This window comes from Stenotrophomonas sp. STEN018 (assembly GCF_056760235.1).
Genome location: NZ_JBRREK010000001.1, coordinates 111,769 through 166,973 on the forward strand (window position 1 = coordinate 111,769; position 55,205 = coordinate 166,973).

General features: G+C 56.2%; 59 protein-coding genes (2 of these 59 only partly in view). 34 read left to right on the plus strand and 25 right to left on the minus strand.

Annotated features, from left to right (window positions below):
• A protein-coding gene (locus ACVOMB_RS00550; protein ID WP_481529443.1) for a CidA/LrgA family protein crosses the window boundary here: on the plus strand, positions 1 to 192 show its end. It extends 216 nt beyond the left edge of the window; only the last 192 of its 408 coding nucleotides appear in the window; its start codon lies beyond the left edge, outside the window; its stop codon occupies positions 190 to 192.
• Positions 182 to 901: an LrgB family protein gene (locus ACVOMB_RS00555; RefSeq protein ID WP_481529444.1), complete on the plus strand. Its 720-nt coding sequence runs from the start codon at positions 182 to 184 to the stop codon at positions 899 to 901. Before ACVOMB_RS00550 ends, ACVOMB_RS00555 begins: the two co-directional genes overlap by 11 nt.
• A 20-nt stretch (positions 902 to 921) precedes the next feature.
• On the opposite strand, the gene ACVOMB_RS00560 is transcribed toward ACVOMB_RS00555, so the two are convergent.
• Entirely contained in the window at positions 922 to 1,614 is a 693-nt protein-coding gene (locus tag ACVOMB_RS00560) for a MipA/OmpV family protein (RefSeq protein ID WP_481529445.1), read from the minus strand.
• Positions 1,615 to 1,967: 353 nt separating this feature from the next.
• Between ACVOMB_RS00560 and ACVOMB_RS00565 the strand changes: the two genes are divergently transcribed.
• The 7 genes from ACVOMB_RS00565 to ACVOMB_RS00595 are packed head-to-tail and all read left to right on the plus strand — an operon-like array spanning position 1,968 to position 8,674.
• Complete coding sequence (locus ACVOMB_RS00565) at positions 1,968 to 2,660, plus strand: HAD-IB family phosphatase (RefSeq protein WP_481529446.1); 693 nt, start codon at positions 1,968 to 1,970, stop codon at positions 2,658 to 2,660.
• A 53-nt stretch (positions 2,661 to 2,713) separates the two neighbouring features.
• Positions 2,714 to 4,111: an aspartate aminotransferase family protein gene (locus ACVOMB_RS00570; RefSeq protein WP_481529447.1), complete on the plus strand. Its 1,398-nt coding sequence runs from the start codon at positions 2,714 to 2,716 to the stop codon at positions 4,109 to 4,111.
• Between the two features lie 39 nt (positions 4,112 to 4,150).
• A complete protein-coding gene (locus tag ACVOMB_RS00575) occupies positions 4,151 to 4,441 on the plus strand; it encodes a phosphopantetheine-binding protein (protein WP_481529448.1) in 291 nt (96 codons plus the stop codon).
• Entirely contained in the window at positions 4,441 to 5,670 is a 1,230-nt protein-coding gene (locus tag ACVOMB_RS00580; RefSeq protein WP_481529449.1) for a beta-ketoacyl-[acyl-carrier-protein] synthase family protein, read from the plus strand. The genes ACVOMB_RS00575 and ACVOMB_RS00580 overlap by 1 nt, the downstream gene beginning before the upstream one ends.
• A 6-nt stretch (positions 5,671 to 5,676) precedes the next feature.
• Entirely contained in the window at positions 5,677 to 6,726 is a 1,050-nt protein-coding gene (locus ACVOMB_RS00585; RefSeq protein ID WP_481529450.1) for a GNAT family N-acetyltransferase, read from the plus strand.
• Positions 6,713 to 7,615 (plus strand): arginase family protein, encoded by a 903-nt coding sequence (locus ACVOMB_RS00590; RefSeq protein ID WP_481529451.1) that lies wholly within the window; start codon positions 6,713 to 6,715, stop codon positions 7,613 to 7,615. The genes ACVOMB_RS00585 and ACVOMB_RS00590 overlap by 14 nt, the downstream gene beginning before the upstream one ends.
• Entirely contained in the window at positions 7,616 to 8,674 is a 1,059-nt protein-coding gene (locus ACVOMB_RS00595; protein WP_481529452.1) for a sterol desaturase family protein, read from the plus strand.
• On the opposite strand, the gene ACVOMB_RS00600 is transcribed toward ACVOMB_RS00595, so the two are convergent.
• The 12 genes from ACVOMB_RS00600 to amaB form a co-directional block, all read right to left on the minus strand.
• Positions 8,671 to 9,894: a DegT/DnrJ/EryC1/StrS family aminotransferase gene (locus ACVOMB_RS00600; protein ID WP_481529453.1), complete on the minus strand. Its 1,224-nt coding sequence runs from the start codon at positions 9,892 to 9,894 to the stop codon at positions 8,671 to 8,673. The genes ACVOMB_RS00595 and ACVOMB_RS00600 overlap by 4 nt on opposite strands.
• Positions 9,875 to 10,285, minus strand: a complete 411-nt coding sequence (locus ACVOMB_RS00605; protein ID WP_481529454.1) for a DMT family transporter — start codon at positions 10,283 to 10,285, stop codon at positions 9,875 to 9,877. Before ACVOMB_RS00605 ends, ACVOMB_RS00600 begins: the two co-directional genes overlap by 20 nt.
• On the minus strand, positions 10,282 to 10,641 hold the full coding sequence (locus ACVOMB_RS00610; protein ID WP_481529455.1) for an EamA family transporter: 360 nt from the start codon (positions 10,639 to 10,641) through the stop codon (positions 10,282 to 10,284). Before ACVOMB_RS00610 ends, ACVOMB_RS00605 begins: the two co-directional genes overlap by 4 nt.
• A gap of 1 nt (position 10,642) precedes the next feature.
• Complete coding sequence (locus tag ACVOMB_RS00615) at positions 10,643 to 11,476, minus strand: alpha/beta hydrolase (protein WP_481529550.1); 834 nt, start codon at positions 11,474 to 11,476, stop codon at positions 10,643 to 10,645.
• Positions 11,477 to 11,556: 80 nt separating this feature from the next.
• Positions 11,557 to 12,933 carry a sensor histidine kinase gene (locus ACVOMB_RS00620; protein ID WP_481529456.1) on the minus strand — a complete coding sequence of 459 codons (1,377 nt, stop codon included), beginning with the start codon at positions 12,931 to 12,933 and terminating at the stop codon, positions 11,557 to 11,559.
• Complete coding sequence (locus tag ACVOMB_RS00625; RefSeq protein WP_481529457.1) at positions 12,930 to 13,610, minus strand: response regulator; 681 nt, start codon at positions 13,608 to 13,610, stop codon at positions 12,930 to 12,932. Before ACVOMB_RS00625 ends, ACVOMB_RS00620 begins: the two co-directional genes overlap by 4 nt.
• Positions 13,611 to 13,718: 108 nt before the next feature.
• Positions 13,719 to 14,576, minus strand: coding sequence for a DMT family transporter (locus ACVOMB_RS00630; protein ID WP_481529551.1), 858 nt, complete (start codon positions 14,574 to 14,576; stop codon positions 13,719 to 13,721).
• A 32-nt stretch (positions 14,577 to 14,608) separates the two neighbouring features.
• Positions 14,609 to 15,652, minus strand: coding sequence for a UDP-N-acetylmuramate dehydrogenase (gene murB / locus ACVOMB_RS00635; protein ID WP_481529458.1), 1,044 nt, complete (start codon positions 15,650 to 15,652; stop codon positions 14,609 to 14,611).
• On the minus strand, positions 15,649 to 16,704 hold the full coding sequence (locus ACVOMB_RS00640; protein ID WP_481529459.1) for a quinone-dependent dihydroorotate dehydrogenase: 1,056 nt from the start codon (positions 16,702 to 16,704) through the stop codon (positions 15,649 to 15,651). Before ACVOMB_RS00640 ends, murB begins: the two co-directional genes overlap by 4 nt.
• A 4-nt stretch (positions 16,705 to 16,708) precedes the next feature.
• Positions 16,709 to 17,479 carry a class I SAM-dependent methyltransferase gene (locus ACVOMB_RS00645; RefSeq protein WP_481529460.1) on the minus strand — a complete coding sequence of 257 codons (771 nt, stop codon included), beginning with the start codon at positions 17,477 to 17,479 and terminating at the stop codon, positions 16,709 to 16,711.
• 7 nt (positions 17,480 to 17,486) lie between these two features.
• Positions 17,487 to 17,783: a DUF4190 domain-containing protein gene (locus tag ACVOMB_RS00650; RefSeq protein ID WP_481513284.1), complete on the minus strand. Its 297-nt coding sequence runs from the start codon at positions 17,781 to 17,783 to the stop codon at positions 17,487 to 17,489.
• A 126-nt stretch (positions 17,784 to 17,909) separates the two neighbouring features.
• Entirely contained in the window at positions 17,910 to 19,442 is a 1,533-nt protein-coding gene (amaB, locus tag ACVOMB_RS00655) for an L-piperidine-6-carboxylate dehydrogenase (protein WP_481529461.1), read from the minus strand.
• Positions 19,443 to 19,707: 265 nt separating this feature from the next.
• Between amaB and kdsA the strand changes: the two genes are divergently transcribed.
• On the plus strand, positions 19,708 to 20,553 hold the full coding sequence (gene kdsA, locus ACVOMB_RS00660; protein ID WP_481529462.1) for a 3-deoxy-8-phosphooctulonate synthase: 846 nt from the start codon (positions 19,708 to 19,710) through the stop codon (positions 20,551 to 20,553).
• A gap of 239 nt (positions 20,554 to 20,792) precedes the next feature.
• Here the strand turns inward: kdsA and galE are convergent, their stop codons facing one another.
• The 7 genes from galE to ACVOMB_RS00695 all read right to left on the minus strand — a co-directional run bounded on the left by galE (position 20,793) and on the right by ACVOMB_RS00695 (position 29,429).
• Positions 20,793 to 21,791, minus strand: a complete 999-nt coding sequence (galE, locus tag ACVOMB_RS00665) for a UDP-glucose 4-epimerase GalE (protein ID WP_481529463.1) — start codon at positions 21,789 to 21,791, stop codon at positions 20,793 to 20,795.
• Positions 21,792 to 22,112: 321 nt separating this feature from the next.
• A complete protein-coding gene (locus ACVOMB_RS00670; protein WP_481529464.1) occupies positions 22,113 to 23,249 on the minus strand; it encodes an EpsG family protein in 1,137 nt (378 codons plus the stop codon).
• On the minus strand, positions 23,246 to 24,361 hold the full coding sequence (locus ACVOMB_RS00675) for a glycosyltransferase (protein WP_481529465.1): 1,116 nt from the start codon (positions 24,359 to 24,361) through the stop codon (positions 23,246 to 23,248). Before ACVOMB_RS00675 ends, ACVOMB_RS00670 begins: the two co-directional genes overlap by 4 nt.
• Positions 24,358 to 25,671 carry a polysaccharide pyruvyl transferase family protein gene (locus ACVOMB_RS00680; protein ID WP_481529466.1) on the minus strand — a complete coding sequence of 438 codons (1,314 nt, stop codon included), beginning with the start codon at positions 25,669 to 25,671 and terminating at the stop codon, positions 24,358 to 24,360. The genes ACVOMB_RS00675 and ACVOMB_RS00680 overlap by 4 nt, the downstream gene beginning before the upstream one ends.
• Positions 25,668 to 26,483 carry a glycosyltransferase gene (locus tag ACVOMB_RS00685; RefSeq protein ID WP_481529467.1) on the minus strand — a complete coding sequence of 272 codons (816 nt, stop codon included), beginning with the start codon at positions 26,481 to 26,483 and terminating at the stop codon, positions 25,668 to 25,670. The genes ACVOMB_RS00680 and ACVOMB_RS00685 overlap by 4 nt, the downstream gene beginning before the upstream one ends.
• A 53-nt stretch (positions 26,484 to 26,536) precedes the next feature.
• Entirely contained in the window at positions 26,537 to 27,913 is a 1,377-nt protein-coding gene (locus ACVOMB_RS00690; protein ID WP_481529468.1) for an oligosaccharide flippase family protein, read from the minus strand.
• Between the two features lie 91 nt (positions 27,914 to 28,004).
• On the minus strand, positions 28,005 to 29,429 hold the full coding sequence (locus ACVOMB_RS00695) for an undecaprenyl-phosphate glucose phosphotransferase (protein WP_481529469.1): 1,425 nt from the start codon (positions 29,427 to 29,429) through the stop codon (positions 28,005 to 28,007).
• A gap of 347 nt (positions 29,430 to 29,776) precedes the next feature.
• Between ACVOMB_RS00695 and ACVOMB_RS00700 the strand changes: the two genes are divergently transcribed.
• Positions 29,777 to 30,214 carry a low molecular weight protein-tyrosine-phosphatase gene (locus ACVOMB_RS00700; RefSeq protein ID WP_481529470.1) on the plus strand — a complete coding sequence of 146 codons (438 nt, stop codon included), beginning with the start codon at positions 29,777 to 29,779 and terminating at the stop codon, positions 30,212 to 30,214.
• 39 nt (positions 30,215 to 30,253) lie between these two features.
• Positions 30,254 to 32,485 (plus strand): polysaccharide biosynthesis tyrosine autokinase, encoded by a 2,232-nt coding sequence (locus tag ACVOMB_RS00705; protein WP_481529471.1) that lies wholly within the window; start codon positions 30,254 to 30,256, stop codon positions 32,483 to 32,485.
• Between the two features lie 76 nt (positions 32,486 to 32,561).
• Here the strand turns inward: ACVOMB_RS00705 and ACVOMB_RS00710 are convergent, their stop codons facing one another.
• The 5 genes from ACVOMB_RS00710 to ACVOMB_RS00730 all read right to left on the minus strand — a co-directional run bounded on the left by ACVOMB_RS00710 (position 32,562) and on the right by ACVOMB_RS00730 (position 37,762).
• A complete protein-coding gene (locus ACVOMB_RS00710) occupies positions 32,562 to 34,703 on the minus strand; it encodes a YjbH domain-containing protein (protein ID WP_481529472.1) in 2,142 nt (713 codons plus the stop codon).
• A complete protein-coding gene (locus ACVOMB_RS00715; protein WP_481529473.1) occupies positions 34,700 to 35,461 on the minus strand; it encodes a capsule biosynthesis GfcC family protein in 762 nt (253 codons plus the stop codon). Before ACVOMB_RS00715 ends, ACVOMB_RS00710 begins: the two co-directional genes overlap by 4 nt.
• Positions 35,461 to 36,156, minus strand: a complete 696-nt coding sequence (locus ACVOMB_RS00720; RefSeq protein WP_481529474.1) for a YjbF family lipoprotein — start codon at positions 36,154 to 36,156, stop codon at positions 35,461 to 35,463. The genes ACVOMB_RS00715 and ACVOMB_RS00720 overlap by 1 nt, the downstream gene beginning before the upstream one ends.
• Positions 36,157 to 36,164: 8 nt before the next feature.
• Positions 36,165 to 37,271 (minus strand): polysaccharide biosynthesis/export family protein, encoded by a 1,107-nt coding sequence (locus tag ACVOMB_RS00725; RefSeq protein ID WP_481529475.1) that lies wholly within the window; start codon positions 37,269 to 37,271, stop codon positions 36,165 to 36,167.
• Between the two features lie 86 nt (positions 37,272 to 37,357).
• Positions 37,358 to 37,762, minus strand: a complete 405-nt coding sequence (locus ACVOMB_RS00730; RefSeq protein ID WP_481529476.1) for a hypothetical protein — start codon at positions 37,760 to 37,762, stop codon at positions 37,358 to 37,360.
• Between the two features lie 1,221 nt (positions 37,763 to 38,983).
• On the opposite strand from ACVOMB_RS00730, the gene qac reads away from it, so the two are divergent.
• From qac to ACVOMB_RS00840, 22 genes are all read left to right on the plus strand, one after another.
• Positions 38,984 to 39,316, plus strand: a complete 333-nt coding sequence (gene qac / locus ACVOMB_RS00735) for a quaternary ammonium compound efflux SMR transporter QacL (protein WP_211134464.1) — start codon at positions 38,984 to 38,986, stop codon at positions 39,314 to 39,316.
• A gap of 311 nt (positions 39,317 to 39,627) precedes the next feature.
• Positions 39,628 to 40,137 (plus strand): hypothetical protein, encoded by a 510-nt coding sequence (locus tag ACVOMB_RS00740; protein WP_481529477.1) that lies wholly within the window; start codon positions 39,628 to 39,630, stop codon positions 40,135 to 40,137.
• A gap of 1 nt (position 40,138) precedes the next feature.
• Positions 40,139 to 40,777, plus strand: a complete 639-nt coding sequence (locus tag ACVOMB_RS00745) for a helix-turn-helix transcriptional regulator (protein WP_481529478.1) — start codon at positions 40,139 to 40,141, stop codon at positions 40,775 to 40,777.
• 114 nt (positions 40,778 to 40,891) lie between these two features.
• On the plus strand, positions 40,892 to 41,257 hold the full coding sequence (locus ACVOMB_RS00750) for a carboxypeptidase-like regulatory domain-containing protein (RefSeq protein ID WP_481529479.1): 366 nt from the start codon (positions 40,892 to 40,894) through the stop codon (positions 41,255 to 41,257).
• 837 nt (positions 41,258 to 42,094) lie between these two features.
• On the plus strand, positions 42,095 to 42,325 hold the full coding sequence (locus tag ACVOMB_RS00755) for a hypothetical protein (protein ID WP_481529480.1): 231 nt from the start codon (positions 42,095 to 42,097) through the stop codon (positions 42,323 to 42,325).
• Between the two features lie 184 nt (positions 42,326 to 42,509).
• A complete protein-coding gene (locus ACVOMB_RS00760; protein WP_481529481.1) occupies positions 42,510 to 44,039 on the plus strand; it encodes a DNA primase family protein in 1,530 nt (509 codons plus the stop codon).
• Positions 44,040 to 44,065: 26 nt separating this feature from the next.
• Positions 44,066 to 44,629 (plus strand): hypothetical protein, encoded by a 564-nt coding sequence (locus ACVOMB_RS00765; RefSeq protein ID WP_481529482.1) that lies wholly within the window; start codon positions 44,066 to 44,068, stop codon positions 44,627 to 44,629.
• 19 nt (positions 44,630 to 44,648) lie between these two features.
• On the plus strand, positions 44,649 to 45,275 hold the full coding sequence (locus ACVOMB_RS00770) for a hypothetical protein (RefSeq protein ID WP_481529483.1): 627 nt from the start codon (positions 44,649 to 44,651) through the stop codon (positions 45,273 to 45,275).
• A 217-nt stretch (positions 45,276 to 45,492) separates the two neighbouring features.
• Positions 45,493 to 45,702 (plus strand): hypothetical protein, encoded by a 210-nt coding sequence (locus ACVOMB_RS00775; protein ID WP_481529484.1) that lies wholly within the window; start codon positions 45,493 to 45,495, stop codon positions 45,700 to 45,702.
• Position 45,703: 1 nt separating this feature from the next.
• Entirely contained in the window at positions 45,704 to 46,726 is a 1,023-nt protein-coding gene (locus tag ACVOMB_RS00780) for a zincin-like metallopeptidase domain-containing protein (protein ID WP_481529485.1), read from the plus strand.
• 7 nt (positions 46,727 to 46,733) lie between these two features.
• Positions 46,734 to 47,768: an ArdC family protein gene (locus tag ACVOMB_RS00785; protein ID WP_481529486.1), complete on the plus strand. Its 1,035-nt coding sequence runs from the start codon at positions 46,734 to 46,736 to the stop codon at positions 47,766 to 47,768.
• Positions 47,769 to 47,874: 106 nt separating this feature from the next.
• Entirely contained in the window at positions 47,875 to 48,564 is a 690-nt protein-coding gene (locus ACVOMB_RS00790) for an ankyrin repeat domain-containing protein (RefSeq protein ID WP_481529487.1), read from the plus strand.
• A 109-nt stretch (positions 48,565 to 48,673) separates the two neighbouring features.
• Entirely contained in the window at positions 48,674 to 49,189 is a 516-nt protein-coding gene (locus ACVOMB_RS00795; RefSeq protein ID WP_481529488.1) for an ankyrin repeat domain-containing protein, read from the plus strand.
• A gap of 235 nt (positions 49,190 to 49,424) precedes the next feature.
• Complete coding sequence (locus tag ACVOMB_RS00800; RefSeq protein ID WP_481529489.1) at positions 49,425 to 49,910, plus strand: hypothetical protein; 486 nt, start codon at positions 49,425 to 49,427, stop codon at positions 49,908 to 49,910.
• 134 nt (positions 49,911 to 50,044) lie between these two features.
• Positions 50,045 to 50,374, plus strand: coding sequence for a hypothetical protein (locus tag ACVOMB_RS00805; protein WP_481529490.1), 330 nt, complete (start codon positions 50,045 to 50,047; stop codon positions 50,372 to 50,374).
• A gap of 28 nt (positions 50,375 to 50,402) precedes the next feature.
• Positions 50,403 to 51,494 carry a hypothetical protein gene (locus ACVOMB_RS00810; RefSeq protein WP_481529491.1) on the plus strand — a complete coding sequence of 364 codons (1,092 nt, stop codon included), beginning with the start codon at positions 50,403 to 50,405 and terminating at the stop codon, positions 51,492 to 51,494.
• A 215-nt stretch (positions 51,495 to 51,709) separates the two neighbouring features.
• A complete protein-coding gene (locus ACVOMB_RS00815) occupies positions 51,710 to 51,853 on the plus strand; it encodes a hypothetical protein (protein WP_481529492.1) in 144 nt (47 codons plus the stop codon).
• Positions 51,853 to 52,275: a hypothetical protein gene (locus tag ACVOMB_RS00820; RefSeq protein ID WP_481529493.1), complete on the plus strand. Its 423-nt coding sequence runs from the start codon at positions 51,853 to 51,855 to the stop codon at positions 52,273 to 52,275. Before ACVOMB_RS00815 ends, ACVOMB_RS00820 begins: the two co-directional genes overlap by 1 nt.
• Positions 52,276 to 52,522: 247 nt before the next feature.
• On the plus strand, positions 52,523 to 52,867 hold the full coding sequence (locus ACVOMB_RS00825; RefSeq protein WP_481529494.1) for a hypothetical protein: 345 nt from the start codon (positions 52,523 to 52,525) through the stop codon (positions 52,865 to 52,867).
• Positions 52,868 to 53,039: 172 nt separating this feature from the next.
• Positions 53,040 to 53,534, plus strand: coding sequence for a hypothetical protein (locus ACVOMB_RS00830; RefSeq protein WP_481529495.1), 495 nt, complete (start codon positions 53,040 to 53,042; stop codon positions 53,532 to 53,534).
• Positions 53,535 to 53,600: 66 nt separating this feature from the next.
• Positions 53,601 to 54,542 (plus strand): hypothetical protein, encoded by a 942-nt coding sequence (locus tag ACVOMB_RS00835; RefSeq protein WP_481529496.1) that lies wholly within the window; start codon positions 53,601 to 53,603, stop codon positions 54,540 to 54,542.
• On the plus strand, positions 54,539 to 55,205 hold the 5' portion of the coding sequence (locus ACVOMB_RS00840; protein ID WP_481529497.1) for an ankyrin repeat domain-containing protein. Its footprint extends 50 nt past the window's final position; only the first 667 of its 717 coding nucleotides appear in the window; it begins with the start codon at positions 54,539 to 54,541; its stop codon lies beyond the right edge, outside the window. Before ACVOMB_RS00835 ends, ACVOMB_RS00840 begins: the two co-directional genes overlap by 4 nt.

Below are 55,205 nucleotides of genomic sequence, written 5' to 3' on the forward strand. Positions count from 1 at the left end.
CAGTGGTTGCTGGCGGAAATGCTGTTGTTCTTCGTGCCGGCGGCAATGATCCTGCTCGACAACCGGCAGATGTTCGGCTGGCTCGGCCTGAAGCTGTTGCTGGTGGTTGTGACCGGAACCTTGTTGGTCATGGCAAGCACGGCGGTGACCGTCGAACTGCTGCTGCGCTGGAGTCAGCGTCATGAGCGTTGAGAAGCTGATGCAGCAGCCGGCACAGTTGCTGTGGCCGTTGTTATGGGCGGTGCTGACGGTGGCGGTCTACCTGCTGGCCAAGAAGCTGTATCTGCGTAGCGGCAAGGCCTGGGCTTCGCCCTTGATCATTGCGCCGCTGGTTTTGCTGGGCTTGGCCCTGTTGTTGCACGCCAACTATCACGACTACCTGCGTGGCACGCATTGGCTGGTGGCGATGTTGGGGCCGGCAACCGTGGCATTTGCAGTGCCCATCCATCAGCAGCGGGCGTTGATCGCGCGGCACTGGAAGGTGCTGGGTGCTGGAGTGGTGGTCGGCAGCGGCGTGGCGATTGTCGCTGCCTGGATGATGGCCACCGCCCTGCATCTGTCGCCGGAACTGCGCTTGAGCTTGGCGCCGCGCTCGGTAACCACGCCGTTCGCGATGGACGTATCCGGGCGCATCGGCGGCATCCCCGAGCTGACCGCGGTGTTTGTGATCATCACCGGTGTCTGCGGTTCGCTATGTGGGCAGTTGTTGCTCAAGCTGTTGCCGGTGCGCAGTGCAATGGCGCGAGGTGCCTTGTTCGGTATGGGTGCGCACGGCATGGGCGTGGCCAAGGCGCGCGAGCTGGGCGAGAGTGAGGGCGCAATCGCTGGGTTGGTGATGGTGATGGCCGGCGTCTTGAACGTGGCTGCCGCACCATTGTTGGTGATGCTGCTGCAGGCCTGAGTGCTATGGGCTGCTGGAAGTCAGAAGTGGTAGATGAAGGCGATCGATTGTTCCAGTTGATTGCGGCTGCCGTACTGGGTGACCAGCGGGCTGTGGGCGGCATCGCCAAGCAGGTGCGCGTACTCAAGCGATGCGGCAATACCGGTGTGCTGGCTGGTCGGAACAAAGATTGAGTAGTTGGCCGAGACCTGTTGGCTGCCGCCAGCGGGGCTCCAGCTTGAGGTGCCAAGGGCCGCTGCCGACTGCGCCGAGAGTCCGAAAAAGCGCTGCATCGCCGAACGATTCATCCCCCGCCAATCGACGGTCAAGGAGTGTTCGATGTACCAGATCTTGGGTAGGTCGTAGTCAAGATACAGGTTGAGGTAAGCGCCGCTGCCAGTGAGGTCGTGGCTGAGTTTCGCGCCCAGGGCGGTGTGCGGCGAAAACTGGTATTCGGCGTAGATACCGGCATGCACGCGCGGTGAAAGGCTGGGTATCTTGCCTGAGAGTTTGGGCCCCATATCCGAATGGCTGCGGCCCCATAGATAGTCGCCATAAAGCCCGGCCTCCCATGGCCCTTGATGGGGCAGGTGCAGGGTGAGCCCGTCGGTGCTGGATAGCTCGCCCACGCCGGGCTTTTCGATATCAAAGAAGGGCAGTGGCTGCCATTGGTCGCTGTTGGCACCCAGCAAGTTCGGCGTGCGCTGCGCGGCAACACCGATAGCGGTTGTCATGGCGTTGCTTCTCGTGCCGAGGTCTTCGGCGCATGCATCGCCAAGGAATAGAAACAAAGCGCTGCCGGCCAGTAACAGGCCGGCTTGGGAAGTACGCGGGCAGGATATACCCATGATGGTGGATGCTCGGTTCTGGAATCTGCGTGGACCATCCTAATCAGCCAAAGGTTCCTTTGGGATGAGGCGGATGTCGGAGCTTTGTCGGTGGCCAGCTAACTTCTGAATGAACGCGGCAATCGTTCCTGGGCTAGGAAAGGCGGGCGAAAGAAAGCGCGCCTAGAGTCCGTCCTGTCCGGAATCGCCGGGCGTAACGGCTTGGGGCAGCGTCCCCTGTAAGCCCAGCGGAGCATCGGATGCAATGGAAAGTCCTGTGTGATTTCGATGGTACGGTGAGCGTTGAAGATGTCATCGACTCACTGCTGTGTGAGTACGGGCGCCCCGGCTGGCAGGCGCTGGAAGATGACTGGCGGGCAGGCCGGATCGGCTCGCGCGAGTGCATGAAAGGCCAGGTCGAGTTGTTGGAGTTGGATCGCCCAACTCTGGATGGGCATCTGGATCAGGTGCGTATCGATCATGGGTTCCCGGCGTTCGCGCGGCATGCACGCGCCATCGGGGTGCCTTTGCGCATCGTCAGCGACGGGCTGGACTATGCCATTGAACGCATTTTGGTGCGGCATGATCTTCAATGGTTGCCGGTATCAGCCAATCACCTCGTCGCTGCAGGCAACAGAAAATGGACGCTGGAATCGCCGTTGCAGGCAGCTGGCTGCCGTAGCGGAACCTGCAAGTGCAGGTTTGTCGGGGATGAAGGAACGGAAGCCGCGCGCCGCGTGTTGCTGATCGGTGACGGTGCATCTGATTTCTGTGTCGCCAATCGTGCCGACTTTGTATTTGCCAAGAATCGTCTGGTAGAGCACTGCCGCGCTGCGGGCATCCCCTATGTCGCCATCAGTTGCTTTGAAGAGGCGCAGGCGCTGTTGCCGGAGCTGCTGGCCGGTCGTCTTGACCACCTGCTGCAGCCCGCTGCTGTACCCGCCTTGGTCTGAAAGTCCGCACAGGCTTTCGTGTACTCACTGAATCACAACTTTCAGGTATGCCAATGAATATATTCGACAAGAACATCGCCCCGGAAATGTCCGATGCCATGCTGCTGCAGGACGAGGCGTGCTACAGCTCCTTCGGTGACACCGTTCACTATGTGGATCCACCGAAGGTGTTTCATCGCTGCGAAGGCAGCTATATGTTCGATGCGCAAGGTACCCCGTATCTGGATCTGCAGATGTGGTACTCGGCGTGCAACTTTGGCTATTCCAACAAGCGTCTGAATGATGCGTTGAAGGATCAGATCGACCAGCTGCCACAGGTGGCCAGCCAGTACCTGCATCCAACCCGCGTGCAGCTGGCCAAAACCATTGCGCTGGGGGTCAAGGATCGGTTTGGTCTGGACGGGCGGGTTCACTTCAATGTGGGTGGTGCGCAGGCGATCGAGGACTCGCTGAAGATCGTGCGCAATGCGCGTGGTGGCAAGAGCCTGATGTTTGCCTTCGAGGGTGGCTATCACGGCCGGACCCTTGGGGCATCGTCGATCACGTCAAGCTACCGCTATCGTCGTCGCTACGGCCATTTTGGCGAGCGCGCGATGTTCATTCCGTTTCCGTATCCGTTCCGTCGCCCCAAGCACCTCACGCCGGAGGAGTATGCCGATCAGTGCGTATACCAGTTCGAGCGCTTGTTCGAGAGCGAGTACAACGGCGTGTGGGATCCAAAAGTCGGGCAGGCCGAATACGCCGCGTTCTACGTCGAGCCGATCCAGGGAACTGGCGGCTACGTGATTCCACCGCGTAACTTCTTCACCGGTCTGAAACGGGTGCTGGACAAGTACGGCATCCTGATGGTTGTGGATGAAATCCAGATGGGCTTCTGGCGGACCGGAAAGCTGTGGTCGATTGAACATTTCGGCGTGCAGCCCGATGTTCTTGTGTTCGGAAAAGCCTTGACCAATGGCTTGAATCCATTGTCTGGTTTGTGGGCGCGCGAGGAACTGATCAATCCAACGATCTTCCCGCCGGGCTCCACGCACTCCACCTTCAATTCGAATCCGCTTGGCACCCGGCTTGGCCTCGAAGTGCTGAAGCTCGGTGAGGAAATGGGCTACGAGCGCACCGTTCCGGAGAAGGGCGCTTACTTCCTTGATGGCTTGCGCGGGTTGCAGAAAAAGCACCCGGAGATCGGTGATGTGGATGGCTTGGGCTTGGCCTTGCGTGCGGAAATCTGCACCGACGACGGCTTCACGCCCAATCGCGAGCTGCTTGATCGAATGGTGGATATTGGTTTGGCCGGCGATCTGTTGCATGACGGAAAGCGGATGGGCATGGTGCTGGATGTTGGTGGTTGGTACAAAAATGTCATCACCTTCGCACCCTCGCTGGACATCAGTTACGAAGAGATCGACACCGCTATGGCATTGCTCGATCAGCTCATCACCAGGGCGAAGTAATTTCCCTTTGATGGTGTACATAACCGAGGAGAATCTGACATGAATCCCAGCTACGACTGTGAGGGCGTGCGGACCGCAATCAATCAGCTTGTTGTTGCGCACATGCCGGCCGGCTTCGATGCTGCGTTGTTGACGCCCCAGGCGACATTGAGCGACGTCGGAGTGGCATCACTGGACGCAGTTGAACTCATTTTCGATATCGAGGAGAAATTCAACATCACCTTCCCGGATGCGCGTGCCGACAGCCTTGGCAGCGACACGCTGCAGGACCTGGTGGATCTGGTAATGCAGGCACTGCAGGCGCAAGGGTCTGCAGTCGTCGGAGCCTGATGATGAGCCCAGCACGGCAGCGCGTGGTGATTACCGGCATGGGTGCGGTCAGCGCTTTTGGCTTGGGCGCCGATGCGTTGTGGACGGGGCTGAGTGAGGGGCGGTCGGCAATCGCCCCTTTGCGTCATGCGCGTGCCGAGGAACTGAAGGTGGCGGTGGCAGCGCAGCTGCCCGACACCTATCAGCCCGAGGCACACTTCAGTCGCGAGCTGTTGCCGCAGCTGGATCGGGTGTCGCAGCTGGCGCTGCTGGCTGCGGATGAGGCGGTGCGCCAGTCCGGTATCGACTTCTCGTTGGAAACAACCGCTGAACGCAGCGGTTGCATCATTGGTAGTGGTGTTGGCGGCGAAACAACGCAGGATGAGCAGTATCGCCGCCTGTACGCGGAGAACGCGCAGCGCCTGCATCCGCTCACCATCATCCGCGCGATGACCAATGCGGCGGCGAGCCAGATCAGCATGCGCTACGGCCTGCACGGCCCAAGTTTTGTGGTTGCCAGCGCCTGTGCCTCAAGCAATCACGCCATTGGCCAGGCGGTGCAGTTGATCCGTGCCGGTGCGATGGACGTTGCGGTAACAGGTGGTAGCGAGGCATGTCTTGGGTTTGGCGCGCTGCGTGCTTGGGAGGCAATGCGGGTATTGGCTGACGATACCTGCCGGCCCTTCAGCGCCAATCGGCGTGGACTGGTGCTGGGAGAAGGGGCGGCGGTGTTCGTAGTGGAGTCATTGGCACATGCCCAGGCACGCGGTGCCACGATTCTGGCGGAGATCGCCGGTGTCGGTATGAGCTCGGACGCAGGTGACATCGTGGCGCCGGAGATGAAAGGCGCGACGATGGCAATGCAGCGGGCGCTGCAGGATGCGCAGTTGCGTCCTGATCAGATCGACTACATAAACGCCCACGGCACCGCGACCCAGGCAAATGATCTGAACGAGACGCAGGCGATCAAGCAGGTGTTTGGTGGTATCGCGGGCGCGCCCTTGGTGTCAGCAACCAAGTCCATGCATGGGCATGCGCTGGGTGCATCGGGGGCGCTGGAGTTGGTAGCTGTGCTGTGCGCGATGCGCGAGAGCCTGGTGCCTCCTACTGCCAACTATGATCTGGCAGATCCGCAATGCGATCTCGATTACGTGCCCAATGCCGCCCGATCCTCACCGGTAAATGCAGCGCTGAGTAATTCGTTCGCCTTTGGCGGGTTGAATGCCGTGCTTGCGCTGCGTCGGATCTAGACCGGCATGGGCTTCCGTTACGAATCCGCATTGGAGCCTGGCAGTCTGGTGCGGCAGTTTGTCGATCATCCACCCGAAGGCTTCGAAGCAGGACTGACGGCACAGGGTATTCCGGTATTCGTCGCCGACTACGATCTGATGACCACCTTGGATGAGGACATCAGCAGACGCTTGCGGAAGCTGCCGGGCTACGCCTATTGGCAGCGCTACCTGCGCTGGAAAACCTGTTTCGTTGGCTGCACCACCACCGAATACCTGCCGTTGCCGCATGCGCCCGCAGAGGAGACGGTCGCCGCCCTTCTGGGAGAGCACGGTCGACGCTGCAGGCTGCTGGTGATGAAGGATATCGCAGTGGAGTCGCCGCTGCTCGATGCAAGGGCAAATCGAAGTAGCGCGGCGCTGGTTACCGCGTTGCAGCGCAATGGTTTTGCGCTGCTGGAAGGCATGCCCTTGGCCTGGCTGGCAATCGACTTTCAGTCGATCGATGAATACCTGCAACGGCTGAGCAGCAACCGTAGGAAAGACATGCGGCGCAAGCTGAAGGCGCGTGACGGGCTTGATATTCGGTGCGTGGAGACCGGTGACGCCTGGTTCAGCGCCGAATCGATCGCGCAATGCTACGAGTTGTACCTGAGTGTGCATGCGCAGAGCGAGGTGCACTTCGATCTTCTCTCCAGACAGTTCTTCGATGCATTGCTGCGCGACCGGAACAGTGGCGGGCGCATGTTTCTGTACTTCGCGCAGGGGCAGCTGATCGGCTGGAACCTGTGCTACATCTATGAGGGAAAGCTGGTCGACAAGTACATCGGTTTGCGCTACCCGCAGGCCAGGCAGTCCAATCTGTACTTCGTCAGCTGGGTGCATAACATCCAGTACGCGCTGGATGAGGGTTTGAGTCACTACGTTGCCGGCTGGACGGATTCGCGCATCAAACGGCAGCTCGGTGCGTCGGTCACCTCCACCTGGCACGCGGTGTGGGTACGCAACGGACTGCTGCGGCCGGTGCTGCGGCGGTGCGCACGGTTCTTTCAGAAAGAGGCAGATGGTGGTGGCTGACGTCGGCGAAAATGCGGTGATATTGGATCTGGATGCTGCGGTGCTGCCGCTGGCCGGAACAGATACCGTGGATATGCGTGCATGGCAGGAAGAGCTCCGTTTTTCCTGCAGCCGTTCCACGCTAAGTCGCGCCTGCAGGTTCATCGATCAGCAGCTGCCGCAACAACATGGAACGGTGCTGATCGGCAGTGGTGACTTCCATCACCTGAGCTATCCATTGCTGCGACGTATGTCTGGAGGAGCAACATTCCAATTGGTGGTGCTGGACAACCATCCGGACAACATGCGCTATCCGTTCGGCATTCACTGCGGCTCGTGGATAAGCTGGGCCGCGGCACTGCCACAGATCAGCCATGTGCACGTGGTGGGCATCACTTCGGCCGATATCGGGCGCGCACATGCCTGGGAGAACCGACTGCTCCCCCTGCTGCGGGGCAGACTCAGCTACTGGAGTGTTGGTGTGGATGTGTCATGGGCGCGTTGGCTGGGGCTGGATGGCTGCTTTCGCCAGTTCGATGACGCTGACAGCTTGGTGCATACGTTCATCGATGAGCAGCGGCAGCAGCCGCAGCCGAGCTACTTGTCCATCGACAAGGATGTTTTCGCCGCGGAGGTCGCGCGTACCAACTGGGATCAGGGGTGCTTTCAGCTGCCGCATGCGCTGGCGATTATTGCCTGCCTTCGGCGTGGCGGTATGGTTGGCAGCGACATTACCGGCGAGGTATCGCAACACCGGTATAAGAGTCGTTTGAAACGCTTGATGTCGGCCTTGGACGGGCAACCGATCATCCCCGACGCGCAGTTGCATGACTGGCAGCTGCAGCAGCGTGAGGTGAACCAGCAGTTGCTGGCGGCATTGGCGGCACCGGCAAACGTGCAGGGAGGGTGAATGGACCCGCATGGCTGGGCGTTGGTGGTTTGGCTGGCCGATCACTGGGTTGCGCCGGTGCTGCAGTGGCTGGGGCGTCATGATGATCCGCGTGATATAGCGGTCGCGCTGCTGCTGACTGGTCTGCAGTTGGGTTTGATTGCCGGCGTGTTCCGGCCGCTGGAAAGCCTATGGCCGGCTGAGCGTTGGAGCGATCGGCGTCTGACCCGGATCGATCGCACTTATACCCTGCTGATGCTGCTCGGCTTGTTTCCGCTCTTCAGCTATCTGGTGTTGTCGCCGTTGGCCTCGATGGGGGATAGCGCTACCGTCGCGGCCACCACCGTGCACGGGCTGCGAGGTTGGGTTCCGTGGTTGCAGCAGCATCCGCTGCTGCTGTTTGCGGTGTACTACCTGCTGTACGACTTTGTCTACTACTGGATGCACCGCGCTCAACACGCCATCCCATGGTGGTGGGCGCTGCACAGCCTGCACCATAGCCAGCGTCAGCTCAGTTGCTGGTCCAACGACCGTGGTAGTTACCTGGACGGCGTATTGCAGTCTTTCATCCTCGCCGGTGTAGGCCTGTTGGCCGGCGTTGAAGTCGATGAGTTTGCAGCATTGATGCTGCTGGGTGAGCTGGTACAGAACTATTCGCATACCAATATCCGCTTCGGCTTTGGTCGTTTGGGAAGCCGGTTGGTGGTCGACCCGTTGTTTCATCGCTTGCACCACATGGTGGTGGATCCGCAGCGGCCCACGCTGCATAACTGCAACTTTGCACAGGTCTTTCCGTTCTGGGACATCGCGTTCGGCACTTGGCTGTACGACGAGCCGGTGCGGCCTACCGGTGTAGCCGACCCGGTGGTGGATGCCGACAACGAGCGTGGCCTGGTCGCGATGCAGTGGCACGCCGTGCGGCGCTTCTGGGGCTGCGTAAAGCAGCCGCTGGGCTGGAAGTTTGGCGAGGTCTCCTTCACCGAGGATTGCCAGCCAGTTGCCGTGCATCATGCGGAGACGGCAGTGCCGCGCTTGGAGGAAGCAACCGGGGCGGAAGCGGACGCCCTGGCCGATTCCTAGCTGTCAGCAGCAAGTACGTCCTGCAGCACTGCAAGGATGCGTTTGAAGCGCGGCTCATCCAGCCATGCGCTGTTGCCGATCGTCAATGTCCGTGCGGCGAATGCGCGAGCGTTGGGCACTGCCGTGTCGCCGCCGGCCAATAGTGGCTGCAGATAGGCGTAGTCGGGGAGCGCATGCACGAACATGCAGCTGACGCCCAGACCTTGCGTCCACAGGCGGCGCAATACCGCATCGCGATGATCTGCATTGTCGAAGTACAGCAGCAGCACCGGCCATACGCCTTCATCCCCCGGTCGGTCGCCGAGCACCCGCAGGTTCGGCAGGTGGCTGAGCCGGGAGCGCCAGTGTGCTGCGCGCTCGCGCCCACTGTGCAACAGCGCGGGCAGCCTTGCTGCCGCCCGGTGGCCGATGTTCTGGCGCCAGCGGCTGACCCGGTGGCGCGGAATCTGCAGCGCAAATACATCACCGACAGCATCTTCGGCGCGGCCTGCGGCCAGTGCTGCACGCAACGGCTGGCCATAGACAAATGGCAATAGGCGCGGCCGGTAGCAGATGGCCAAGCCCAACAGCTGGGCGCAGCGACGCAGCTCGAAAAGCCACTGGCGGTCGATCTCGCGTTGCGAGGTAAGCTTCAGCTCCTGCTGCAGACTTGGGTTGTTGCTGAGCAGCAGTCCGCCTTCATAGAGGCTGAGCCCTTTGCCCGCTGCCAGGCTGAAAAATGCGATGTCTGCGTGCAGGCCGACGCTGCGCCCTTGGCTGAACGCTCCCAGCGCTTGCGCGGCGTCCTCAATTACATGGGCGCCATGGTGATGGGCGATGGCACGGGCGGTGGCGACATCGGCGACGCGCCCGCCCAGATGGGTAGGCAGCACTGCGAGCGTACGTGCATCACAGAGCCGGGCCAGTTGTATGGGGTCCATGTCCAGCTGCCCGGGCTGCAGATCGCATAGGCGCAGCTCAAGCCCAAGCGAGTGCGCGGCGATCGCGACCAACGGGCAGGTATAGGCAGGCAGTACCACTGCATTGCGGTCTGGATGCAGGCGCTGCAATGTGCGCAGTGCCACCCAGAGCGCGGAAGTACCCGAGCATTCCAGTTGCATCTCGGGCGTGTAGAACAAGCGTGCCACCGTTTTGCCGAGCGGCTCACCACCGGGTAGAAAGTCGCGCCAGTGCAGCGGCAGGCCACCCGTCGGTGGCAGCTCAGTGGTCGGTGCGGACATCGGCCGGTTCCGCCGCGTGCGGATCCCTGGACTCGGCCACGCCCAGGCAGACGATACCGCTCACAATCAGCAATGCACCCAGCACATGTACTGGGCCCAGTGGCTCCTGCAGCAGCCATGCTGAAAGCAACAGCACACTGACAACCTCCAGGTGCGAGGCGGCAAATGCCGGGCCGATAGGGGCGTGCTTGAGCAGGCTCATCCAGGTAAAGAATGCTCCGATGTAGCCAAGAATGGCGCCGTACACCCAAGGCTGCGCCAGTACCCGCAGGATCCAGGCGCTGTTGGCCTCGACCGGCAGGGCGGCATCACCGGCCAGCTTGAAACACAGCTGCGCCAGAGTGTCGAAGGTCATCAGCAGTGGGAAACCCAACAGATACAAGCGCTTCATCCAGCCGCTCCCACTACCGCCACGCCGAGGCTGACCAGCAACATGCCCGCCACCCGCAGGCGGGTGAGCCGCTCCTTGAACAGAAAGCGGCCAGCCAACATCAGGGCGACGATGTTGATCGAGCCCAACAGCACGCCGCGCGACAACGGCACCAGGGACAGGAACGCGATCCAGGCGACGAACTCCAGCACATAGCAGGCGATGCCAATCCCCAGCCACGGGCGGGCCAGCATGTGTTTCCAGCGTGCGATGCCTTCGCCGGCATCGGGGTCGGAGGCGGCGGCCTTGAACGCCAGTTGGCCCGCGGTGTCGAGCACTACGTTGAGCAACCACAAGGTAACGACCAGAGCCGACATGTCAGGCTGCGTCGGCCAAGCGCCGTTGTGCGGCGATTGCGCTGAAGAAACGCGCACTGTGTTCAATCAGCAAGCGTCGTTCGCGATCGATGGTGATCATGTGATAGCTGTTGTCCAGAATCAGCAGTTCGCTTGGTCCGTTGATTCTGGCGGCGACCAGCTGGGCGTTTTTCAGGCTGGCGATGTCATCCTCTCGTGCATGCGCGATCAGGCAAGGTGCGGTGATCGCGGGCAGCAGCGGCTTGACCCAGGCGGAAAGCTGGTACATCTCGGCCAATGCCGGCCAAGGATTGCCCGCCAGCCCTGCGGCGGCACTGTCGCCGGCGAGCATGGAAGCGCTGACCTGGGCGCGGATGCGCTCATCACGCAGACCGTAAGGCGGTGCCTCCATGAACATGCGGTCGCGGCCGATGCCCATGCGCTTGAACCAAGGCAGCAGGAACGAGAGTTTTGCCATCCGCGGGATGTTCCAGCCGTCATAGCGGAAGGTCGCCCCATACACCCCCACGCCGCTCACCCACTCCGGGCGCTTGGCGGCCAATGCCAGGGCCAGCACGGCGCCCATCGACAGCCCGCCGACAAACAGATTGTCGACCTTGCCGCGCAAGGCATCGGCGGCTTGTTCCACGCCGGCATACCAGTCCTGCCAACGGGTGGCGATCAGTTCCTCAACGCTGCCGCAGTGACCTGGCAGCTGTATGCCGTGCACGGTGAAGCCAGCATTGGCCAAGCCCTTGCCAAGCAAGCGCATCTCCATTGGCGTGCCGGTCAAACCATGGATCAGCAGGATGCCGTCACGGCCGCCTTCGAAGTAAAACTCCTGTGCTGCTGGCATCGTCACGATTGCGCCTTCTATGTGGATGAGGCCAGCATCGCAAGCCGGGTTTTCCCCAACCTTTCACGGCGAGCTTCAGGTCATTGCGGCTTCAGCCTGGGGAGCAGAATCGAGACTCTCAGACCATGTGGCTTGCAGGGCTGGTACTGGATACGGCCATGCAGGTGCTCGATCGCCTCACGGGCAATGGCCAGGCCGAGGCCGGTTCCGTTCTGCTGCGTGCCGGGGGCGCGGAAAAAACGTTCGCCCAGCCGCGGCAGCAGGCCTTCGGCGACACCAGGGCCGTTGTCCTCCACGTACAGTTCGACCTCCGCGCCTGCGTCATTCAAGCCGACAGTGACGGTGCTTGAATTGCCGGCGTAGCGCAGCGCGTTGTCGATCAGGTTGTCCAGCACTTCCTGCAATGAAGGGGCGTGAGCGATGACCAGTAGTGGGCCAGTGCCAGCGGGGTGATAGCCCAGGTCAACGCCGCTGCGGATGGCTTCCGGCACCCGGCTGGCCACCCACTCTGGAACCAGGGCGGTCAGGTTCAACGGTTCCAGGTTTATCGGTGAGGTCTGGGCGCGGGTCATCGCCAGCAGCTGGGTGGATACACGCGCGGTGCGTTGGTTGAGCCGGCGTATGTGCTCCAACGCCTCATTGCGGCTGTTTTCGTTGGTTGCAGCCAAGGCTTGGTCGACATGCAGGCTGATGCCGGCCAATGGTGTGCGCAGCTGGTGCGCGGCATCGGCGACAAACCGATCCTGTGCTTCGATCATGCTTGCCAAGCGACCGAACAGACCGTCGATGGTTTCTATCAGCGGCAGGATCTCGCGGGGCACATCAGGCGTGGAAATAGGTGCGAGCTCACGGTTGCGGCTGGCCAGCCGGCGGGTCAGCGGATCGATGATCTTCAGGCCGTGATTTACTCCAAACCAGACCAAGGCCATGATGCACAGCGCCTGCAGCAACATCATCGGAATGGTGATCATCAGGATCTCCTGCGCGCGATGACGGCGATCGGCGAAGGTTTCTGCCACGGTCACTGCAAGGTGGTCGCCGGGATCAAGGCTGGTCTGAATGCAGGAGGTCGCCAAGCGTACTTTCTGGCCGTTCAAGTGGCCGCTGTATAGGACGGAACGCTGGTTGTTGCAGTCCTGCGATTTCGCCAACTGGCTGAAGTCGGCGTTGCTGCTCAATGTGCCGTGTTTGTGGCTGTCCACATTGAAGTAGCGGTGTCCATCGGGGTCGTACTCAAGCAGGAAGCGCGCCTGAGGTGACAGTTCGGTGCTGACCGGCATGGTCTTGAGCATCTGTGCGAAGGACTCGGTGTCCTCGGCCAGATTGCGGTCATGGATGCTGTTGGAATAGGACAGGGCGATGCGATAGGTCAATACGGCGTTGAACAACAGCAACGCCAGAATCGGCAGTGCCAAGAAAGCCAGCAGGCGCCGCCGCAGGCTGGGCCGCTGCTTCATCGCTCGACCTGCTCCACTTGTTCGAGCATGTAACCGAGGCCACGCACGGTGCGGATGCCCATGCCGCCGTTGTGCAGCTTGCGTCGCAGTCGGTGCAGGGCGATGTCCAGTCCGTTGTCGGTCAGTTCTTCATCCCAGTTGCATAGCGCTTCAATCAACTGTGCGCGGGAACTGATCTTGTCCGGACGCGCGGCCAGCGCAGACAGTAAACCGAACTCGCGGCCGGTCAGCTCCAGCGGTTGCTCGTCGATCCAGGCCCGATGGCCTGGCAGGTCCAGGCGCATGCGGCCGATGCGCAGCTCCGGGTTGCCTGCGCTGGTCACCCGACGCAGCTGCGCGCGCACCCGCGCGTCGAGTTCATCCACCGCAAAAGGTTTGACCAGATAGTCGTCTGCGCCCAGATCCAGGGTCTGGATGCGTTCCTGCAAGCCGTCGCGGGCGGTGATGACCAGTACCGGCATTTGCTTGCCACGCTGCCGCAGCCGTTGCAGTACCAACCGGCCGTCAACACTGGGCAGGCCGAGGTCCAGGATGAGCAGGTCGTACTCCGTGCTGGCAAGTGCAGCCTCAGCCTTGGCGCCATCGTTGGCGTGGTCCACCGCGTGCCCCTGTCGCTGTAGCGAGGCGCGCACGCCAGCGGCGATGTCGCTGTCATCTTCTGCAACCAGGATCCGCATTCCAACCGTCCTCCACATTCCATTGGGGGATGTTGCTGGAGCGACTGTTCAGACGCTGTCATCGCCATCCCGGCTTGGTTACTTCGGAGTATCGCCGACTCTGGCTTTCTACCTGCTTTCAAGGCGACGGGCCAGCACCGCTTCGCGGTGGGCGATATAGGCGTTTGCGGCAAGGATGATCAGGGCGCCGATCACGGTCCAACAGTCCAGTGTCTCCCCAAACAGCAGCCAACCCATCACCACCACCAAGGGCAGCTGGGTGAAGCTGATCGGGGTCAGTGCGGAGACTTCGCCCAGCTTCAGTGCCCGGGTCCAGAGCAGCTGGCCGAGTGTGCCCATCACGCCGGTAGCCACCAGCCAAAGCCAGGCGACGCCGGTTGGCCAGACCCAGACGAACAATGCCGGGATCAACGACAACGGCACCCAGAACACATAGGTGTAGAACACCACGGTGTCCGGGCTGTCGACGCGGGTGAGCTGTTTGATCTGGATCGCCACCAGCGCGCTGAGCACCGCCGCCATGACTGCGATCAGGCTGCCTAGTTCAAAGCTGTGCGCGCCTGGGCGCACGATCACCAGTACGCCAATGAAGCCGATGATCACCGCGGCCCAGCGGCGGAAGCGGACTTTCTCGCCCAGCCACAGCACTGCGGCGATGGTGACAAACAAGGGTGTGGAATAGGACAGGGAAATGGCCTGCGACAGCGGCAGGTGGCCGATGGCCCAGAAGCCGCACAGCATCGAGGCCAGGCCAATTGCACTGCGCAGGAAGTAGCGCGGCAACTGCTGGGTACGCAACGACGCATGGCCGGGTCGCAGCAACATCGGCAGCAGCGCCAGCAGGCCGAAGCTGTTGCGGAAGAACGCTACTTCCTGGGTGGGAACGTAGGCGGTGGCCAGGCGGATGGCGATGGCCATCAGGCCGAAGGCCATGGCGCTGCCGAACATCAGCCCGGCAGCGCGCATTGCGGTGGAACGGGGTGCAGCCAAGGCGATGTTCACCAGCGGGCGCCGACCAACCTGGGCTCGGGTTCAATCGGCACACCGAAGGTTTCCAGCACGGCCGCTGATACGCGTCGCGCAAAGGCCAGTAGCTCGGCGCCGGTGGCATTGCTGTGGTTGACCAACACCAGGGCGTGATTGGGTGAAACCCCGGCGTCACCGTCGCGTTGGCCCTTGAAGCCGGCTTTCTCGATCATCCATGCCGCCGATACCTTACGGTTGCTGTCGTCGCTGCCCGGGAACACGGGCAGTTCCGGATAGTGCTGCAGCAGCACGTTGATCTGCTCCAGCGGCAGGATCGGATTCTTGAAGAAGCTGCCGGCATTGCCGAGTACATCCGGGTCAGGCAGCTTGCGTTGACGGATGGCGATGACCGCATTGGCGACGTCGGCCGAGACCGGGAATTCAATTCCCATCGTCTGCAGCTCCTCACGGATGCCAGCGTAGTCCAGCTGCAGCTCGTGCAGCAGCGGCAGGCGGAACTCCACGGCGGTGATCAGGTAGCGATCAGCCTCGTGTTTGAACAGGCTGTCGCGGTAGCCGAAGCGGCAGGCTTCCTGGTCCAGTCGCACCCAGGCTTGTTCCTGCCGGTCCCAAGCCTCGACGACCTGGATGAACTCGCCGACCTGGGCGCCATAGGCGCCGATGTTCTGGATTGGCGCGGCACCGACGGTGCCGGGAATCAGTGCCAGGTTCTCCAGCCCGGACAGGCCCTCGTTCAAGGACCACATCACCAGTTCGTGCCAGATCACTCCGGCGCCGGCGCGGACGATGGTGTGATCGGCGCGGTGTTCCAGTGCGGTTATTTCGCGGTTGTCGAACACCAGTACGACATCTTCAGGATCGGCGGCCAGCAGCACATTGCTGCCGCTGCCAAGCACCAGCAGGTCTGCCTCGCCGATGGCGGCCAGCGCTTCAGGCAGGGCGATGGGGTCGGCGATACGCAGCATGCGCGGTGCATGGGCGTCGACATGGAAGGTGTTGAGGTGGCGCAGTGGAGCGTTCTCGGTCAGCGACCAAGCAGGGGCGGCATTCGTCATAGCGGTGCGACGGCGCCTCCCGACGGGGACTCGCGACGACGACGGATGGCGTTCACGCAGTCGCCGATCAGGCTTGGGCCCTGGAAGATCAGCCCGCTATAGCACTGCACCAGTGCTGCACCGGCTGCCATTTTGGCAACGGCGTCGGCGCCGGAACTGATGCCGCCGACACCGATCAAGGGCACCGACTCGGGCAGGCGCGCACGCAGGCGACGCAATACCAGGGTGGACTGGCCCAGCAGCGGTGCACCGGACAGGCCGCCAATTTCCTTGGATAGCGGATCGGCTTCGACGCCGGTGCGGGCGATGGTGGTGTTGGTGGCGATCACGCCATCCACGCCCAGTTCGCCAAGCACACGTGCCGCGGCATCGATGTCGCGATCACTCAGGTCCGGCGCCACCTTGACCAGCATCGGCACGCGCTTGCCGTGTTTGGCGGCCAGCTGCTCCTGCGCCTCGCGCAGGCCAGCAACCAAACGCCGCAGCGCCTGCTCTTCCTGCAGTTCGCGCAGGCCGGCGGTATTGGGCGAGGAGATGTTGACGGTGATGTAGTCGGCCAGCGGATAGACCTTTTCCATGCAGATCAGGTAGTCGGACAGCGCGTCTTCGTTGGGCGTGTCCTTGTTCTTGCCGATGTTGATGCCGAGCGGGCCCGCGCGATGCTTGACTGCCTCAACGTTCTTCACCAATGCATCCACACCAAGGTTGTTGAAACCCATGCGGTTGATGATGGCGTTGTGCCGCGGCAGGCGGAACAGGCGCGGCTTGGGGCTGCCTACCTGTGGCAGCGGGGTGACCGTGCCGATTTCCACGTAGCCAAAGCCAAGCGCAAACAGGGCTTCGATGTGCTCACCGTTCTTGTCCAGGCCAGCTGCCAGACCCACCGGATTTGGGAAGCTCAGGCCGAACGCCGTGGTGGGGAGTGGCTTGATGCGGCCGGCAATCAGCGGCGTGGTGCCGGTGCGCCAGGCAAGATCCAGCGCGGACAAGCCCAGGCCGTGCGCGCGCTCGGCATCAAGGGTGAACAAAAAAGGACGGGCAATGGAATACATAAGCTCAGTTCAGCGTGCCGACAAAGGCGCGGGTTTGGTACTCAAAGGCAACCTTGCCAGCGACCGCATGCGCATCGAACAGACGCTGCAGGGCCTCCAGCATGGGGGTATGACGTTCGTGGCCAGCTTGCGGTGCGTAAGAGGAGGACAGCAGCCGACCGCGCAGGCCGTCGTAGTCCAGGTGCTGCACGTTCGGCAGGTGGACCAAACCGCGCAGCCCTGCGCCGAACCATTCACGCATGGTCTGGTCGTCCTGGTAACGCTCGGCAACCTCGGTGTAGTCGGTGCCGTAGTCCAGCAGCAGTTGCTCGTAGCCGGCCAGGAACGGCGAGGCATCGAGCAGGCGCGAATTCCAGTACACCAAGGCCAAGCCGTCCGGGCGCAGGATGCGCTTCCATTCGCGGCGTACGGCGGTGGTGTCAAACCAATGGAACGCCTGCGCGGCAGCAACCAGATCAACGCTGTGGTCGGCCAAGGTGGTGGCCTCGGCGGTGCCTGCGATTGATTGGAACTGGGGGTGTTGTGGCAGTAACCACTGTTCGGCGGCGGCGCGCATTGCGGCATTGGGCTCCACTGCGATCAGCGGATGCCCGGCAGCCAGGAACAGCTCGCTGGAAATGCCGGTGCCGGCGCCGATATCGGCGACCAGGGCGGAGCGGGGCAGGCCGATATCGCGGTGCAGCCATTCCAGCAGCGTGGACGGATAGCCCGGGCGGTAGCGCACATAGTCCGCTACCCGGCTGCTGAAACGTTGGGTTGAATCGGATTGCCCCATGCCGGCCTCAGGAGTTCATCGCAGCAAGGCCAGCCAAGCCGCCGAAGAACACCAGGATGGCAATGAAGAAGATGATGCCGATCAGCCACAGCGCGGTAGCCAGCCAGCCCAGTACCAGCCCAGCCACGGCCAGGCCGTCGCCTTCCAGTTGGCCGTTGCTGCGGCGGATCTCGCCACGGGCCATATGGCCGAAGATGATGGCGCAGATGCTGCCGATGGCCGGTAACAGGGTCCAGCCGAGGATGCCGGCGACCAGGCTGATCACGGCGTAGCTGCTGGTCTGGCGGGGTGCAGGAATGCTCATCGGGAACTCCGTTTCAGCTGTAGAAAGCCCCCCTCCCGCAAGCGGGAGAGGGGTTGGGGTGAGGGTGGCTTTACAGCTCAACACTCTCCCACTTCAACACCCCGACCAAGGCCGGGGCAGACACGATCAAAGATCGAACTTGATGCCCTGGGCCAGCGGCAGCGAGTCGGAGTAGTTGATGGTGTTGGTCTGGCGACGCATATAGACCTTCCAGGCGTCAGAGCCGGACTCACGACCACCGCCGGTGTCCTTCTCGCCACCGAAGGCGCCACCGATCTCGGCACCGGAGGTGCCGATGTTGATGTTGGCGATGCCGCAGTCACTGCCAGCAGCCGACAGGAACTTCTCGGCAGTCTTCAGGTTCTCGGTGAAGATCGACGAGGACAGGCCCTGCGGCACACCATTCTGCATGTCGATGGCTTCGTCCAGATTGCTGTACTTCATCACGTACAGGATTGGCGCAAAGGTCTCGTGCTGGACGATTTCGTCGCTGTTCTTCAGGCCGGTGACGATCGCCGGCAGCACGAAGTTGCCAGCGCGGTCGATGGCGGTGCCGCCGGTTTCGATGGTGCCGCCGGCAGCCTTGGCCTTGGCGATGGAGCCGAGGAACTGCTGCACGGCTTCCGGGCTGTTCAACGGGCCCATCAGGTTTGCCGCATCGGTCGGGTCGCCGATCTTGCCTTCGACCTGCTTGTAGGCCTTGATCAGCGTGGCCAGCACATTGTCGTAGATCGATTCATGCACGATCAGACGGCGGGTGGTGGTGCAGCGCTGGCCGGCAGTGCCGACGGCCCCGAACACGATGCCCGGCACGGCCAGCTTCTGGTCGGCGGTCTCGTCCATGATGATGGCGTTGTTGCCGCCCAGTTCCAGCAGGCAGCGGCCCAGACGCTGGGCGACCTTCTGGTTGACGGCGCGGCCGACCTGGGTGGAACCGGTGAACGAGATCAGCGGCACGCGACGGTCGGCGACCATCTTTTCCGACAGCGCGGTGCCGGCATCGTTGATCAGGAAGAACAGATCCGGGAAGCCAGCGTCCTTGAGTGCGTCATTGCAGATTTTCATCGTCGCAATGGCGGTCAGCGGGGTCTTGTTGGACGGCTTCCAGATGCAGATATCGCCACAGATGGCGGCCAGGAACGCATTCCAAGCCCACACCGCAACCGGGAAGTTGAAGGCCGAGATGATGCCGACCAGACCCAGCGGGTGGTACTGCTCGTACATGCGGTGGCCGGGGCGCTCGGAATGCATGGTGTAGCCGTACAGCATGCGGCTCTGGCCCAGGGCGAAGTCGGCGATGTCGATCATCTCCTGCACTTCACCGTCGCCTTCCGGCTTGGACTTGCCCATTTCCAGGGCAACCAGCGAACCCAGTGCGTCCTTGTGCTTGCGCAATGCTTCACCGCACAGGCGCACGGCTTCGCCACGGCGCGGTGCCGGGGTGGTGCGCCATACCTTGTAGGCTTCCTGTGCGCGGGCGATGACGATTTCGTAATCAGCCTCGGTTGTCGCCTGGACCTCGGCGATCACTTCGCCGGTGGTCGGGTTCTGCGGCTGGAGGACGCCCGCGCCGGTGGCGGCGGACCATTCCCCGTTGCCCATGTAGGTGCCAGCGTTGGTGGCATCCAGAGCCAAGGCCTTGAGCAGCTCGGAAGACATTCAAACTCCTGTTTCTTAACGTGATTTTGGCGCCGTCGGAAACTGCGGGTGGGGGCGACGGAGTAAGTACCACATAGTATCAGAGTGAACCGATTTGCCCCGTGCCGCTTGGTCTGGCCAATGGGACAGGCTGTGCTGGCGCTACGGACTGTGCTGATGGCGGGCGTTGCCTCGGCCTTGACCGCAAACCCTGTCACTGGCGGCCGTTTTCGGCCATATTCGCCACCCTTGGTAGGGGTTTCCCCGGTTTGAACAGGATAGACAGATGAACGTGACGATTTCCGAAGGGGTAGTGGTTGGCAACAAGCTGCCTTTCGTGTTGTTTGGCGGGCTGAATGTGCTGGAGGATCTGGACTCCACCCTCTACGCCGCCGAGCGCTACGTGGAGGTCACCCGCAAGCTGGGTATCCCGTACGTGTTCAAGGCTTCCTTCGACAAGGCCAACCGCTCCTCGATCACGTCCTTCCGTGGCGTCGGCCTGGAAGAAGGGCTGCGGATCTTCGAGCAGGTCAAGCAGCGCTTCGGCGTGCCGGTGATCACCGATGTGCACGAAGTGGCGCAGGCTGCGCCGGTCGCAGAAGTGGTCGACGTGCTGCAGATCCCGGCCTTCCTGGCGCGGCAGACCGATCTGGTAACGGCGATTGCCCGTACTGGCCGCGTGGTCAACATCAAGAAGCCGCAGTTCCTCAGCCCGACCCAGATCAAGCACATCGTCAGCAAGATCCGTGAAGCCGGCAATGAGCAGATCATCCTGTGCGAACGCGGCGCCCAGTTCGGCTACGACAACCTGGTCGTGGACATGCTCGGCTTCCGCGAGATGATCGAAGCCACCGGCGGCTTGCCGGCGATCTTCGATGTCACCCACAGCCTGCAGCGTCGTGACGCCGGCAGCGAGGCCTCTGGTGGCCGCCGTCGCCAGGTGGTGGAGCTTGCTCGTGCGGGCATGGCAGTCGGCATCGCTGGCCTGTTCCTGGAAGCCCATCCGGATCCGGACAACGCGCGCTGTGATGGCCCCAGTGCGCTGCCGCTGGCTGTGCTGGAACCGTTCCTTGCTCAGATCAAGGCGCTGGACGATATGGTCAAGGCGTTCCCGGTGCTGGATATCGCCTGATCCAAGGCGAGACGGTGGCCGGCTGCCGAGGTGGCAGCCGGTTGTTTGGTCCCGGTTCGGGGGTGGTGCGTGGGCGACGGGCTCTTGTCGGCGGGCTGCGTGTCATTAAGCCGCGTGCTGGATGCCGCAGGCATCGGAGCACAGTATCGCGCGCGGCCTGAGTTCTGGTGGTGATGCTTGGAGTTGTGCATTGCCGAGCGCAGTCGCTCTGCAATGCATCCCAGCCCCGCAAATTCGGGCTAGTTCTGGCCCGGAAACCAGCTGGGTGGTGCGCGATGCCAGCGCCACGCGCTTTCGATGAGGGGAGCCAGCTCTGTCCATTGCGGCTGCCAACCGAGCTGCTCGCGCGCCTTCTTGCTGGACGCGACCAAGCTGGCGGGGTCACCGGCACGCCGTGGCGCGACCTCGTAAGGGATGGCCTTGCCAACGACGGATGCAGCGGCGGCAATCACTTCGCGCACGGAAAAACCTTGGCCATTACCAAGGTTGAAGGTGTGCGCGCCTTCGTGTTGATCCATGAAGTTCAAGGCCAGTGCATGTGCCTGAGCCAAGTCCTGCACGTGCACGTAGTCACGCACGCAGGTGCCGTCAACTGTGGCGTAGTCATCGCCAAAAATTTTCAGTGGTGGACCACCGGTCAGCGCGGCCCGCAATACGTTGGGAATGAGGTGGGTCTCGCAGGCATGCGCCTCGCCGATGCCATGCTCGGGCAGGGCGCCGGCTGCATTGAAGTAACGCAAGGCGACTGAGCGCAGACCGTAAGCGGTAGCAGCATCGGCAAAGAAGCGCTCGGCCATCAACTTGCTGGCGCCGTACGGATTGATTGGAGCTTTCGGATGGTCCTCATCTATGACGTCGTGGATGGGATTGCCGAAAACCGCCGCCGTCGAGGAGAACACCAACTTGTTCACATCGTGGCGACGCATCGCCTCAAGCAGGTTGAGCGTGCCGCTGACGTTATTGGCGTAGTACTCGTAGGGTTTGGCTACCGATTCGCCGACCAAGGAGCGGGCACAGAAGTGCATGACGGCGTCGAAGCGTTGGGCTTTGAAAGCGCGCTCCAACGAAGCAGGATCGAGCAAATCGGCGCGGATCAGCTCACTCCAATGAACGGCGCCGGCATGCCCGGTTGAGAGGTTGTCGAGTACGGTAACGGTGTGGCCGTGCTGAGCCAGCCATTGCGCCATGTGGCTGCCGATGTAGCCGGCGCCACCGCATAGAAGAATGTTGCTGCTCATTTCAGATGTCTTGGTCGATTGGTGGTGGGGCTATTGATAGAGGGGGCGGATACATGACGCCGGACCGATAAGTTCGGTCACTTTTCTCTATGTCAACGGAGGCAAATAGAGCAGGGTGGAGTATGTGGTCAGTGGTGGCCCGGTTCAATTGCCAGTGAGACCCGCAGTTTCGGGGGCAATCCAGCACGTCAACGATAGTCCCTGATGTGATCCATGCAGATGTTGCGTGGCGAGCAATATCCTCCCGAATCGTCAGGCGGGTCCCGCTCGCGGGTAGATCCAACACGCGCACAGCTTTCTGGAGGGGCATTTAATCAATCTCTAGAGTGAGTATCCCAAGGTGTGCTGGGAGCTCTTTGCTAGCAGAACAAGTGCACCGATCAGCAGGAAAAAGCCGATGAACGCGAAATTCTTGACCGTTTGGGAAACTCCCAGCCGCATTGCCACCAATGCGGCTTGCAGCGGCAGAACCAACAGCAAGTAGGGCATGTAGCGCTCAGAGAAGTCCGCGCTGTTGATCCCGAAAAGGACGAGAAACAGTAGCAGGATGGTGAACTTGTGCAAGGCTCGACTGATATTCCTGCTTGGGCGATCTATTGCCAGAAATGCTGCTGAGGACACTGTGCAGATCCAGAAATTGGCCGTTTTCCATATCGCTTCGATATGTGACTGGTGACCCTGCAGGAAATACAGCGTGAACTTGTCCGATATTCCAGGTATACCGAGCAAGTCAACAAGGTGGCCGAGGATCGACGATGAGAGCGTGGAAAGCGACAGCGCCACAATCGGCAGGGCCAGATAGATCCCATCCCGATCGAACATGCGCAGGGCGAACAGCGGGGCAGCGAGAAAAATGATTGATGACCAGTGCAACCCGATCGCTACCGCGATCAGCACGCTGGCGCGAAGAAATTGCCGTTCGAAGAACAGGAACAGCCCCAGCGCCCCAATCGGCGTCGCCAGCGCCTGACGCATGATGTTGCCGGTGTAGACGAGGAAGAATGTAAGAAAGGCCAGAGCGAATATGCCGCTGTGGATTCCCGATGGCCTTGCGGCCTTTCTATAGAATAGTGCAGCTAGAACAAATACAAAAAAGTAGTTGGCGACAAGCCATGCGCGCGGCGAAAGAAAATGGTGCAACACACTCTGTAGGGGCCACCACAGTATCTCGGTGTTGCCGTAAATGAGCGCGCCGACGCGCCATGAGTCTGCGATGTCATCCAGCTGGGTGTACGTGCTGATGTATCCGACCGTGTCGTTGCCTGCATCCAGTGGCCTCATTGCCACTAAGATGAAGCCATAGAAGAAAATCGGAAGTGCCAGCAGCAGGAACAACGGCGCGCTGCGTTGGCCGCCCTCCTTGCATGCGTAGACGGGCGATTTTCCAGTGCAGAGGCAGAGCAGCAGTGCTCCGAAAGCCACAGGCATGCATATGAGTGCGAGTTCCTCGGCGCTCATCGGGTTGCCGCCACCGGTCGGGGGCATTCCGAAAGGCCATATGCGGCGAGAAGCCCCGCGGCAAAACGCTCGATGGAGAAACGACTTCGGGCCTCCGCGATGGCTGCATGTGCTAGCGCATGCAACGCTAGCTCGTTCCGGATGATGCGGTCGATTAAGTCCAAGGCCTCGGTGGCGCCATCGAACAGCAACCCGGTACGGTTGTGGTCAATGACATCCACGTTACCCGCGCAACGAGTAGCGAGTACAGGAACGCCACAGGCCATGGCTTCAATAACGGAGACCGGCAATCCTTCCCATCGCGCGGTTGAGAGATACAGGGCGCTGGATCGCAGCTGTCCTGATATCTGCTGTCTCGGTTTCCAGCCGGTGACAGTAACGCCTGCGCTCCGCAGCTCGGAAGCCAAGGCGGCGTCGCCGTCGCCTATCCACAAGAATTCAACCGGCAAGTCTCTGTGCTGACAGCCACGGGCGATCTCTGCAAAGAGCCATGGGTCTTTCTGCGCGCGGACACCCCCAACCGTAACTATGGTCAATGCCAGAACTGTCGTTGTGGAAGCATGGAGTGGGTCTGGTGCACCTTCGGAGAAGGCGAAGTCAACTGCGTTCTCAAGTAGTAGAGCGTCCTTTCCAAGCCACTTCCGGATTTCGTTCTTCTCACTGACGGAGCAGGCCAAGTAGGTGCAGTCCGTGATGCAGGCCACACGCTCCAGCATGGCAAAGCCATATCTGCGCAGGGTGATGTCCTGCCGCATCATCGAAATGCAGTGTGGGCTGTAGAAAATGCGCGTCCTGAAGGGCAGCGCAAACGCCGATACCCTGCCTACAAAGCCAGCGAACGAGGAATGAAGGTGGATGACATCCGGTCGGATTTCCAACAGCAATCGACGTAGCTGCAATGTCGCTGGAGCGGCAGCCAGGCCGGACAGTGACATTGCATGCAGTGTCACTGATCCACGAAACATTTCCTTCAGACTGACCGGAGTTTCGGGACGTGGCGAATACACGACGTGCACCTGCAGGCCGGCATCGACCAGAAGATTGGCGCTGGCGCAGACCATCGACAACGTACCGGTTGCTGTTGCTTCAACCACATGAACAACGACTTTCATTGTCTGCTCGTCGTACATTCAGTGAGCGAGCGCATGTCGTGGAGGGGTGGGTCAAGCGTGAAGGGAGAAGCCCCGTTCGGATAACCGCTGAGCAGCTGGTCGATGGCACGCTCGATAAGTGCCGGGTCGGGCTGGGTGAGTAGCACGATGAATGACGCGTCGCCAAGCCAGGTGTCGATCAAATGCTGGACCTTGCCGTTGTTGTTGTTCAGAGCAATGCACGGTGTGCCGGTGATGGCACAGAAAATGACACCATGCAGGCGGTCGGTGATGACCATCCTGGAGGCGGCATAGGTCTTCCAGATCTCCCGCACTGGCTGATGACGATCGGCCAAGGTGTGGTGCAAGTTGTCGATGTTGGTGTCGTGGAAGATCATTTCCATGCCTTTTGCAGCGGCCAGCTGCTCGATGGCTGATATCTGCCCCGCGTCAAGGCTGGATTCGTTGTCCCGGCGAATCGACAGAGTGATCCTCGCCTTGCGGGAGAGGCTGGCCTGCATTGGCGGCAGCAACAGCACGATGTCCGGCCATAGCAGGATGCGATTGGCAGGAAATGACTTATTCATTTGATCGAAACTGGGTTTGTCGCGCGCTATCAAGGTGAGCAAGGGGTGCCGGTTGTAGATCCGCACTGATTGATCGAGGCAGAGCGCCCCAGAACGGGTAGGTTCGAAGAACACCGACTGTGGGAAAACGATGATTCTGGTCCGCGCGAACTTCCGTATCAGGAACCTGCGCTGTAGTTCGGCTTCTCGGTAGATCGTTCCAAAGTTCCCGCCCCCGGTCAGAAAAACGACGTCTTCCGCTGCAATGCACTTTGCAACTTCACGGGCTGCCTCGTAGGTCAGGCCATGGGGTATTTCGACAATGGCGTAATCCGGAAGCTGGCGTTCCAGGAACGAGCGTTGAGCGATGCCGATCGCCAGATCTCCAAGGTTGCCAAGATCAGGCACCATGAATACGAAAGCGGTTTTTCCCTTGCGCTGGATGCTGTCCATTCCGCGTAATGGCTTGAAACGATGTCGCAGTTGGTTCACGGCCGCCCATGGGATCAAGCTCTTTCCGCCGCCGTGCAGGGCCAGCTCCAATCCAAGCAGTAGTAGGGTCAGGCGATTGCGAATGAGAAATACGTAGAGCCTGCCTTTCAATCCAAGCCCTTGGGACGATGGCCTGCAGGTGTTGTCAGTTGCGGCCAACAGCGCGCTGGTCCGGACATATTTCCTGTGGAGGCCGATGGACGTATCCGCTACGACAGACTTGACCCGCCATTTCGTGTCCATGTAATTGTTCAGTACCGGATCGAAACTCACGCAACCATCTCCGTCTTCGGGCCAAGAACCAGCCGGTTGCGCAGGAAGATCATCAGTGGCGCTGGCAACGATCCGGCGACCACGGACTTCGCGATATACAGATAGTCGAGAAGGCCTGCGCCCAGTCGCGGGTAGTAGGCAAGCCTTACCTTGATCTCCCCCATCCTGTTGCGCAGCCTGCGTTTTTGGTAATCAGCAGGGTTGACCCGGTAGTTGAGTAGAATTTCATCGAGGATGTAGATGCGTTTTTGTGCGATCGTCAACTTGCACCAAAGGGCGAGGTCCTCTGCGCGATGGTGGTCGTCGTACAACCCAGTCGCGACTATTTCGCTGCGACGGAACATGACCGAGGGATGGACAGGAACATCGCCACGCATGAGGTTGGATGCGCTCTTTTCGCCTGGACTACCCAGTAGTCTCCCAACTTTATTTTTATCGGAAAACTCAACTGCCAGCGACCCGATCACGGTAAATTCGGGGTGCGCAACCATGAAGTCATGCAGCTTTTCCAGCCGATTCTGTGCCGCGATATCATCCGTGTCCATTCGCGCGATGTACTCTGATCTCGCGCTGCGAACAGCAGAGTTCAGGGAATACACCAACCCCCGGTTGCCATCGTTGCGCAGGATGCGGATGCGCGGATCGCCGAAGCTGGCAGCAATCGCCGGCAGGTCATTGCATCCGCCATCATCGACGATCAGCAACTCGAAATCCTGCAAGGTCTGATCCAGCATGCTCTGGATCGACTGCGCGAGGTAGATGGGGTCTGTATTGAATTCGGCCATCACTACCGAAACGGCTGGTGGGGACATCTGTACTCCTGGAGTTTCGCATTCGATTTGCGCGGCTGGGGTGCGCGAGTGGTTCATTGGAATATCTCCCGCCTGCGGACAAATACGAGCAGCGAGAACAGCACCAGCACGCACAACTCGGTGATGACGGTGGACACTGCCGCACCAGTTGCGCCGTGGGTGGGGATCAGGACTAGGTTGCAGGCCACGCAGACCAAGGCGCAGAGTGCTTTCATCCGTACTCGAGTCATGATTTGCTGACCAGTGGTGAGTACCGCACCTATGCTTGTACTTAGAAACCGTAAAGGAACACATGCAGCCAGGATCAGCAAGACTGCTTCGGCAGCCTTGAATGCCTCCCCATATGCGATCTGCACGATGTCGTGCGAAGCCAAAAAAATGACGATGGCGCCAGCCATTCCTGCAAGCCCCATGCCTGCCATGCCAAGCTTGAAGACATGCAGTAGCTGGGTCTTATCGTGATGCGCCCAGCGATGGAGCTTGGCGAGCAGGAACTTCGTGTAGAGCACCGTTGGTAGAAGATAGACGGCATTCAGTATGTTGAAAGCCGCAAAGAACAGGCCGGCGGCCCGTTCGTCAGCCAGCTGTAACAGCAGTATGTTGCTGCATTGGAAATACGTGATGTACAAGAGGCTGTCGGCACAGAAAGGCCATGCAGCCTTCAATGTTTTCAAAGTGTTCGGTGAATCGCGACTGGTGCCTATCTGTCCTGGTTCCGCATGGCCCTGCAGATCAATTTTTCCCTTGGCCATGCTGCGGATGTGCAGGTATGCAACTACGATAACGGCACAAGCAACCACCGAATAGATGATCGACACCTGTACCAGCAGGTCTCCCGAATGAAGATTCAGAACAACAAGAACGATGATCAGTCGGGCCGCGTGATGTGCCGCCTGCCACAACGACAGCAACAGGAATCGCTCCTCAAGCTGCAGCTTGGCTGCCACCAATTCGACAGCTGCGAATCCGACTACGCTTGGTATGAGGCAGTACAGGGCAAGTGCGCTGCGTTCGTTGGACGCGGTTAACGCCGTCAATAGCACTAGAGCGAGAACGGTCACGGTCGAGGTCAGCGACAGGAGTCTGAGCGATCCCGGCATCCACCTCAGTGCGAGCTGACCTTCTTTGCCGAATGCGCTCAACCAGAAAGTCTGTAGGCCGACGCCTGCGAGCTGGGATAGCAGAATGCATTGTGCCAGGCCACTGCTGAAGGTTCCGTAGTCGTTGGGCCCTAGATGTCTACCCAATGCCGTCTGGGTCAGAAAGGCCAAGCCCGCGCCTGCTAGTGCGCCACTCCAGAGAAGCATGATCTGGAGCATTGAGCGTATGCCTTTGCTATGCCGAGATAAGCTTTCCGTGGACGTGACATCATCGGCACAACGGAGCTGCTGGCTGGCAATTGTGGGCGCTGTAAGGGGCTTCACGGTCATTATTGAACTGCGACTTAGTACGGCTATTTCGAAGCGATTATGTTTCGATGAATTAGTGCTTGCTGCAGTATTGCCCGAGTACTATCTGCGGCTAGTACGCGTTCTTGTCTACGAATCCCTTGAAGAAGGTCAGTAGTACGATCTTGATGTCGAACCAAAGTGACCAGTTCTCGATATAGAACAGATCGCACTCGATGCGCTTGTGCAGGTCGGTGGAGCCGCGCCAGCCGTTGACCTGGGCCCAGCCGGTGATCCCGGCCTTGACCATGTGCTTCTTCATGTATGACGGGATTTCGTGCTTGAACTTGTGCACGAATACGGGGCGCTCAGGTCGAGGGCCGACAATGGACATGTCGCCTAGTAGTACGTTCAAGAATTGCGGCAGTTCGTCCAGGCTGGTCTTTCGCAGGAACGCGCCAACTTTGGTGGCGCGGCTCTCCCCGGCCTTGGCCCATACCGCACCGGTACTGGTCTCTGCATCCACTGGCATCGATCGGAACTTGAGCATCTGAAAGGTACTGTTGTTCCAGCTCATGCGCTCCTGACGGTAGAACACCGGGCCGGGCGAGCTCAACTTCACAGCGATGGCGATTCCCACCATCAGGGGGGAAATCATCAGCAGGATGAAGGTGGCCAAAAGTCGGTCTTCCAGCGCCTTTAGTACGCGAGCGTTACCTTGCAATGGCGTCTGCTGCAGGTTGATCACCGGCAGGCCCGCGAGTTGCTCGATGGAATGGTTGAGCAGGTGGAAGCCGAACATGTCGGGAACGAACTTGATGTCGACAGTCGAGTGCTGCAGTTGATTCAACGCCAAGGTGATCTGCGCTTCGTCGCGCATCGGCAGCGCAATCCATACTTGATCGATGGCATTGCTCTCAACGTACCGGCCCAGGTCGTTCAGCGTGCCCAGTAGCGCCGTTGAGCTATCGATCACACAACGATCGGAACGCGTGGAGAACCAGCCATTGATGCTTACGCCGGCCCAACTGTTATCGCGCAACGTGGTAATGATTTTCTGTGTGTCGGGCGTGGCACCGACGATTACCGCGGTACGCAAATCATTGCCGCGCGCGCGCGCCCATGCGGCGGTTGCTCGGATCAGAAGGCGCAGGAGAAACACCGACGCCAAGCTCAGGAGGAGCCAACTCTTTACCCAAGCGGTTGTCTGGGCGTCGCCGACTTTGATCGCGCCAACATAGGCGAGCAGGCAGCCAAAGATAACTGCCCATTTGAGCAGGATCTGCATCAACTCAGCGAGCAGGCTGCGCCCGCGCCAGCTGGAGTAGAGCGAAGACATGCTGAGCACGAGAAGGGCAAGCAACATCGTGATCGCGATCAATCGCCAGTAATTCACTGACAACTGCAGGTCATCGAATTGCAGCTTATAAGCGGCCAGTGCGGTCGCGAGGAGAAGCAATGGGTCGCTGATTTTGAGAATCATCCCAAAAGTGGCGGCAAGCCGTCCGGAAGGGGCTCTCCATTGCTCATGATGGGGGTGTCGGCGTGCGATCCACATGGGATTTCTTCTTTCTTCCTTGGGCGAAGCACTCGCTTAAAACGGCGCTACCACTGGCGACAGGCTTGGTGTGCGGGGATTTCCGATCGATCGCAAACTTAAAGTTTCATCTGCTCTCGTATGGTATCAGTTTGTTTCAGTCGGTACACTTGCATGGCGGCAGATCCTGCAGCGATGCAAAGCGAGTGCGCTGTGGTCGCGCTGGCGTGGTTTCAGTGGTGATCTGCAGTCGTCGTTGGGCGTCACGCCTGAAGTAATTCGGGTGAAGGCGCTTTGGCCTGCGTCGTGCATCGATGCGATGTATGCAGCAGCGCTGCATCCCGTCATTGAAGGCCTGAGGTCCGTACGTGTTCAAGAAGCTGTTAGTTGTCTGCGTCGGCAACATCTGTCGCAGCCCCACCGCCGAGATTTTGCTTCGCCATCGCCTGCATGGGCGGGAAGGCGTCGAAGTGGCTTCGGCGGGTTTGCATGCATTGGCCGGCTATCCAATTGACCAAACTGCTGCAGCCTTGCTGCGTGAGCATGGTCACGATCCCTGCGCGCATCAGGCCAGGCAGGCGACGCCGTCAATGCTGGGTGCGGCTGATCTGATCCTGGTCATGGAGCGCACCCACCTTGCGCAGATTGCGCGCGAGGTACCTCAGGTCAGCGGAAAGACGTTCCTGCTGGGGCGCTGGGACGACATCGAAGTGCCCGATCCGTATCGGCAGCAGCGCATCGCCTTTGAGCATGTCTATGGGCTGATGGAGCAATGCGTTGCGCGTTGGGCCAATTACATCACCTAGCCGCTTTGCAGCGGCAGCGTCACTATCAGAACGGAAGTCATGGAAAAGGAAAATCGGGTACGAGCGGCACGGCAGGATGATGAGATCGATCTGCGCGAGATGCTCGGTGTTGTCTACGACCGCAAGTGGTTGATCGTCGGGATCACGGCGCTTTTCGCCATAGTCAGCGTGGCCTATGTGATGCTTGCTGCGCCGGTGTATCAGGCGCAGGCAATGATTCAGGTCGAATCGAAGGTGCCCGCCATACCGGGTTTGTCGGATCTGACTTCGTTGACGGGCGGTGGCAGCACTGCTGCGACTACCGAGGTGGCACTGCTGACTTCGCGCACGGTTGTGGGTACTGCGGTCGATCGCTTGCAGCTGGATGTCTCGGTGGTGCCGCGAAGGTTTCCGCTGTTTGGCGGATACGTTGCCAGACTCTTCCAGGGTCGCTGGCCGGATGAGCTGGCCAGTCCGGTTATGGGCCTCTCCAGCTATGGCTGGGGTGGTGAGACACTGACCATCCACCGTCTCGATGTGCCAGTTGGCCTGCTCAATCAAACCCTGAGCCTGGTTGCCGGCCCCAGCCAAGGCAGCTTCGAACTGCTTGGAGCAGACGGCAACGAAGTGCTGCAAGGTGTAGTTGGTATGCCTGCGGAAGCGTCCGGAATCAAGCTGGAAGTGGCAGAGCTGCGCGCGAACCCTGGCATGCGTTTTTACCTTGAAAAACAACGCCGGCTGGATGTGGTGGTTGATCTGCAGAAAGACATCAAGGTCGCCGAGCAGGGTAAGGATTCCGGCATCCTGAAGCTCGCTTATGAAGGGAATGACGCGCTGGCTGCCGAGGCGTTGCTGCAGAGCGTGGCTGAGATCTATGTCCGCCACAATGTTGAACGTAGTTCAGCAGAAGCAGCGTCTCAGCTGCAGTTTGTGAAAGACCAGCTGCCAACGGTGCGCAGGCAGGTCGAAGCCGCGCAGGAAGCGATGGCAGCCTACCAGTCCCGCTCAAATGCGGTAGACATCACCATGCAGACCAAGGGCCTGCTGGAGCAGGAGGTGGCGGTCGAATCCAGCATTCAGCAGTTGCGCTTGAAGCAGGCTGAGCTGGATCGTACGTTTACCCGCGAGCACCCGGCCTATCGAGCACTGTTGAAACAGATCGGCGGCCTGCAGGCGCGCAAGGACAGCTTTCGCAATGAGGTCAGCGCGTTGCCGGATACGCAGCAGGAACTGCTGCGCTTCACCCGCGATCTGACCGTCAGCAACGAGTTGTACACCGCGTTATTGAATCAAGCCCAGCAGCTTGATGTGGCGCGCGCAGGCTCGGTGGGAAACGTTCGGATCGTTGATGCGGCGGTTGCGGACATGAACGACCCGGTGAAGCCGAAGAAAGCAGTCGTGGTTCTTGCGATGACCTTGCTGGGCGGTTTGCTGTCTACCGCCTGGGTATTCGGGCTGCGCATGCTGAACCCAGGGATCGAAGATCCTGCCGCTATCGAAGAGCTGGGATTGCCGGTATACGCGGCTATTCCGCTGAGTAATTCGGCCAGCCTGTTGCAATCGAGCAAGCTCCGTCGTGGAAAGCGCAAGTCGGTTGGCGTGAGCACTGGTTCGCACCTTCTGGCAATGACGGCACCGGCGGATCTTGCGGTGGAGGCACTGCGCAGTCTGCGCACGAGTCTGCATTTCGCGATGATGGAGGCAAAGAATAATGTCCTGCTCGTGTCGGGTCCGCGGCCCGGCATCGGCAAGACCTTTGTCGCAGCAAACCTTGCGGCGGTGATCGCGCAAGCCGGGCAGCGAGTGTTGGTCATCGATGCGGATATGCGTCGCGGCACGTTGCACAAAGTGCTGGACGTCGGTCACGGCCACGGCCTGTCGGGTCTTTTGGCAGGGAGGGTCAGCGCAAGCGAGGCGGTCAATGCCATGCCCGGGCTCGAGAACATGCACTACATCGCCCGTGGCGAGGTGCCGCCGAGTCCTTCAGAGTTGCTGATGCATCCTCGTTTCGCGCAGGTGCTGGAGGAACTACGCCGGGACTACGATCTGGTGATCATCGATACGCCGCCGATTCTTGCAGTGACTGATGCGGTGATCGTTGCTAAGCACGCTGGTTCGACGCTGATGGTCACCCGCTTTGGGGTCAATCATCCAAAGGAAATTCTGTTGGCGATGAAGTGCTTTGAGCAGAATGGCGTGCAGGTAAAGGGTGCCATCTTCAACGCAGTGGAGAAGCGTAGGACCGGTTACTACAGCTACGGTTACTACGACTACGCGCCGGACAAAAGTTGAATGAATCATGTTTCCGGGGCGCCGTAGCGCCCCGGATGCGAACAAGCCGGGTGCTGGATGCAACCGGCGCATGTTTTCAGTCGCGCAATGCGTCCGGGTTCTTGAAGAAGGCGTCCATGCCGCGTTCGGCGGTCATCTGGTAGAGCATGTAGCTGCGGTTCAAACGCGCGCCGCCATCGCGACTCAACGGGCTCCAACTGAGGTTGGCGCGGGTCCGGGTGGAGCGCGGCAGCATCAGGTCGAATGGCACTGATACGTAGATGCCCTTGTCGAAGCTACCTTCGCCAAACGCGTGCGAGGAAACATCGGTCTTGGTCGCATACGCGCCCATGCTGGCGCCGTTGTCGAATATGCGGTTCAAGGCCAGGGTGGCACCCCAATCCTTGGCAAGGTAACGCCCGGCGCTCAGCGTCGCCACTACCTTGCGCGTGTCGCCCCATACGTAGTACAGGCTGGCATGACCTGTAGTGACGCTGTAGTCGCGGAAGCGCAGACGCTGGTCGAAATCGCGTTGTTTGACCGCGTTGAAATCGGCACCCAATGCCCACCGGCTCAGCAATGGCCGATACAGCAGCTCGCCACCGATGCCGCCATACATGGACTCGAACAGACCGGCATAGCCCATGGCATACAGGTTGGGTGCGATCTGGGCGGTTGCGGTGAGTTGCAGAGTGGGCAGGGTCGCATCGGCCGAGGTCAGATACTGCCGCACATCAGTACGTACCCGCGGTAGTTCGCTCGGGGCATCGTAGCGGAACTTGTCATAATTGTTGTATAGGTTGTAGTTCAGTGCGCCACTCAACCAGAGGTTGTGGGTGAGGCGGAGCTCGGCACTGTAGCTGCCGGCTACCTGAAACAGGATGAAGTTATCCGGGCCGCCCAGGGATTGCTGGTAGTCGAGATTGAACGTGCCTTCGAAGCGTCGCAACGGTGCCTCGTACAAGGTATGTCGATAGGCGCGCGTGGGCGCGGTCATGTCGATGTCGAGTGCGCTCGCAGTCACACGATGGTCGCTAAACTGCTGGAATCTGGCACGCTCTATGCTGGTCTCGATCAGGGGCATGCCCAGTCGGCTGTTCTGCACGCTGAGCCAGCGGATGTCCTCAGGTACGCCCTGGTTGAGGATGCGGCTGGCTCGGCCGAAAGCGATGGCGGGTTCCAGATAGCGTCGCTGTTCACCGCTGACGATGAGCTCGGGTCCACGGCGCGTGATGCTGCTGACGCGCAGGCCTGCGTTTTCTTCAAGTTGTCTGGACAATGCTGCCCAGTCTGTTGGCGCTGGGGCTGCGTGCGTGCTGTCTTGATCGCTGGATGCGGTTTTTCTTGGCTTGCCGATGATCGGTGCAGGGTCGAGTGATTTCGATGCGGGATGTGCGGTGGCCAGATTTCCGTGCAGGGTGAGCCCGAACGCTGGCTTGTTGCCGCGTTCCCAGGCCAGCTGAAACTGCAGGTTTTCATTCAGTGCATACGCCGCGCCGACGTTCAGTGGCAGCCGTTGGCGCTGATGGTTGCGTTGCGGCTCATTGCGGTAGTCGTTGCCCTCGTACTCAAGCTTTAGCTGCAGTGGTTCCCATGGGGTCTGGTAAGCAATACCTGCAAACACACCGACCGGGCCACGGAACATGCCGGAGGTATTCAGCTCGCCTGCTTCGTTGGAGTGATTCGGCCGAGTCTGGAAGCGGTCATCGATCAGCTTCAGTGGGTTGCTGAAGTCGCCGCGGTTGCCGATGTAGCCGGTGGCAAAACCCAAGCTGGCATCAAACGGGCCAAACCGCTTGTTGGCAACCAGGTACTCGCTGGAGAACAGGCCGGTTCCACCGATGTCCCGCGCGCCGAGGGCTACCTCGGGTCGCCACCGACCCTCCTGCAGCAGGCGCACTTTCAGATCGATGGATTTATCTTTGTAGTTCTGCTTGCCACTCAGTGAGGCATGCCCATAGCGGCGATTGGCAATGGAGATGTAGCGGAAGGATCCCTCCAGCCACGGCATGGGCTGCAGGCTGACCGTGTAGCGGCTGTAGGGGGAAGTGTGGCTTGCGGTGATGCTTACTTCGCCTTCCGCGGTCATACGGGCGGTTGGTGTCTGCATCAGGCCCACGCCGCCCCAATCACTGGCGCCCGCTGCCGGCGCTTGCTGCGCGTGGAGTTCAGCGCTGATGCACAGGCACAGGACGCTGACGCTGATGGGCATCAGCGATTGGCGGAGGAGGTGGTTCACGGGATTTTTCCGGGTGCAGGCAGTAGCTGGGTGGAAAGGAAGCGTGCGGTATCCTCGTTGAAATCAGGCGCGGTCTTGCGCACTACCGTGTTGGCCAGAGGGACGAAGATGATCGCGCCAGGGGCCAGGCTGGAGGACGGCCCACGGTTCCATGATGCGATACCGATTTTTTCGACATGCCCGTCGGGCTGGATGATATGAATGTAATCAGCGCTGGCAGCAGACGCCATTGGGCAGTGCGGCAGGTAGGCGGCCGGAGGCTGCTGCGCGATGTGCGCAAGCGTGCAGTCCTTCCGCACTGCGCCGGTGACCGTGATCGTATCGGGGCGCGCGGGATAGAACAGGTGATCGCCCGCTTGGGCGGGTAAATCGGATGGGCGTGTTGCCTCAAGCGCGCGAGGATTCAAAAGATTGGCTACGCGGCCGGTAACGGGCAGGCTGGCGATCCAGCGCGACATCTGTTGAACATTGGCTGCAATAGCTGGCTTGCTTTCAGTATGTGCAGCCAGCTGTTCAAGGTCGAACAGTAAGCCTGCTTTCAATCGGGTCTGCTCGAGACGCTGCTGCTCACGCAGGAGTGCTGCACCCAGGAGGTAAGCGTCCGCGGTCGGAGCTGCGCTCAGGGCGAGGTGACTCAAGCGGCTGCCGGGCGGCAGCTGATGGCGGCCGGGATTGTGCACACTGCCAGATGCCTCTGCCGGCACGGCACGCGCGGTTGCTGCCAGCAACAGCAGTGATATGAGTACGAATGCACGCATCATCGCTTACCAAGGTCACCGGCGAACGGCTTGAGTTGAATGATTTCCAATGAGGCATCGGGTGCGATGGCCTGCACACTCTTCCAGATGAAGCCGCTGCCGGGATCCACCCAGTAGTGATTGGTTGCCACCCAGTTCTTGCCCCGTAGCGATTCCTGCACGTGTAGCAGGCTTCGGGTTCTGCCGAGAATGCTCAGCGACTCGTGGCCAAGTGGCTGCAACGTGCCGGTGGCTGTCATCCCATAGCGATAGCCCGGCATCACGTCGTAGCGGCGCTGCACAATGGTTCCCGGCAGGACATTGCGTAGATCGGTGAAGGGGTTGCTGCCCAAGACCGACATGCCACGCAACTCGGGCGCGCCGCCATGGGTGGCGACGATCAGGCCTTGCTGCAGGAAGACGATGTTCTCATCGCGGCTGTACCAGGCCTGGCGTTCGCCATCGATGTTGCCCAATACCAGAATTGCGCCGCCTTCGCTGCCGGTAACTTTGATCTGCGCAAAGCGGCTGGCGGCAACGCTATCTGCATCCACGGCGATATCGGGCTTGCCGCGAATGATGATGCCTACACTTTTCAGGCTGGCTTGGGCTACTGCGCCGCAACCTGCCAGCAGCAGGCCGAGAACTGGTGTTGCGATGGTTGTAAGCAGGCCGAGCATTCGCGGTCCGGCAACAGCGGCATCCTTGCGCTTCATGATGGGTCTCAGTTGCTGTCCAGGTCGTTGCGTGCGCTGGCTGCATTGCTGATGATGGCGGTGAAAGGCAGCAGCTGGTTCACGAAGCGGCTCCAGCGGGTAACGCCGGCGGCTCCGACAAACACCACGTCGCCGGGGTACAGCTCGAATTGGCTGGCGATCGCGAATGCGGCCGGTGATTTAGCTTGAAGGTGGAAGACCTGTGACGGCATGTTCTGCAGGTCGCTGGAACCGCGGATCACATAAATGGCGTTGCCGTTGGAGGTGGTCTGGATCAAGCCGCGCGCACGCCCAAGTGCCTGGCTCAGCGAAATCTGCCCGGTTCTGAAGCTCATTGCACCGGGTTGATTGACCTCGCCGACAACGAAGACTTCCTTGCGATCCAGATACGGAACGTGGATCTGATCGTCGGCCTTCAAGAAGATATTGGTGTTGCCTCCAGTGCGACCCATGAGCTCCAGATCGATCGTGTAGCTGACCCCATCGCGGCTGAGGCGCACGCTGGAAAGATCTGCTTGGACGGGGTCCAGGCCGGATTGGCTGATAGCATCACTCAAGGTCAACGGCGCGACGGTGAGCGGAATGGTTGCCGCCTGGCGGGCGGCGCCGGTAACCCAGACGCGTTGACTGGCATAGCTCAGCATGGACACATCAACCTGCGGTGCTTCGATATAGCGCGCCAGCTTGGTGGTGAGTTCCTCGCGCAGTTCGCTTGGCGTCTTGCCAGCTGCGCTCACTTTGCCGATATAGGGGTAGAACAGTGCGCCATCGGACTGCACCAGGCGGCCGGCCGCATTGAGTTGCTGCTGTGGGCCTGCCGGCACGGTGAGTTCGGGGTGGTCCCATACCGTGATGTAGAGCATGTCGCCGGCGCCGATCCGATAAGGACCTGGTTGGTAGCCGACCAGCGCTGCCGGCAGTGCGCCAGCATTGCGCGTGGCACGTTCCATTGCGATCAGCTTGGGGGTGATCGGCAGCAGCTCGATCTGGCCGTCGCCTACTGACTGGGCGGCGTGCGCGAACGCGTTGCTGCGCAGGTGCTGGCCGGGTGCCAATGCGCAGCCAGAGAGTAACAACGCGAGCGCCAAGGGGGCCACAAGACGCTTGCAGTTCATTTCGTATTCCTGGCCCGGGCGGGCTATATGCACCTCTTGCCAGCGCTGTTGCCGGCAAGAGGTGTTGGCAGATGCCGTTGTTGAAATTACTTGGTGCCGGTCGGGCCTGGGGTCTTTGCGCCGCCGCCATTGCCGTCGTCATTGTTGGAGACCAGGGCATAGACCAGTGCCCCGGCTGCAATGCCTGCACCAATCTTCACGCCACGGCTCAGGCTGCCACGGGCAGCGTTACCGGCTTCCTCGGTGCCAGCCAACTCGGTGCTGACTTCTTCACCTTGCACGGCCACTTCTTCCTGGCCGTAGCTGCCAGTAGAAGCTACCTGTTCTTCCTGGGTGATTGTCGGCTGATCCTGCGCGACTTCATTGGCGGCTTGCGGCTGCTCGTCTGGCTGCTGCTCGGTAGCGGCAGGCGGATCAATGGCCTGCTGGTCCTGGGCGATCACCGGAATGGAAAATGCTACGAGGCTGAGTGCAAAAAGATGCTTCTTCATTGTTGCTGTCTTCGTCCTTCCAATGGAAAGTTGCTGCAGTTGTGGTTGTGCTGTCCCGCCGGGTCAATGGCCTGTGCGGTAACTTGGGCCTTTTGCTAGCGTACGGTTGTTACAGCTCGCAGACGACCGCAGAAATTGTAGGGAAGCAGGTGGGGTGCTTGGATTAGGGTTTGTCTGAAAATTGGCGTTGATTTCCGCTAATTTCCTCCCTGACGCTGGCGGCGGTGGGTGAGATCGCTACGCGGCGGCTGCGTGACGGGCGCTGGGGGCAGATTTACTTGCGACGCTGAGCAATGACTGCGAAGCCATGTAGTTATTGCGGCTCGTCGGGAGGTGCTGGATGGATGGCGGCTTTCCACTCGACGGGAAATGCTGGCTGGCAGCGGCGCTTGCCTGTAATCTTGGCCTCCGTCTTTTGACTCCGTAGCTCAGCTGGATAGAGCGGTCCCCTCCTAATTTTAAAGTCTTTGTTTTGCATATCCCTGCAATGCCATATGTGATTGATATTAAAGGATATGTTCTGTTCTAATAAGACGGGGACACCTGACAAAGACAGGTAAAAACAGGTCAAAACAGGCTGAAACAGGTGCAAGTTGCCACAGCCAGTTGCCACAGACCTCCTTGCGGACCAGTCAAAGAACTGTCCCTTATTGGTGAAATAAGTGCCAACGTGGGCGGTTTTTTGGGGCTTCGGATTTTCCGGTGGACGGAGAACATGGAAACAGCCGTCCCGACAGATCACCCTTCGGATTTTCTGGTGTACGACGCCGATCTTTTGAGTTGGCCTGTCGCGTTTTGATTCCACAGACTTCGACGGCCTTGATGCGTTGCAGAATTGCATTGGCATGCAATATCCGGCGATACTGAGCGTCTGCAACCGGCCACAACCGGCCGGTCATCAATCGATCCGGATAGCGGTCATTGCGGCGGGAGGGTATGCTAAACGCCTGTGTCCGGAATCGATCAGACCACACACCATGCCGGCTGCTGCTTTACCGGCGTTGTTATCTTGCATTGCGCGATATTTCTTCTTCTAAACAGAAGGTTGCAGAACATGTTATCCGGCATCCCAATGTTATGCGGCAGAACTGTCGCCCTAAAACAAAGTTAGATGCCAGATTTGGCGTTGCGTATGCTCACAGAAAATCGATAGCCGCAAGACTGTTTTTGGCAACTCATAGCCACTACAATTTCTCCTTCATACCGTAGAGGAGATTGCGCGTGAAGAACTGGATATTTCTGGCTGTTGCAATCTTTGGCGAGGTCATCGCAACTTCCGCACTGAAGTCTAGCCATGGATTCACTAGGTTAGTTCCTTCCGTTGTAGTTGTGGCTGGCTACGGGCTTGCGTTCTATTTCTTGTCTCTCGCGCTCAAGTCCATTCCGGTCGGTATTGGTTACGCTGTATGGGCTGGGCTTGGCATCGTGCTTGTGGCAGCTATTGCTTGGATTTTCCATGGCCAAAAACTAGACTTCTGGGCGTTCATTGGCATGGGACTTATCGTCAGTGGCGTCGCCGTTCTAAACCTGCTATCCAAGGTCAGCGCACATTGACCGGGTTGGCATCTAACAATTCATTCAAGCCGACGCCGCTTCGCGGCGCGGCTTAATTCAGGCGTTGAATGACAGCTTTCCCAAAAGGTGCCCGGATGTATTTCAGCCTTGGTCGGATGACGCCCGAGGAACTGCAATACGATGTCAGGAACGTCGTGAAGGAAGTGACGCTCGGAACCGACCTGTCCACCTTACTGGCCGAAATCGACCATTGGCCAACAAGGGGCTAAATCAGGGTCTGTACACCAGAAAATCCGAAGCCCCGGTTTTTTGAGGGTGCTAAAGCGCCCTGAATTGGCTATTGTTTGGCAATGACCAGCACCCTCGATTTGCTCCAAAAGATGTGGCCGATGCGTATTGCATTGACGGCTGAAGAAGTGGCCGTGGTGTTGGGCCGTCCCACCACTCGGGGAGCCGTGGAACATATCCGCGAGAAGATGAAGAAGGGTGGATATCCGGGGGCCAAGAAGATTGATGGACGCTGGCAAATGCCCCTCACTGACCTTGCCAAAATCCTTGAAGGGGAACCCACTGCAATTCCCCCGGCACAGGTTCCAGCAGCCCCACAGGCGCGCACAGGACGCCGCCGGAGTTCAGTGGGGCCATACATCCAATTCATTCGTGCGGGCCGTTTCTGGCGCGACGTATGGGCATCATTGGGTGATGGAGATGATGCCGATCAATTGGATTTGGAAATCCAATTGGCGCATAAGGAATTGACCAACATCATCTATGCCGACAGGGCAATGAAGTTGCGCGAACGTTTGTTGAGCCAATTGGGTGATTTGGATTGCGCACCCAGCCGAACAAGTGAGATTTGAAATGGATGCAATCAAGGAAGAAGAATACAAAGCCCTCATTGAAAAGGCACGCTCAAAGCACATTGCTGGCGTAGGACGTGAGGTGGCGGCATGGTACTTAAAGATGTCGCGTTCCACTTTTACCCGAAAGCAAGCCGATGGCACTGGCCCCATTGCTGTTCGTCATCCCAACACTCATCCGTTTTGGACGATTGAAGCATTGGACGAATGGGTCAATGCCAATCCGTTGATGATTGCATCCAAGATGCAGGTCAACGTAATTACCGAATTGCAATTGCGGTTGAAAATTCGGGAGCAGGATGAAGAAATCCAACGCTTGAAGAAGTTGCTTGAGTCTGGCGTTCCCCAGTTCCGTTCATTGCTTGATTTGCATTTGCCACTGGAATGGGTGGATACGGACAATGGGATTGCCAATAGCGTTTATTTCCTTTCCGCTGAAGCCAAGCGTGCAGCCTATGCCAACCAAATGGTTGTTGAGTTGTCTTTGCTTGAAGCGTTGGAGTTGCATTGGGTCAATGTCTCTGAGCAACGCAAGTGGGTGACAATCGCGGTTGACATTCTTGCTTCGCACGAAGCCAAGTTGATTTACCGCATTGATGCGTTGGAGCAAAGAGAACGATTGGAAAAATCACTCCAATAACACAAGGGGCCGATGGTCCCTTTTTTAATGTGCGATTGTTGAGTGAGTTGACATAACTCCCTTTTCTGTTTTGCTAATAGAGCAGCAATTCGTCTGCAAGAAAAAGGAGAGTGTATGAAGAAATTGTTTATCGCTGGATCATTGGCTTTATGTTTGACCGTTCCAGCCTTCGCAGCAAATATTTTGGCAACAGACTTTGTTGGCCGTGTTTCATCCGGTGGGGTAGGGGTAGCAGGTGAGTTGGTGGTGTTGCATCACCATGAAACGAACCGCACCTTAAAAGCCTTCACCGGAAAGACTGGCCGTTATCATTTCGCCAATGTTCGACCTGATGGCAACTACACCATCACTCATATGAAGTGCGAAGGGTTGTGCAGGACAGACAACGGCGATGGAACTTACAGCGTTGCCTATGGTGATGAGAGCGTGGACCGCAAACCCGTTCTAGGCAAAACCTTGATCCAGAACATTGGAGACTGATCCCAATGCGATCCCAAACACAGCCCTGCGAAAGCGGGGCTTTTTTGTGGCTGATGTCAGGGTGCGGAGCATTGAAGCCTCAAAGATCAAAAGCGGCTTTTGAGACATCAAGCCCTATCAACTCCGTTCCTATGCATCGAATTAAAGACGAGCATTTACATTCAATTCACAAACTTTGGCTCATTTCGGCTCAAACGGGTTCACCTGTATTCAAATCAATTTATTGAAAACCATTTGAATCCACGTCGTTTTGCTGTTCAATTTCGCTTTTCAAATGTAGATTAAACCCTGCAAAACAAGGGAGAAAACGCGAAAAACAAGAAATCGTCGCACAACTTATTGAGCAACACAGTCTTTTCACTGTATTTGAGCGGTTAAATGGATGGCGTCAAAACAGGCATTTACAATAATTCGTCGCCTGAATTATTGAAAAAGTCCCCTGCTGTGAGGGGTATTGTGAGGGGTATAGAAACGAACCCTACTCACGGAAACCCTTACAGCACAGTGGATTTGAGAAAGTGTGAGGGGTGTGAGGGGTTTATGGTCCAAAACTTTTTATAGAAAATAAGGAATGAAAGAAACCGCAGATCAAAAACAACTAACAATTGAGGCGACGAATTATCCCTATAACTTTTAACCCCCAAATACCCCTCACACCCCTCACAATCTTTGGAAAGCATTGGTGCATATAGGAAAAAGTGTGAGGGGTAAGCTAAAAATACCCCTCACAAACCCCTCACACAACCCCTCACAAAGTAATAATTCAGGCGACGAATTATTGACATATCTAATTTGTTTGTTAGAACTAAAAGAACTTAACCAATAAGGAGGATGCAAATGAGTAATATCATCGACTTCAAAACACGCAGCAAGAAAGTAAAACAACGGAAGGAATACCGCCGCCGTGCGAAACCCCCCAAGATTTCACGTCATTTCCGGTTCGATCAAGAAACGTTGGCTGCATTGGAGGAATTGGCAAGGGCCAGTGAAATGAACTTGGCAGAGTACATCCGCCAATTAACGCAGGTGGCCGTAGAGCAACAGTGGCAGTTAGAGAAGCGCGCATAAAAGAAAACCCCACCGGAGTGGGGAGTTCTTAAACCTCAACATTAACATCAGAGCGGGGATGACGGCCCCAAACTCAATCTACGAAATTAAACGAGATTGTCAAGGCCAAATTCTCTGAGGACAAAAAAATGTCGATATCTGCATTTCAGTGTCGAATACCAAAACAACAACCAAGGAGATTTCTATGTCTACAGCGATTGCAAACAACAACACAGGAGGAACGGCACCTGCCCAAACTGTAAGCGCAACAGCACCCAGCAAGTCGAGCAAGACAACCAGCACCTTCAATAAGCCAACAGGCAAGAAATACAAAGTCGTTGGATCAGCAACACCATCATGGAACTTCGCCAACTACATGCTCAAAGGCCATGTGGGGGATTGGGCATACAAGGGTGGTATTGCATATAAGTGGGTCAATACGCATTGGCAGAACGCCAATGACGAAGAACACAAGGTTCTGCCCACAACGTTCCTCAATACTTACATGCCTGACAAAGCGTATTCATATGCTGGTAAGGATGCGTGGTCTTATGCAGTCAACACACTAGCAGCAAAATCAAGGTTGCCCGCCAAATCGAACAGTACTGTTCTTGCAGTTAAGAATGGGTATGTCCACATGGATGACACAGGAAGTATTACGTTCAAACCCGCTGATAAGAAGTTGGGACTGACATTCTGTGTCAATGCAACCGTATCGGCTCACTACAACAGCCAATATATTCCACAAGATGTTCCATCCGACTCAATGTTTGGACGGTTCTTGGAAACATCGTTGCCTAAGAAAAATGTACGTGAGTTCATCCAAGAGCAATGCGCGTTGTCGTTGTTGCCCGGTCCTCACCAATTGGCATTTTGGTGGTTTTCCGAAGGTGGCGACGGGAAGGGCACGATGATGAACATCATGCGCAGGTTCCATCAGAACGTTGCTTCTGTGAAATTGCATTTGCTTCACGATCCCACCCACCTTGCCAGTTGCATCAATGCATCTTTGGTCATTACGACAGAGGTTCAAGATGGGCGCTGGAAAGAAGAAGAGTGGAAGGCATTCACTGGTGGCGATTTGATCAAGGCCAAGATGCTCTACAAAGATCAAATTGAGTTTGTGAACGAAGCCACACACTTCATTTCATCGAACAGGCCACCTTTTGTGACCGATCCAACCAACGGTGTCTATCGCCGTATGTGCATCGTGGAATGGCAACGCGTGAAGAATGGTTTTGAGCGCATTGAACAGTTGGACAAGAAGATTGTGGACTCAGAAGCCCATCTTGTTCTTGACTGGCTGTTGCAGGGCTTGCAGCGCATTGTGAAGCGTGGGAAGAAATTCCTACCAGAAGATCAATGGCCGGAAGAAGCACGCTTCACCAAACAACAGGTGCGGTTTTCCAACGACTGCATCAGTGCGTGGGCTCATGACTGCAATGCGAAAGCAGACGGAAGCCATTTGACGGCAAAGACAGCGTTGTATGCGAACTATGAGAAGTGGTGTACAGACAACGACCGTGTGCCACTGGCTGCAAATCAATTTTGGCGCAAGATTTGGTCCATTCCAGCGTTCTCATCTGCAAAACCCAAGACAACGCGAGGGGACACCATTCGTTTCAATGGATCGCAAGTCAATGCAGTTCGGATCACAGTTGATGAGGTTCCAAAAAAGCATGTTCAAAGCACAGACGCCAATGAGTTTTTGGCAAACTGGAAAGTTTGGGCGTAAACGTTAACTAACTGAAGGAGAAGATCATGTTTGACGAAGTGAAAGAAATCCAAGCGTTCAATGCAAAGCCATTATTGGACGATGATGGAGAGGTTTATGGGTTCGTGGTGGATGTGTACGTTAATGCTGCAAGCGGTGAGTATTTTTATCAGTTTGAAGAGGGAGAATACCATCGCAACATCAGTTCCAATTCGTATGTTAACGAAACCATTGAAGAAGAGGTAAGCATTTTCATTTATAGGGGTACGGATATCGCTGATCGTGTTATGTCTGGCGCGAAATACGAATGGTCAGAAAGAGATATGCATCTTGCGCTGAAATCCCTTGCAGCGAATGCAAGTAAGCAATACCAGATTGACGACCAACATTGTTTAACGCTTAACGGTGCAGAGAAGTTGGGTGTTGATGGTAAATTGGGATTGATTGCTGTGAACAGAGAGAGCAATCAGAGAGTTGAGATTTTCACTCACAAGCAACTGCTCAATGTTCTCAACAATCCAGCAGTTGAAATTCAAAGACATATGTACAAAGAGGCTATTGGGCTGGATCAAGCGAAAGAGCAAGCACCAACACAAAAACGTCGTATGTGACTAACAGAAGGAGATAGAAATGAACGCAATGTTACAAATGATGTTTGAACCGCGCAATGAGGTGACAGACCTGCAAGTTTTCTGTGTGAAGCCAATCTATTCGGATTGGCAAAATGCGGAACTGATCGGGGCACAGGCAATGGTCTATGTTGAATACAGTGAAGACGGTGTTCAAAAAGTCAATCTGCAAACTGTTGAGTCGATATCTGATTTCGATAGATTCGTTGACTGCTACGGAGACTATGCAGTGAACACTTATGTTCAAGACAAGGTGTTTGATGAAAGCGGGGCATTGATGCAAGCGGCAAGTGGCAAAGGCTATGATTGGTCATTGCATGATGCCGATTGCGTGGAACGGTGTTTGTGTGTCTTTGGTGAGTACCATTTGGGTGCAAACATACGGCTTTTCAATGGATTTGAAGTGAGGGACAGACGCCCCGAGGATTACAGGAAAGGAATAGATATCTACCTTCATCAATACACAGGGGGCAATGATCAGATGTACCCAATACGAAGCAAGGAAGATTTGCTTCTGTGTTTGCAAGCACCCATTGAGGGAGCCGAGCGGGTGAGGTTGGTTGAGAATTTGTATTGCGCAGGATGCATAGAAACAAGCGTACAACACACCAGCAAACGCAGGATGTAAGCCTGATGATCACCCAATAGAAAGCCCGCCATTGAGTGGGCTTTTTTATTGCCTGCAATCCAGTGCTTGCCATGTTCCATTGTGCGGAGCATTGGCGCTTAAATCTCCAAAAGCCGCTTTTGAGCATTAAAGCCTCTATCTACTCCGTACCATCCAAGCCCTTGACGTTTTCAAATCTTCCTTTTAACTGAATTGACCACTACAAAAAAGGAAGACTATGGAAGACGAAGAATTAAGCGAACAAGACTTGCACGACATTTTGAAAGCAGGTGAGCGTTTCCGTGTGTACCGCAACACAGAGGGCTCTATATCAATAGGGCTGCATCACGATTTCTCTGATGATGTTCCTTTGCTTTCGATTGATGAGGCTTTGAACGCTATACACGCAGCCTTGGAGAAAGGCGTAACGATCACATTGGAGAAATAACATGGACAAAACTCAGGAGATTAAACAAGACACAGCCGATACGTTCTACAACCAAATGCGCGACGGTAGATCATTCCTTGACAACCACATCTTGCCCGGTGAAACGACGTTCTTTGGGATTGGTGGATGGCCCATTGGATCAACAGGGAACATGTACCGCGACTGGAAAGCATTCCAGTTCATTGTCACTGCGGCAGAACACAAGATGGACCACCCTGTTTGGTTGAATGCAGAGCAAGCACGACGCAAGGGCTATTACATCCGCAAAGGTGAGACTTCGAAAGCACGCGTTGAAAGAACCTATGAAGATGGAAAGACCATCATCGTTCCGATGTTCAACGGCTCGCAAATTTCAGGATTGAAGTTCCCAACCATTCCGCCTGTTGAGTACAAAGAACAATGCGAGAAATTGGACAAGATCATTCAAGATTACTTGGATAAGAACGAACAAAACATCTCATACGATGACATGTCTGCACCGTGGTACGACCGGATCAATGACGTGATCAACATTGCTCCAAAGGGTGCATACAAGAACAGCAACGTCCATCGTGGTGATTACTACGAAGACATGTTTCGTTTGATTGCTCAGTCTGCATCAAACATTCACAGGGCAAACGTTCCGAACAATCCGAGCCCCAACAGCATTGAAGGTTCAGACGAACGCACGATGCGGGAAATCACGCATCTGAACATCTTGCGCGAAGAAATTATTGCGGCTCACTTGGCAACGGAACTAAGGATTGGCTACCGGCCAACACATCAAGAAATCAAGTTCGGTCAAACCCTTTCCGAAGTTCGACCAAGCGCAGAGAAGTTGGAAGAGACGATAGCCGACGCCAACAAGGTGCTTCGCTACATGAATTTTCCAACCATTGAGCGCGAACCTATCCCAGACAGAGAAGCCCTGAAACCCACAGTAGTGCCCGGCACAGAAGAGACAGCACGTGTTGCCTCAGAGAAGAAGCAAACGGCTCCTGTGAAGCGTCCAGCGCGCTCCAAACAACGACACGTTGAAATGTGAGGGCGCTATGAGCGAAGAAAAGAAGAATGAGATTAACGCCCTGACCGTTGAACGCATCTTGGAACAGATGAGTAAGGGCAAAATTCCGTGGCGCAAAGACTGGGAGAACGACCCCTTAGGTGGCTTGCCCTTCAACTACGGCACCGGACGTTCTTACACAGGTGTGAACATCATGCACTTGCTCGCAACGCAGATTACCAACGGATACACATCATCAGGATGGGTGACGTTTGAGCAAGCCAAGAAACTTGGGGGCCACGTTCGCAAAGGTGAGAAATGCACACGCGTGCGGTACATGTTCGATGTAAAGGATGAAGAGAATAATCCTGTGTTGGACAAATATGGCGAGCCAGTTAAACGAGCAATGATCTTTCAGTTGTACAACACACAACAGTGCGAAGGCTTAGAACAACGTGTAGAACGCGAGCCAAAGCCCGTTGAATGGCGTCATGAGCAATGCGAAAAATTGATGCAGGAGTGTGGTGTTCCCATCAGCCACAATGGTGGCAACAGAGCCTTTTACAGTCCTGCAAACGACTCCATCCATCTGCCCACCAAAGAGCAGTTTCCCAATCCATCGGGCTACTACGCAGTGGCCTTGCATGAGATGGGACACGCATCAGGTCACTCATCACGATTGAACCGTGATTTGACTGGGAAGTTTGGAACCCCTGAGTACGCTAAAGAAGAACTAAAAGCCGAGTTCTTTTCAATGATCGTGGCCGACAGGCTGGGGGTGTCGATGGAAGAACAGTACGATCCCAACAACCATATTGCCTATCTGCAATCGTGGATGGATGTGATCAAGAACGATCCTCAGGAGTTGTTTCGAGCAGCAGCCGACGCGGAAAAGATGGCGAAGTTCTACAACATCGAACGCTATGCACGCGAGAACATCATTGAAGACAAATACCCTGAACAGTCAGAAGACAAGAAGCCCAATTTCAACCCTAAACCTTATAAATCGAAGACACGGGCAAAAGGTCGCTTCAAACCAAAAGCAAAACAAAAAACTCAACAGCGCGAAGTGGCAATGTCATAAAGCGAAGCCCCACACTTTTGGGGCTTTTTTGTTGTCTTGACATATCTCGATAATTGGATTAGATGAAGAAATGAGTTAACACGCCAGACAAATTAAGGAGATGCAAATGGCATTGAACAACGATTTATCAAAAAACACAGAATTACTTGTGACATTAGCATTTGATGGAAACACAGATGAAGTGAAGCGACTTATTCCAATTATCGATCCAAATGCAGTTGATAGTAGAGCATTACAAAACGCGGCAGAAAACGGCCATAAAGAGATTGTAGAGATGCTGATCCCTGTCAGTGATCCAAAAGCAGATGACAGTATGGCTTTGCTATTAGCGGCAGAAAACGGCCATAAAGAGATTGTGGAGATGCTGATCCCTGTCAGCGATCCAAAGGCAGATGACAGTAGAGCATTACAATACGCGGCAGAAAACGGCCATAAAGAGATTGTGGAGATGCTGATCCCTGTCAGTGATCCAAAAGCAAAAAAAAGTTTGGCTTTGCTATGGGCGGCAGAACATGGACACAAAGAGATTGTGGAGATGCTGATCCCTCTCAGCGATCCAAAAGCAAGAAATAGTTTTGCTTTAAGTATGGCATCTGCGAATAGACATGTAGAAATAGTTGAATTTCTGATCCCTGTCAGTGATGTTGAAGCCGCAATTCATCGGATGCATGATAATGTAGGTCAATACATTGTTCAAATTCAACAAGAAATGGAAGCGAAACGGTGTAAAGAACATTTCACTGCTGAACTTTCAGATATCATCGAACAAGCCCCTGCCAAGAAACGCAAGATGTAAACCTGATGAACAACAAATAAAAAGCCCGACCATCAGCGGGCTTTTTTGTTGTCTTGACTTATCTGAAAACCATGCTTGACTGAAGAAACACTAAAACTAAGGAGGCTTTATGTCATTAGAGAAAGACCGCGAAAACATGAACAAATATCAAATCATTTCCGCAGCCCGACAGGGGGAAGTTGCCGAGTTGAAAGAATTGCTTGATGCCAACTCGCAAAGCAAAAACAACAACGTGGCCTTGATGCTTGCTTCGCGCAATGGACACACGGAATGCGTCGAAATGCTCATTCCTCACAGCAATCCCAAAGCAGATGAAAGCATGGCGCTCATTGATGCCGCAGCACAAGGTCATACAGACGTTGTACGCCTCCTGATCCCTCACTGCGATCCAAAAGCGGAAGCCAGTTGGGCCATGCGAATGGCAGTGAACGAAGGTCATAAGGAGTGCGCCGAACTCCTGTATCCCCACAGCGACAAAGAAGCCGTTCGGAACAGCGTTGTGGGCAACAACAGCAAGAACCTGTTAGACGAAATCGAAGCCAACCACACGAAGAAACAACTGTCAGAAGCAATCGGCCTTGATGCTTCCACTGAACAAGCGCCAGTTAAAAAACGCAGGATGTAAAACACCATGAACGCCAAATAGAAAGCCCGCCAATGAGCGGGCTTTTTCTATGCTTGCAATCCACTTCTTTCCCTGTCCCGGTGTGCGGAGCATTGGTGCTTTAAAGACCAAAAGCGGCTTTTGAGTATTAAAGCCTCTATCACTCCGTACCAATCCAACACAGAAACACCGTTGACATATCTCGCTCATCTGCTTGGATGAATAAGCCATGTGGCAGACAAACAAAGGAGTACAGATGAAGAAAATTGTATTTGGATTGGTAATTGGAATGGCGTTGGCAACAGGCCAAGCGTATGCGAGCGATACAAGCGCACGTGACTTCAATCGCTCACAAGCATTGGAGATGCGCGACGTTCAAGAAGGCATTGTGTTGCACGTGAGGGAAGTCACGATTGAGAACACAAGCAAGGTCAACGCAGGAACTGTAGTTGGGGGAGCCGTGGGCTATGCCGTTTCAGACCGAGGCAAGCGCAACAGTCGGAACCGCAATGCAACACGTATCGTTGGAACAACAGTGGGCGGTGTGGTTGGCAACTCCATCAACAACGCCTTGACTAAACGAAAGGGTGTTGAAGTGGTCATTCGCGTTGTGGACCAGCGCGGAAAGTCACGCATTGTCAGCATCGTTCACGATGCATCCGTGACCTATATCGTGGGGCAGAACGTGTTGGTCACAGGACGAGGAAACAAGGTGAGCGTCATTCCACTGGTAACACCATAAGCCCCTTCAAATCAGCCCGTCCTAGTGGCGGGTTATTTTGTTGAAAAACCCTGTTTTTAAGTGGTTTTAGCTTGACTCTAGGGAATGGGGCCAGTACAAAGATAGATGAGGAATTACCACAACGGAGTGATGAAATGGAACGTCAGAACGAGTTGTTAGATGAAGCAATCCGCCAAAGGAACACAGCAAGTGTTGCGGAAATTGTCCCCACGATCACCAGCAAGTTAACGATCAACACGGCCCTCAAGAACGCCGCGTGGTGGGGCATGGAAGACATCGTTGAAGTTTTGCTCCCGTATGCCGATCCTAAGGCGTTCGACAGTGCACCGTTGCAGATGGCGGCTATGGGACGGCATGAAGCCGTTGCACGCTTGCTGATCCCGCACAGTAATATGGAAGACGCCAAGCAAGCCATTGACGACAAGTACCATCCGATGCTTGACCAACTTCAAGCATCATTTTGATCACTTTTTTTTAACAGGGGAAACAAGAATGGATGCGGATGTTTTGATGGATTTTGTAAAAGCCGTTAGTGAAGGCGATGATCAAAAAATTGATGCAGTCGTTTCACTGTTGGATGAATCGGATAAAACTGAGGCGTTCTATACGTGCGTTAAATTCGGCAGTCTCGACGGTGTGAAGCGCATGTTGAAGCACGTTGACCCTACGGACAACAACAGTGGTGCGCTTCGAATTGCAACGGTGATCGGTCACACCCATCTTATTCCTGTCCTCATTCCTGTCAGCAATGTTGCTGTTGCGAGGATGCAAATGATCAAAGATGGAGTGCCTAAGGCGAAATTGGATGAATTCTTAGGGCCAATCGACGCTGAGACACCGCAAAACTCTGATGCTGAGATGGAGGAAATGCTGGAGTTCTTAAAAGGTCTGGAAGCCAGTCAGAACCCTAAGCAGTTCACAGACAAAGATTTTCAAACGGCACTGCGGAACTGTGATATTCGTACAATCGGCAACAATATTAAATATCTGACTCAGGACCTGCTTGAGTCACATATTATCTCTGCGGTCATTAACAATTCAATGGAGCAATTTTTGACCTTGCTCCCATTCGTCAACAGCAAAGAAAAAGCCCTTTTCACGGCTTTAATCAATAAAAATCAAGACATTGCAAATTATTTGATCCCGTATTGCAACATGGAGATGGTTGTTGAAGTCATCAACGCGTCAATTGCTGATCAAGAAACCAAAACCGCATGCATTGCAATGTTGCAACTCAATGATGAATCGTACATTCAACTCAAGCGGTTCTTTATTAGCCTTGACGCAGAAGAAGCATCGGATTTGACTGAGCATTTCAGTCCAGAGCAGTTGCATTTCATGTACACCCGGTTTGCAAAAGAGGGTGAAATGGGTTGCATCTCAAAATTCCTTGCATGCGTTATTGATGTCGTAGAGTTGCGCTGTATTGCGTTGATTTTTGCAACGTTGAATGGTCATAAGCACGTTCTTTATTCACTTGCACACTCTACCGCTATTGAGAATGTGTATGCCAATCTCAATAAATCTGATATTCCCAAGGAGCAACACAGTCAAATCATTGAGCAGATCAAAATGTTTGCATAATTGATCGACTGTGTGAAACAAAAAGGCCCGCCATTGAGCGGGCTTTTTCTTTGCTCAATCCATAGGTGCGGAGCAGAGAAGAGACTCTTTAAAGGCCAAAAGCCGCTTTTGAGATTTAAATCTCCAACGCATCCGCGCTTGATTGATAAAAAGCGGTATTGACATATCTCCGGCTTTTGGTTCACTCAATATATGTTTTGAGATAAGGAGAGCGTATGAAGACCATCAAGAAAGCAATTGCCAACATCATCTTGTGGACCGTACTACCAACAGCCACGATAGCCGCATTACCAAGTGCTTTGGAAAAGGTTGAAATCATCAAAGAAGCACATCAAAACATCCTTGATCGGGTTTCCTAATGAAACGCCCAGAAGGGTACAGCCCCGAAACGCTGCCAATCCAAGCAACAGTCGATTTGTACGCTGTAGAGCGAACCTTGGAAGTGTCGATGGCCTTTCATCCAGAACACTTCTCCACAATGCTGGAAGCGATCATGGAAACCGAACGACCATTTCAGGACGAAATCTTGTGGCAGATTGCCCACAACTCACTGTTGAAATACTACCCGTCTGAGCATTTGCCAAGCGTTTTTGAGCGTCTTAAAGGGAGTGTTTCAATGTATTCCATTGAAAACACGCTGTGTGTCGCAGAAGCCTTAGGCGAAGAAGGAGTGGCGCAGGTGTTGCGCCAACACGTTGTCAAAGAGCAAAAGCACATGCGTAAACGCATATACAAAGCAATTGGAGCAGAAGAAGCGCAACGCAAAGCGAGGAAGATATGAACGTTGACATATCTCCGGCTTCTGTTTCAATAAATTGTGAACAGAAGAAAAGCCCACGAAAGACGTACTACAAGTGGATTGGAACCAATGGATTGGAAAGTTGGTGGAGCGTGTCAATCCATCGTTACTTGCTTTCTGGCGAACTCCCAAGAGGCTATATGCGTCAATCGTACTTTTCAGGCATGACAAAGAGAATGACTAAACAAGAATACTGCTTAACTCGCAGTCAAATTTTAAAGGAGGTTAGATGAGTAATTACACATATAACGTTGATACATATCCAGTGTTGTGGATTGATGACACATTTTTAAGTCGTTTGAACAAGAAATTGGGTGTCTCTAAGCAGTCACGTCCTGACTTTATTCGAGAAGTTGTATGGGATTTTTTAGAGAGCGGAGAGTTTGACCATGACGAGTTCAAGCGTCTGGATTGTGGAAGGCCGTATCACTCAAAGAAATTAGGAAATAAGACCGTCATTCAGTGCGTGAAGGAGAGGGATTATGTTGTTAAGATTTTTCAGAAGCGCGCAAAGGAATTGGGTATCAGTAAAACCGAGTTGTTCCGATACATTCTTAAACGAGAATTGTTCTAAGAGATAGAAGACCCGCTAATATGCGGGTTTTTTATTGGGCCATTGCTTCGCAACCGCGCTTTCAGCAAGCCCGCGCCACGGTCGCGGCCCTTCGGGTTTCAATCGCTTGTCCACGTTGACTTATCTCCGACTTTTGTTTGACTGAATAGAGTCCACAAAAAAAGGAGAGGGTATGTTTGAATTGCCAAAAGAACTGAGACGAGTTCACCCAATGGATGAATGGTATCGAACGTTTGAAAGCGTGGAGGATGCTGTTAAGTTTATTTGCAATAGACCGGATACATATTCTCAGTTTGCTTGTTTGGCGAGGTATGAAATATGGGAAGAATTTATCAACAATGAACACATGTTCCGTTGCATCAATTATGAACCGCTCCTGAGGGAATACTATGATTTTTATTGCCTGTCGCCGTTTCAATGTCTCTTTCGTATTAGAGATTTGATTGAAAGAGGTTATTCAGCAACGGAACTAATGAAACTTGTCTATCAAATGGAGAAGGATTCAAAGTGCGAATTTGAGCGTCGTACTTATGATGACTTATTTCGATATCTTGGAATAATGAGAATTCGTCAAAACATCATTGATGCCTTAAAAATTCACGTGCCTCATATGTTTTATGGTGGTGATCCATTTATTAGCAGAGGCAATCTGAAAAGAAAAATCTAACTGGGCATTGACATATCTCCGGCTTTTGTTTCACTCAATATATCCAAACAAATAAAGGAGATTGCAATGTCATTTATGCGAAAAGTTATAGCGTCAACACGAACTTTTTTCGTTTCAACACAAGAAGCAGATGAAACAGTCATCCGCGAAATGAACAGATTGATTGCCCCTCAGTTGAACACTGACGTGCTGGACAGTCTTCCAATGAACAAGGAGAGGTTCAACAAACTGATGCGTTATGCAACACCTGTCTTCGCCAAGGAACTCTACAGACGCCATCCTGAGGGCTACGACATCTCAAAAGAGGTGTTCGCAATGAAGAGCCTAAGCCCAAGGGAGTTGGAGAATTTCATTGAAGCGGGGTTGGCGTTGGATGCACGCAATGAGCGCAACGAAAGTCTTCTGTGGCTGATCAAGCCATTGGATTGCTTGATGGAACTCAATGGTTCCGACCGCGTTACTAAAACAAATTTGTGGGAGCGCATTGTTGATGCAGGTGTGTCGTTCAATGAGAAGAACACAGATGGAATGACTCGTTTCTACCGCTACTTTTCGCACTGCGAACATCTTGAAAACTGGGTTGAAGAGGGAGAAGTCAACGGAGATATCAACAACGTCTTTCGGATGCATCTTCAAGCCATCACATGCAATGGACGCTATGACATCGATGCAACGCAAACAGGGCCACAAGGGCAGAGCATTGAACAGGTCTTTGAGGATGCTGGATTGGTTGAACCGTTCTTCAATTGCTTATCGTTGCGCCGGTACTTCCTGTTTCCTGTCACTGATTTGAGCGAACAGGATGTAGATACCTACAAGAAGAGCAGTGACCGTTTGTTCAACGTGATCGTGGAACGTGTCCTTGATGCAGTGTCGGTTGGGCTCCTATCCAATTTCCAACTGAACACATTGCAGTTCCGCTTAGATAAGAAGCGGTTCGAACAGGCCGTGAATTCGAACGTCTGGCTCAAGCGCCAAAGCAAAATGGTGATGCGGGAGGCGTTATGAGTTCTCAGTATGAGACATTAGAAGACGCCGCTTTGATGGGAAATGTTGATGAAGTGAAACGTCTCATTTCCGTCAGTGACCCTAAGGTAAATAACTGTGAGGCTTTGACGAGGGCCGCCCATATGGGTCACAAAGAGTGTATTGAACTCTTGATCCCTGTCAGTGATCCAAAAGCAGGCAGAAGTTGGGCGTTGTATACCGCAATAATGAACGGACACATTGAATGTGTTGAACTCCTGATCCCTGTCAGTGATATTTCCGAGGAAGGCTGTCATGCGCTTTCTGTAGCAGCAGGACATGGACAAAAGGAAATTGTTGAACACCTTTTGCCCTTGTGTGACCCGATGGAATACGAAAGCAGGGCATTGAAATCCGCAGCACGTGCAGGACAAGCAGCAATGGTGGAATTCCTCATCCCTCTCAGCGATCCAATGATCAATGAAAGCATTGCATTAAGGACGGCGGCAGAATTTGGGCAGAAGGAGTGTGTTGAATTGCTGATCCCTGTAAGCGACGTAAGTGCAGCGGTTGAGTACATCAAGTGGAAAGATATCAATGATAGCGGTGACTTTCTGAAATGGAAAGAAAGAAGAAGTATTCAGTTGATCTTTCAAGTGCAGAACGAAATAGAGATGAGGCGTTGCATGGAACGGCTTAAAGTCA

What these genes read in the sequence shown, in the direction of transcription:
- ACVOMB_RS00555 (WP_481529444.1), top strand. Translation starts at nt 182, where the DNA reads ATGAGCGTTGAGAAGCTGATGCAGCAGCCGGCACAGTTGCTGTGGCCG.
- ACVOMB_RS00560 (WP_481529445.1), bottom strand. Translation starts at nt 1,614, where the DNA reads ATGACAACCGCTATCGGTGTTGCCGCGCAGCGCACGCCGAACTTGCTG.
- ACVOMB_RS00565 (WP_481529446.1), top strand. Translation starts at nt 1,968, where the DNA reads ATGCAATGGAAAGTCCTGTGTGATTTCGATGGTACGGTGAGCGTTGAA.
- ACVOMB_RS00570 (WP_481529447.1), top strand. Translation starts at nt 2,714, where the DNA reads ATGAATATATTCGACAAGAACATCGCCCCGGAAATGTCCGATGCCATG.
- ACVOMB_RS00575 (WP_481529448.1), top strand. Translation starts at nt 4,151, where the DNA reads ATGAATCCCAGCTACGACTGTGAGGGCGTGCGGACCGCAATCAATCAG.
- ACVOMB_RS00580 (WP_481529449.1), top strand. Translation starts at nt 4,441, where the DNA reads ATGATGAGCCCAGCACGGCAGCGCGTGGTGATTACCGGCATGGGTGCG.
- ACVOMB_RS00585 (WP_481529450.1), top strand. Translation starts at nt 5,677, where the DNA reads ATGGGCTTCCGTTACGAATCCGCATTGGAGCCTGGCAGTCTGGTGCGG.
- ACVOMB_RS00590 (WP_481529451.1), top strand. Translation starts at nt 6,713, where the DNA reads ATGGTGGTGGCTGACGTCGGCGAAAATGCGGTGATATTGGATCTGGAT.
- ACVOMB_RS00595 (WP_481529452.1), top strand. Translation starts at nt 7,616, where the DNA reads ATGGACCCGCATGGCTGGGCGTTGGTGGTTTGGCTGGCCGATCACTGG.
- ACVOMB_RS00600 (WP_481529453.1), bottom strand. Translation starts at nt 9,894, where the DNA reads ATGTCCGCACCGACCACTGAGCTGCCACCGACGGGTGGCCTGCCGCTG.
- ACVOMB_RS00605 (WP_481529454.1), bottom strand. Translation starts at nt 10,285, where the DNA reads ATGAAGCGCTTGTATCTGTTGGGTTTCCCACTGCTGATGACCTTCGAC.
- ACVOMB_RS00610 (WP_481529455.1), bottom strand. Translation starts at nt 10,641, where the DNA reads ATGTCGGCTCTGGTCGTTACCTTGTGGTTGCTCAACGTAGTGCTCGAC.
- ACVOMB_RS00615 (WP_481529550.1), bottom strand. Translation starts at nt 11,476, where the DNA reads ATGCCAGCAGCACAGGAGTTTTACTTCGAAGGCGGCCGTGACGGCATC.
- ACVOMB_RS00620 (WP_481529456.1), bottom strand. Translation starts at nt 12,933, where the DNA reads ATGAAGCAGCGGCCCAGCCTGCGGCGGCGCCTGCTGGCTTTCTTGGCA.
- ACVOMB_RS00625 (WP_481529457.1), bottom strand. Translation starts at nt 13,610, where the DNA reads ATGCGGATCCTGGTTGCAGAAGATGACAGCGACATCGCCGCTGGCGTG.
- ACVOMB_RS00630 (WP_481529551.1), bottom strand. Translation starts at nt 14,576, where the DNA reads ATGCGCGCTGCCGGGCTGATGTTCGGCAGCGCCATGGCCTTCGGCCTG.
- murB (WP_481529458.1), bottom strand. Translation starts at nt 15,652, where the DNA reads ATGACGAATGCCGCCCCTGCTTGGTCGCTGACCGAGAACGCTCCACTG.
- ACVOMB_RS00640 (WP_481529459.1), bottom strand. Translation starts at nt 16,704, where the DNA reads ATGTATTCCATTGCCCGTCCTTTTTTGTTCACCCTTGATGCCGAGCGC.
- ACVOMB_RS00645 (WP_481529460.1), bottom strand. Translation starts at nt 17,479, where the DNA reads ATGGGGCAATCCGATTCAACCCAACGTTTCAGCAGCCGGGTAGCGGAC.
- ACVOMB_RS00650 (WP_481513284.1), bottom strand. Translation starts at nt 17,783, where the DNA reads ATGAGCATTCCTGCACCCCGCCAGACCAGCAGCTACGCCGTGATCAGC.
- amaB (WP_481529461.1), bottom strand. Translation starts at nt 19,442, where the DNA reads ATGTCTTCCGAGCTGCTCAAGGCCTTGGCTCTGGATGCCACCAACGCT.
- kdsA (WP_481529462.1), top strand. Translation starts at nt 19,708, where the DNA reads ATGAACGTGACGATTTCCGAAGGGGTAGTGGTTGGCAACAAGCTGCCT.
- galE (WP_481529463.1), bottom strand. Translation starts at nt 21,791, where the DNA reads ATGAGCAGCAACATTCTTCTATGCGGTGGCGCCGGCTACATCGGCAGC.
- ACVOMB_RS00670 (WP_481529464.1), bottom strand. Translation starts at nt 23,249, where the DNA reads ATGAGCGCCGAGGAACTCGCACTCATATGCATGCCTGTGGCTTTCGGA.
- ACVOMB_RS00675 (WP_481529465.1), bottom strand. Translation starts at nt 24,361, where the DNA reads ATGAAAGTCGTTGTTCATGTGGTTGAAGCAACAGCAACCGGTACGTTG.
- ACVOMB_RS00685 (WP_481529467.1), bottom strand. Translation starts at nt 26,483, where the DNA reads ATGTCCCCACCAGCCGTTTCGGTAGTGATGGCCGAATTCAATACAGAC.
- ACVOMB_RS00690 (WP_481529468.1), bottom strand. Translation starts at nt 27,913, where the DNA reads ATGACCGTGAAGCCCCTTACAGCGCCCACAATTGCCAGCCAGCAGCTC.
- ACVOMB_RS00695 (WP_481529469.1), bottom strand. Translation starts at nt 29,429, where the DNA reads ATGTGGATCGCACGCCGACACCCCCATCATGAGCAATGGAGAGCCCCT.
- ACVOMB_RS00705 (WP_481529471.1), top strand. Translation starts at nt 30,254, where the DNA reads ATGGAAAAGGAAAATCGGGTACGAGCGGCACGGCAGGATGATGAGATC.
- ACVOMB_RS00715 (WP_481529473.1), bottom strand. Translation starts at nt 35,461, where the DNA reads ATGCGTGCATTCGTACTCATATCACTGCTGTTGCTGGCAGCAACCGCG.
- ACVOMB_RS00720 (WP_481529474.1), bottom strand. Translation starts at nt 36,156, where the DNA reads ATGAAGCGCAAGGATGCCGCTGTTGCCGGACCGCGAATGCTCGGCCTG.
- ACVOMB_RS00725 (WP_481529475.1), bottom strand. Translation starts at nt 37,271, where the DNA reads ATGAACTGCAAGCGTCTTGTGGCCCCCTTGGCGCTCGCGTTGTTACTC.
- ACVOMB_RS00730 (WP_481529476.1), bottom strand. Translation starts at nt 37,762, where the DNA reads ATGAAGAAGCATCTTTTTGCACTCAGCCTCGTAGCATTTTCCATTCCG.
- ACVOMB_RS00740 (WP_481529477.1), top strand. Translation starts at nt 39,628, where the DNA reads ATGACCAGCACCCTCGATTTGCTCCAAAAGATGTGGCCGATGCGTATT.
- ACVOMB_RS00745 (WP_481529478.1), top strand. Translation starts at nt 40,139, where the DNA reads ATGGATGCAATCAAGGAAGAAGAATACAAAGCCCTCATTGAAAAGGCA.
- ACVOMB_RS00750 (WP_481529479.1), top strand. Translation starts at nt 40,892, where the DNA reads ATGAAGAAATTGTTTATCGCTGGATCATTGGCTTTATGTTTGACCGTT.
- ACVOMB_RS00755 (WP_481529480.1), top strand. Translation starts at nt 42,095, where the DNA reads ATGAGTAATATCATCGACTTCAAAACACGCAGCAAGAAAGTAAAACAA.
- ACVOMB_RS00760 (WP_481529481.1), top strand. Translation starts at nt 42,510, where the DNA reads ATGTCTACAGCGATTGCAAACAACAACACAGGAGGAACGGCACCTGCC.
- ACVOMB_RS00765 (WP_481529482.1), top strand. Translation starts at nt 44,066, where the DNA reads ATGTTTGACGAAGTGAAAGAAATCCAAGCGTTCAATGCAAAGCCATTA.
- ACVOMB_RS00770 (WP_481529483.1), top strand. Translation starts at nt 44,649, where the DNA reads ATGAACGCAATGTTACAAATGATGTTTGAACCGCGCAATGAGGTGACA.
- ACVOMB_RS00775 (WP_481529484.1), top strand. Translation starts at nt 45,493, where the DNA reads ATGGAAGACGAAGAATTAAGCGAACAAGACTTGCACGACATTTTGAAA.
- ACVOMB_RS00780 (WP_481529485.1), top strand. Translation starts at nt 45,704, where the DNA reads ATGGACAAAACTCAGGAGATTAAACAAGACACAGCCGATACGTTCTAC.
- ACVOMB_RS00785 (WP_481529486.1), top strand. Translation starts at nt 46,734, where the DNA reads ATGAGCGAAGAAAAGAAGAATGAGATTAACGCCCTGACCGTTGAACGC.
- ACVOMB_RS00790 (WP_481529487.1), top strand. Translation starts at nt 47,875, where the DNA reads ATGGCATTGAACAACGATTTATCAAAAAACACAGAATTACTTGTGACA.
- ACVOMB_RS00795 (WP_481529488.1), top strand. Translation starts at nt 48,674, where the DNA reads ATGTCATTAGAGAAAGACCGCGAAAACATGAACAAATATCAAATCATT.
- ACVOMB_RS00800 (WP_481529489.1), top strand. Translation starts at nt 49,425, where the DNA reads ATGAAGAAAATTGTATTTGGATTGGTAATTGGAATGGCGTTGGCAACA.
- ACVOMB_RS00805 (WP_481529490.1), top strand. Translation starts at nt 50,045, where the DNA reads ATGGAACGTCAGAACGAGTTGTTAGATGAAGCAATCCGCCAAAGGAAC.
- ACVOMB_RS00810 (WP_481529491.1), top strand. Translation starts at nt 50,403, where the DNA reads ATGGATGCGGATGTTTTGATGGATTTTGTAAAAGCCGTTAGTGAAGGC.
- ACVOMB_RS00815 (WP_481529492.1), top strand. Translation starts at nt 51,710, where the DNA reads ATGAAGACCATCAAGAAAGCAATTGCCAACATCATCTTGTGGACCGTA.
- ACVOMB_RS00820 (WP_481529493.1), top strand. Translation starts at nt 51,853, where the DNA reads ATGAAACGCCCAGAAGGGTACAGCCCCGAAACGCTGCCAATCCAAGCA.
- ACVOMB_RS00825 (WP_481529494.1), top strand. Translation starts at nt 52,523, where the DNA reads ATGAGTAATTACACATATAACGTTGATACATATCCAGTGTTGTGGATT.
- ACVOMB_RS00830 (WP_481529495.1), top strand. Translation starts at nt 53,040, where the DNA reads ATGTTTGAATTGCCAAAAGAACTGAGACGAGTTCACCCAATGGATGAA.
- ACVOMB_RS00835 (WP_481529496.1), top strand. Translation starts at nt 53,601, where the DNA reads ATGTCATTTATGCGAAAAGTTATAGCGTCAACACGAACTTTTTTCGTT.